The 53702-nt window shown below is 39.3% G+C and carries 48 protein-coding genes; 34 read left to right on the forward strand and 14 right to left on the reverse strand.

From position 1 onward, the window contains the following. Nucleotides 1–207: 207 nt before the first annotated feature. Genes AC3II9_RS18560 through AC3II9_RS18570 form a run of 3 tightly spaced genes read left to right on the forward strand, consistent with a single transcriptional unit; the run spans nt 208 to nt 3409 of the window. Nucleotides 208–642, forward strand: a complete 435-nt coding sequence (locus tag AC3II9_RS18560) for a hypothetical protein (RefSeq protein ID WP_489157836.1) — start codon at nt 208–210, stop codon at nt 640–642. Nucleotides 643–695: 53 nt separating this feature from the next. Beyond that, a complete protein-coding gene (locus AC3II9_RS18565; RefSeq protein ID WP_489157838.1) occupies nt 696–1988 on the forward strand; it encodes a YheC/YheD family protein in 1293 nt (430 codons plus the stop codon). Between the two features lie 14 nt (nt 1989–2002). Then, the gene (locus AC3II9_RS18570; RefSeq protein ID WP_489157840.1) at nt 2003–3409 is read left to right on the forward strand and encodes a UDP-N-acetylmuramoyl-tripeptide--D-alanyl-D-alanine ligase; all 1407 of its coding nucleotides are present in this window, start codon (nt 2003–2005) and stop codon (nt 3407–3409) included. Between the two features lie 66 nt (nt 3410–3475). On the opposite strand, the gene AC3II9_RS18575 is transcribed toward AC3II9_RS18570, so the two are convergent. Further along, nucleotides 3476–4831 carry a C40 family peptidase gene (locus AC3II9_RS18575; protein ID WP_489157842.1) on the reverse strand — a complete coding sequence of 452 codons (1356 nt, stop codon included), beginning with the start codon at nt 4829–4831 and terminating at the stop codon, nt 3476–3478. Between the two features lie 712 nt (nt 4832–5543). On the opposite strand from AC3II9_RS18575, the gene glmU reads away from it, so the two are divergent. The 6 genes from glmU to mfd all read left to right on the forward strand — a co-directional run bounded on the left by glmU (nt 5544) and on the right by mfd (nt 13408). Further along, entirely contained in the window at nt 5544–6911 is a 1368-nt protein-coding gene (glmU, locus tag AC3II9_RS18580) for a bifunctional UDP-N-acetylglucosamine diphosphorylase/glucosamine-1-phosphate N-acetyltransferase GlmU (protein ID WP_489157844.1), read from the forward strand. Nucleotides 6912–6936: 25 nt separating this feature from the next. Further along, nucleotides 6937–7896: a ribose-phosphate diphosphokinase gene (locus AC3II9_RS18585; protein WP_489157846.1), complete on the forward strand. Its 960-nt coding sequence runs from the start codon at nt 6937–6939 to the stop codon at nt 7894–7896. A 129-nt stretch (nt 7897–8025) separates the two neighbouring features. After that, a complete protein-coding gene (locus tag AC3II9_RS18590) occupies nt 8026–8646 on the forward strand; it encodes a 50S ribosomal protein L25/general stress protein Ctc (RefSeq protein ID WP_489157848.1) in 621 nt (206 codons plus the stop codon). Nucleotides 8647–8923: 277 nt separating this feature from the next. Then, on the forward strand, nt 8924–9487 hold the full coding sequence (pth, locus tag AC3II9_RS18595) for an aminoacyl-tRNA hydrolase (RefSeq protein ID WP_431028591.1): 564 nt from the start codon (nt 8924–8926) through the stop codon (nt 9485–9487). 55 nt (nt 9488–9542) lie between these two features. Continuing rightward, complete coding sequence (locus tag AC3II9_RS18600; RefSeq protein ID WP_391375797.1) at nt 9543–9770, forward strand: anti-sigma-F factor Fin; 228 nt, start codon at nt 9543–9545, stop codon at nt 9768–9770. A 122-nt stretch (nt 9771–9892) separates the two neighbouring features. Next, nucleotides 9893–13408 (forward strand): transcription-repair coupling factor, encoded by a 3516-nt coding sequence (gene mfd / locus AC3II9_RS18605; RefSeq protein WP_489157850.1) that lies wholly within the window; start codon nt 9893–9895, stop codon nt 13406–13408. A gap of 59 nt (nt 13409–13467) precedes the next feature. On the opposite strand, the gene AC3II9_RS18610 is transcribed toward mfd, so the two are convergent. Further along, a complete protein-coding gene (locus AC3II9_RS18610; RefSeq protein WP_489157851.1) occupies nt 13468–13797 on the reverse strand; it encodes a hypothetical protein in 330 nt (109 codons plus the stop codon). 207 nt (nt 13798–14004) lie between these two features. On the opposite strand from AC3II9_RS18610, the gene spoVT reads away from it, so the two are divergent. The 8 genes from spoVT (at nt 14005) to AC3II9_RS18650 (ending at nt 19966) form a co-directional block, all read left to right on the forward strand. Then, nucleotides 14005–14541, forward strand: a complete 537-nt coding sequence (gene spoVT / locus AC3II9_RS18615) for a stage V sporulation protein T (RefSeq protein ID WP_489157853.1) — start codon at nt 14005–14007, stop codon at nt 14539–14541. Nucleotides 14542–14636: 95 nt separating this feature from the next. Then, nucleotides 14637–16226, forward strand: a complete 1590-nt coding sequence (locus AC3II9_RS18620) for a putative polysaccharide biosynthesis protein (protein WP_489157854.1) — start codon at nt 14637–14639, stop codon at nt 16224–16226. Between the two features lie 10 nt (nt 16227–16236). Further along, nucleotides 16237–17700 carry a bifunctional methyltransferase/pyrophosphohydrolase YabN gene (yabN, locus tag AC3II9_RS18625; protein ID WP_489157856.1) on the forward strand — a complete coding sequence of 488 codons (1464 nt, stop codon included), beginning with the start codon at nt 16237–16239 and terminating at the stop codon, nt 17698–17700. A 3-nt stretch (nt 17701–17703) separates the two neighbouring features. Continuing rightward, entirely contained in the window at nt 17704–17994 is a 291-nt protein-coding gene (locus AC3II9_RS18630) for an RNA-binding S4 domain-containing protein (protein WP_489157858.1), read from the forward strand. A 101-nt stretch (nt 17995–18095) separates the two neighbouring features. Beyond that, complete coding sequence (gene yabP / locus AC3II9_RS18635; RefSeq protein ID WP_391375777.1) at nt 18096–18389, forward strand: sporulation protein YabP; 294 nt, start codon at nt 18096–18098, stop codon at nt 18387–18389. Then, nucleotides 18389–18862, forward strand: coding sequence for a spore cortex biosynthesis protein YabQ (yabQ, locus tag AC3II9_RS18640; protein WP_489157859.1), 474 nt, complete (start codon nt 18389–18391; stop codon nt 18860–18862). Before yabP ends, yabQ begins: the two co-directional genes overlap by 1 nt. Before the next feature lie 32 nt (nt 18863–18894). After that, entirely contained in the window at nt 18895–19320 is a 426-nt protein-coding gene (locus AC3II9_RS18645; RefSeq protein ID WP_489157860.1) for an FtsB family cell division protein, read from the forward strand. Between the two features lie 217 nt (nt 19321–19537). Beyond that, nucleotides 19538–19966, forward strand: coding sequence for a S1 domain-containing RNA-binding protein (locus tag AC3II9_RS18650; RefSeq protein ID WP_391375769.1), 429 nt, complete (start codon nt 19538–19540; stop codon nt 19964–19966). Nucleotides 19967–20086: 120 nt separating this feature from the next. On the opposite strand, the gene AC3II9_RS18655 is transcribed toward AC3II9_RS18650, so the two are convergent. Continuing rightward, the gene (locus tag AC3II9_RS18655; protein ID WP_489157862.1) at nt 20087–20275 is read right to left on the reverse strand and encodes a hypothetical protein; all 189 of its coding nucleotides are present in this window, start codon (nt 20273–20275) and stop codon (nt 20087–20089) included. 681 nt (nt 20276–20956) lie between these two features. On the opposite strand from AC3II9_RS18655, the gene AC3II9_RS18660 reads away from it, so the two are divergent. The 4 genes from AC3II9_RS18660 to ftsH all read left to right on the forward strand — a co-directional run bounded on the left by AC3II9_RS18660 (nt 20957) and on the right by ftsH (nt 27484). Continuing rightward, nucleotides 20957–23311, forward strand: a complete 2355-nt coding sequence (locus AC3II9_RS18660) for a SpoIIE family protein phosphatase (RefSeq protein WP_489157864.1) — start codon at nt 20957–20959, stop codon at nt 23309–23311. 20 nt (nt 23312–23331) lie between these two features. After that, nucleotides 23332–24735 (forward strand): tRNA lysidine(34) synthetase TilS, encoded by a 1404-nt coding sequence (gene tilS, locus AC3II9_RS18665; protein ID WP_489157866.1) that lies wholly within the window; start codon nt 23332–23334, stop codon nt 24733–24735. A 32-nt stretch (nt 24736–24767) separates the two neighbouring features. Continuing rightward, nucleotides 24768–25310: a hypoxanthine phosphoribosyltransferase gene (gene hpt / locus AC3II9_RS18670; RefSeq protein WP_391375757.1), complete on the forward strand. Its 543-nt coding sequence runs from the start codon at nt 24768–24770 to the stop codon at nt 25308–25310. Between the two features lie 134 nt (nt 25311–25444). After that, nucleotides 25445–27484, forward strand: a complete 2040-nt coding sequence (ftsH, locus tag AC3II9_RS18675) for an ATP-dependent zinc metalloprotease FtsH (RefSeq protein ID WP_489157868.1) — start codon at nt 25445–25447, stop codon at nt 27482–27484. A gap of 147 nt (nt 27485–27631) precedes the next feature. Here the strand turns inward: ftsH and AC3II9_RS18680 are convergent, their stop codons facing one another. The 10 genes from AC3II9_RS18680 to AC3II9_RS18725 are packed head-to-tail and all read right to left on the reverse strand — an operon-like array spanning nt 27632 to nt 38879. Beyond that, nucleotides 27632–28369, reverse strand: coding sequence for an SDR family NAD(P)-dependent oxidoreductase (locus AC3II9_RS18680; protein ID WP_489157870.1), 738 nt, complete (start codon nt 28367–28369; stop codon nt 27632–27634). Between the two features lie 53 nt (nt 28370–28422). Next, a complete protein-coding gene (locus AC3II9_RS18685) occupies nt 28423–29169 on the reverse strand; it encodes an SDR family NAD(P)-dependent oxidoreductase (RefSeq protein ID WP_489157872.1) in 747 nt (248 codons plus the stop codon). Nucleotides 29170–29183: 14 nt separating this feature from the next. Continuing rightward, complete coding sequence (locus AC3II9_RS18690) at nt 29184–30821, reverse strand: AMP-binding protein (protein ID WP_489157874.1); 1638 nt, start codon at nt 30819–30821, stop codon at nt 29184–29186. Between the two features lie 17 nt (nt 30822–30838). After that, the gene (menB, locus tag AC3II9_RS18695) at nt 30839–31678 is read right to left on the reverse strand and encodes a 1,4-dihydroxy-2-naphthoyl-CoA synthase (protein ID WP_489157876.1); all 840 of its coding nucleotides are present in this window, start codon (nt 31676–31678) and stop codon (nt 30839–30841) included. Nucleotides 31679–31689: 11 nt separating this feature from the next. Further along, on the reverse strand, nt 31690–32859 hold the full coding sequence (locus AC3II9_RS18700) for an acyl-CoA dehydrogenase family protein (RefSeq protein WP_489157878.1): 1170 nt from the start codon (nt 32857–32859) through the stop codon (nt 31690–31692). A 16-nt stretch (nt 32860–32875) separates the two neighbouring features. Then, nucleotides 32876–34072, reverse strand: a complete 1197-nt coding sequence (locus AC3II9_RS18705; RefSeq protein WP_489157880.1) for a thiolase family protein — start codon at nt 34070–34072, stop codon at nt 32876–32878. After that, nucleotides 34069–35238, reverse strand: coding sequence for an acyl-CoA dehydrogenase family protein (locus AC3II9_RS18710; protein ID WP_489157882.1), 1170 nt, complete (start codon nt 35236–35238; stop codon nt 34069–34071). The genes AC3II9_RS18705 and AC3II9_RS18710 overlap by 4 nt, the downstream gene beginning before the upstream one ends. Nucleotides 35239–35252: 14 nt before the next feature. After that, nucleotides 35253–36032, reverse strand: a complete 780-nt coding sequence (locus tag AC3II9_RS18715; protein WP_489157884.1) for an enoyl-CoA hydratase/isomerase family protein — start codon at nt 36030–36032, stop codon at nt 35253–35255. Beyond that, nucleotides 36019–36888: a 3-hydroxyacyl-CoA dehydrogenase gene (locus tag AC3II9_RS18720; protein WP_489157886.1), complete on the reverse strand. Its 870-nt coding sequence runs from the start codon at nt 36886–36888 to the stop codon at nt 36019–36021. The genes AC3II9_RS18715 and AC3II9_RS18720 overlap by 14 nt, the downstream gene beginning before the upstream one ends. A 5-nt stretch (nt 36889–36893) precedes the next feature. Beyond that, entirely contained in the window at nt 36894–38879 is a 1986-nt protein-coding gene (locus tag AC3II9_RS18725; protein ID WP_489157888.1) for a sigma 54-interacting transcriptional regulator, read from the reverse strand. 442 nt (nt 38880–39321) lie between these two features. Between AC3II9_RS18725 and AC3II9_RS18730 the strand changes: the two genes are divergently transcribed. From AC3II9_RS18730 to AC3II9_RS18740, 3 genes are read left to right on the forward strand one after another with little or no spacing between them, the layout of a single operon-like run. Continuing rightward, entirely contained in the window at nt 39322–40089 is a 768-nt protein-coding gene (locus tag AC3II9_RS18730; RefSeq protein WP_489157890.1) for a type III pantothenate kinase, read from the forward strand. 18 nt (nt 40090–40107) lie between these two features. Then, a complete protein-coding gene (hslO, locus tag AC3II9_RS18735) occupies nt 40108–40992 on the forward strand; it encodes an Hsp33 family molecular chaperone HslO (RefSeq protein WP_489157892.1) in 885 nt (294 codons plus the stop codon). After that, a complete protein-coding gene (locus tag AC3II9_RS18740; protein WP_489157894.1) occupies nt 40976–41935 on the forward strand; it encodes a peptidyl-prolyl cis-trans isomerase in 960 nt (319 codons plus the stop codon). The genes hslO and AC3II9_RS18740 overlap by 17 nt, the downstream gene beginning before the upstream one ends. A 142-nt stretch (nt 41936–42077) precedes the next feature. Here the strand turns inward: AC3II9_RS18740 and AC3II9_RS18745 are convergent, their stop codons facing one another. After that, nucleotides 42078–43196, reverse strand: a complete 1119-nt coding sequence (locus tag AC3II9_RS18745; protein ID WP_489157896.1) for an S-layer homology domain-containing protein — start codon at nt 43194–43196, stop codon at nt 42078–42080. A 278-nt stretch (nt 43197–43474) separates the two neighbouring features. Here AC3II9_RS18745 and cysK point away from each other — a divergent pair, with 278 nt between their 5' ends. The 10 genes from cysK (at nt 43475) to lysS (ending at nt 52738) form a co-directional block, all read left to right on the forward strand. Further along, on the forward strand, nt 43475–44410 hold the full coding sequence (gene cysK, locus AC3II9_RS18750; protein WP_489157898.1) for a cysteine synthase A: 936 nt from the start codon (nt 43475–43477) through the stop codon (nt 44408–44410). An 829-nt stretch (nt 44411–45239) separates the two neighbouring features. Beyond that, nucleotides 45240–46652, forward strand: a complete 1413-nt coding sequence (locus AC3II9_RS18755; protein ID WP_489157900.1) for an anthranilate synthase component I family protein — start codon at nt 45240–45242, stop codon at nt 46650–46652. Next, nucleotides 46649–47221 (forward strand): aminodeoxychorismate/anthranilate synthase component II, encoded by a 573-nt coding sequence (gene pabA / locus AC3II9_RS18760; RefSeq protein WP_489157902.1) that lies wholly within the window; start codon nt 46649–46651, stop codon nt 47219–47221. Before AC3II9_RS18755 ends, pabA begins: the two co-directional genes overlap by 4 nt. 14 nt (nt 47222–47235) lie before the next feature. Further along, entirely contained in the window at nt 47236–48084 is an 849-nt protein-coding gene (pabC, locus tag AC3II9_RS18765) for an aminodeoxychorismate lyase (RefSeq protein ID WP_489157904.1), read from the forward strand. A 2-nt stretch (nt 48085–48086) separates the two neighbouring features. Then, nucleotides 48087–48950 (forward strand): dihydropteroate synthase, encoded by an 864-nt coding sequence (gene folP / locus AC3II9_RS18770; protein ID WP_489157905.1) that lies wholly within the window; start codon nt 48087–48089, stop codon nt 48948–48950. An 11-nt stretch (nt 48951–48961) separates the two neighbouring features. Further along, nucleotides 48962–49330: a dihydroneopterin aldolase gene (gene folB, locus AC3II9_RS18775; protein ID WP_489157907.1), complete on the forward strand. Its 369-nt coding sequence runs from the start codon at nt 48962–48964 to the stop codon at nt 49328–49330. Next, a complete protein-coding gene (folK, locus tag AC3II9_RS18780; RefSeq protein WP_489157909.1) occupies nt 49327–49848 on the forward strand; it encodes a 2-amino-4-hydroxy-6-hydroxymethyldihydropteridine diphosphokinase in 522 nt (173 codons plus the stop codon). Before folB ends, folK begins: the two co-directional genes overlap by 4 nt. Then, nucleotides 49800–50003, forward strand: a complete 204-nt coding sequence (locus AC3II9_RS18785; protein WP_391375721.1) for a helix-turn-helix domain-containing protein — start codon at nt 49800–49802, stop codon at nt 50001–50003. Before folK ends, AC3II9_RS18785 begins: the two co-directional genes overlap by 49 nt. Nucleotides 50004–50022: 19 nt before the next feature. Next, nucleotides 50023–51042, forward strand: a complete 1020-nt coding sequence (dusB, locus tag AC3II9_RS18790) for a tRNA dihydrouridine synthase DusB (protein WP_489157910.1) — start codon at nt 50023–50025, stop codon at nt 51040–51042. Between the two features lie 193 nt (nt 51043–51235). Beyond that, nucleotides 51236–52738, forward strand: a complete 1503-nt coding sequence (gene lysS, locus AC3II9_RS18795) for a lysine--tRNA ligase (protein ID WP_489157911.1) — start codon at nt 51236–51238, stop codon at nt 52736–52738. The last annotated feature ends 964 nt before the right edge of the window (nt 52739–53702 follow it).

Genomic DNA, 53702 nt, shown 5'->3' on the forward strand with positions numbered 1-53702 from the left:
CCTCCTAAACAAAAAAAATCATCTCTTCGCATTAATTGTTTTTATAAAACCTATTGACTGGAGGTAAGAAGGGAGTGTCCCAGAATTACTTCTCGGACACTTCTTTTTTTACTACTATTCTTTGTATTATCTCTCGTTGTATAGACAAATACCCGGTCATTTTAGCAATAGAAAGAATAGAGTACAAGAGAAGGTGGTGAGAGAAAAATGGGTATAATTTGTCCCTGTGGAGTCATTGTGAATGCGTTTGTTTTAGGAGAAAATGTGAGATTCTCTTGTGTAAAGGGAAGTGTCAAAGGAAATTTGACATATGCTGCGAAAGTATGTATCACTACGCTAGAGAAGTCTACATTGTCCTTACAATTTGAGGATACTGAAACACCTGGTCAATATAGCTTTTTATTTAAAGCAAATGCGATTACCGCTGTTCAATGTAAAAAAGAGGGTCAGAACTGTGTGGTCAAAGTAGAAGGTACAGGCATTATTGGTATGAAAGAATACCCGTTTATAGCTGTTTTTAAAGATCAAGTAGCCACGGATTTAGTACAAAGCTTTGTGATTAAGGGCTTCTTTGATCAGACCGGAGCAGTTCCAGTAAATCCAGGCTCCATTGTTGCTTTAGGATGTCAACGGTTATCATAAATTCATTTTTACGCTAGAAATGGAGGGGGCTATCAAGTAAAAGGAGAGGTGCTATGAAAGCGGCGAGAGGTAGAATCAGTCAATATCAAATCCTTCAACAAGAACCGAAGTTACGTCCTTATCTTTCTCTCATGGAGCGATTTTCAAAAGAAACGTTATTTTCTATGTTAGCGCTTTATCCAAAAGTACTATTAAAGCCTGTATATGGGACAGAATTTATGACGATTTCAGTTGAAAATGGGCTGTTTTATCTCAATCTAAACGACAGGGTAACCCCCGTATCCGAAAAAGAGGCATTGTATAACATGATTTTGCAGGAGATGGGTGAAAAGTCGTATATTATTCAGCCACAATGGATACAAACCTCTTTATGGAAAATGGTATTTTGTCGTTTTGTTACGGTTTATAAAGAGACATCTAGATGGAAAGTAAAGGTTGTAACGAAACAATCTCATCATGCTTGGGAATGTTCAGTTTTTCATAAATACTTCTATAATATTAAAAAGATAGCAATATCAGTTGCGAAACAGTTAGGAAAGTTTTATCCAAATTGTACGTGTATTGTAATTGAAATAGCCTTTAATTTAAAAGGTGAAATGTTGGTTTATGATACTATGTTGCATTTTCCGAGTAGTAAATGGAGTCAATATCAGTCGATAAATGGTTTTATGCCGCACACGGATTTACTCACAGAGGCAACATTCCAACATTTTTTTAAAAGATATGAGGTCATTTTTTTAAAACCTTGTAACAGTCAGCAAGGAAAAGACATTATCAAAGTGCGTAAGGCGAATACCGTGTACGAAGTGTATATCGGTATTTCTAAAGTAGAGAAGCAAGATGTAGTAGAGGCATACCAATATATTCGTCACATGCTCTTAGCCCCTAATCAATACATTATTCAACAAGGTATTCCTTTAATCATGATCGATGGATGCTTTATCGATATACGAGTGATGACACAAAAAGTAGCTGACAATTGGCAAATAACAGGGAAGGTCGTGAAAGTCGCTAGCCATTTATTTTTTATTACCAATGCGGCCAGGGCTATTGTTACATTAGAAGAAGCGCTCAAACAAACATCCATTTCGTCAGAGGTTTGGGAGGACATAGGAATGAAAATCGACATGCTTTGTTTAACAGCCACGAAAGAGCTAGAAAAGGGCAATCATCTAACGGTTGTAGGATTTGATGTTGGGCTCACGGACCATGGAGAGATATGGATTATTGAAGGCAATTATGTACCGGATGTATCTATGTTTAATCGATTAGAAGATAAAAAGATGTACGAAACAATTCTTAAAAATAGAGACATCATAGTAAAAAGACCTAGTGAACACTCGTGAAAATTCATAGGATAGTGAGAGGAGGGGATAGTATTCAAGCATTACAAGTAAAATCCATTCGTCAATTACTAGGAGGAGAACTACTAAACGGGAAGGAAAACTGGTATGTGCATCATGTTATTTATTATAAACGGCATGATTTAGTATCCACACATACGTTAATGTTTGTGAGTAAAAGTGACACCATTGACTGGCAGGAGTTAAATGCAACAGCACCTACGGCTATCATTTCTGATAAACCCGCCGCTGAGTTAGCGCAGGCACTACCTCGAGTAACAGTTATTCACGTACGAAGCGTACTACAGGCATATTGGAAATTTATTCAATACTATCGAGAATTATTTCACATACCAGTTGCCGCTGTTACGGGCACATGTGGAAAGACGACAACCAAAGAGATGCTAAAGCATGTTTTGAGTAAAGAGATGAAAATTCAAACATCTTTCAGTAGTAAAAATGAACCGCGTCAATCCCTACCTTATTTAATGGGAATCGATGAACATACACAAGCCGCTGTATTTGAATTAGGTTTAGGGAATAACGGCAATATCAAACATCAATGTATGATTTATCAGCCAACAATCGGTATTATAACGAATATTGGTGTGCACCATTTAGATGGTTGTCGAAACTTAGAGGGATATATCAAAGCAAAGGCTGAAATTGTAGAAGGCATACGATCAGATGGTACGTTAATTATTAATGCAGATGATGACAATATCAAGACGATTTCGTTGAAAGCATTCAAAGGGAAAATCATCACATTTGGAATCAACAAATCAGCAGATGTGCGTGCCTCTAATATTCAATTTGTAAAAGAGGGCATGAGTTTTCAAGTGCATATAGATCATCAAACCTTACAGGCATATATTCCTGGATATGGTGAACATCAAGTGTATAATGCGCTGGCGACGATTGCCGCAGCAAAAGAAATCGGTCTACCAGTCCAAAAAGCGATGTTATACTTAAGGACTTTCCAACCAATAGCCAGGCATTTAGAATTTTCACAAGGGGTTGGTGGAAGTACGATTATCGATGATACATGGACAAATAATCCTACATCCATCGAGGCCGCTCTAAAAGTCTTACATGAAATTGGGAAAAATAAAAAGGTGATTGTTGTTCTTGGCGATATTAAGAGGCTTGGGAACTTTGAAAAAAAATATCATCAAGAAATCGGTAGTTTAATTGCACAATATCCTATTCATACGCTGGTTACCATCGGAAGCAGAGCGGAGGACATCGCTAAGCAAGCATTAAAGGATGGAATAAAAGCGGAAGTACACGCGTTTAAAGATGTTGAAGGTGTGTTTAATGTATTAAAACCAAAGTTGGATGCGCGTACACTATTACTCATAAAGGGACCGATGTCAAGTAGGTCCATGATTGCATTTGCTAATCAACTAAAAGAAAGCCCCTAGGCTGTGAAAAAGAAGAATCCGAATAATTCCAATCGAATTCTTCTTTCTCATAATAGGAGCTTTGCTTTACATCACACGGCGTGCTGTCACGTAATTGTTTTTTGACCATGTGGATTGGAGATTTTGTGTAACGACAGAGCCATTTGTTTTCAGCATAATATATTGGTTGTCCCCAGTATAAATGGCTGTTTGCGTTATTTTTTGTCCGTCATTATTGTCTGAAAAAAATAGTAAATCACCCTTTTGCAAATTCGCTTTCGTAACGGCTGTTCCTACCGTTGCTTGTTGACTAGCTAATTTATACTTTAGGTCAATGCCGTTTTTCTTGTATACATAGTAAGTAAATCCAGCACTTGTAAAGGTTAAGTTACTTTCATCATAGTTATAACCAAATGTAGCTTTTCCTACTAAGTCTGTTGCTGTGGCAATGACTTTCGTAGCGGTGTTTGTTCCTTGGATAGGAGGATTGACTGGCTCTGATGTAGAAGTATTTGTCACGCGTCTAGCTGTAATATAATGGTCTTTATAGTAATCGATTAATAACACTCTTGTAATAACACCACTCGAGTTTGGAATAATCAGACGGTGATCTCCTGCATAGATGGCTACAAGTGAAGGTGTTTTAGATCCAGGGGTATTACTAAAGAATACTAAATCGCCTTTTTGTAAATTTGATTTTGAGACAGCAGTTCCTAATTTCATTTGTTCGCTGATTGTTTTTGTGCCAAGTGATACGCCACTTTTACGGTAAATATATTCAATAAATCCCCCACCTGTAAATGTCAGAGTGGCTTCGTTATTTACTAAACCTATCTTCACTTTGTTTAAATGATTATAAGCTATTGCTACAACGGAATCGCCTTTTGTCATAGGATTAGAGGACATGAGTGTCGGTAAGACACGGCGAGCCGTTACATAATTTTCGGTATAATAAGGCTTGCTATTTAAATCTGAAATTACGATATTTTGTTTAGAATCCGCCATATGGATTACTTGGTTGTTTCCAATATACATTGCGACATGATCAGGGTCAGTCCCTGTTTTTTTGCTTTTAAAGAACAACAAATCGCCTTTTTGTAGCTGGTTACGCGCAACATACGTACCTTGTTGTATCATATAATTTTCGTTATAAGTCGCAAGGTCTACGCCATTTTTTTCAAAAATGTACATCAAAAAAGAAGCACATGAAAACTTATATGGGTACGTTGGTTTATACTCCGTATTACTGTATGTGGCTTTGCCTATTAAGCTTTTTGCTGTCGCAATGAGCTGATCTGCCTTTGCTGCAACAGCTTGCGCATTGTTTTGTGTAGTAGATGTTGCGGCCGATACCTTAATTGGCTCCGTAATGGTTGGTATAGTAGCAAATGAACTGAAACTAATTGTCAATGCTAAAGTGGTTGTGAGAAAACGTTTCTTCATAAAGTACCTCCTATAATGGTTTGATATGAGCAAAAATAGTAATATAGTTTAAAGGCATCATTTGCATCCATTTATCGTGTTATCGCTGCTTGCTAAATTGAGTAGTTATTAGGCATAGAAGTTCGAGAATTCTGCGTAAATGCACTACGAGTGGATTGGCTGAAAAACAATGCCATTTGCTCTTTATGAACGAACACTACTGACTCTAGCATAGAAAATATAGAATTCTTGTAGGTAAATCTTTCCGTTGATTTTTAGAAGACGCGCTAAGGCTTGTGCTGATTGGATTTGAAAGTATAAATTACAGTTTAATTACAAATGTTTCAATTACATATAATGTATTTTTAAAGGAGATTTAACGGTCTAATATTCCTAATTAATCCGTTTTTGTTGAATTTTTGATTTTTCGTTTCATGCCCTTGGATTTGTTTACAGTCAAACGAATAGTATGAAAAGGTGAGATATATGCGGACTTTTTGGCGGTCAGTATGAATAGGGATAGACATAAAATTTTAGTGCAAAATAGGTTTTTATAGTGTTTTGGATTTTCTGAATTATATATTTAGATTTATCTGGATTTTTTTCATGCAGTAGTATTAATTGTTGGGAAATACGGATATGTCAATGTTTTGTCAAGTCTGAATACCTTGAAAATCATGTGCATTTACTATATAGTCATAAGAGACAATGAGCTAAATTGGAGGACTTAAAAATGACTAATATTTTTGCTGTTGTGTTAGCAGCTGGTCAAGGAACACGTATGAAGTCCAAATTATATAAAGTGCTTCACCCTGTTTGTGGTAAGCCAATGGTTCAGCATGTTGTAGACCATATTGAAACACTAGATGTGGAACGTATTGTCACAGTTGTTGGGCATGGGGCTGAGATGGTGAAGGAACAACTGGGTGAACAAAGTGAATATGTATTACAGGCAGAACAGCTTGGTACTGCACATGCAGTTCAACAAGCAGAACCCCTTTTAGGAACGCTTGACGGCACAACATTAGTTGTTTGTGGTGATACCCCATTAATTCGCCCTGAAACAATGAAAGCATTGTTTGATCATCATACTTCCCAAAATGCCAAAGCAACCATTTTAACCGCGGTCGCTTCTGATCCGACTGGTTACGGTCGTATTTTACGTGATACGGAAGGAAATGTAGCACAAATTGTAGAGCAAAAGGATGCAACAGAAGAGCAAAAGAAAGTAACGGAAATTAATACAGGTACTTACTGCTTCGACAATAAAGCATTATTTGAGGCTTTAAAGCTGGTGAAAAATGATAATGCACAAGGTGAATACTACTTACCAGACGTCATTGAGATTTTACAAAAGCAAGGTGAAATTGTTGCAGCATATGTAACAGACCATTTTGATGAAACACTTGGTGTAAACGATCGTTTTGCTTTATCTCAGGCAGAAGAACTGATGCGGGCGCGTATTAATGAGCGACATATGCGTAATGGTGTCACGATTATTAACCCGTCTACAACACATATTAGTGCAGAGGCCATTATTGGTTCAGATACAATCATCCAACCAGGCTGTGTCATTGAAGGAAATACAGTCATTGGTGAGGATTGCGTCATTGGCCCAAATAGTCATATTGTGAACAGTACAATTGGCAATGGTACAACGATTCAAAACTCTGTTGTATTAGATAGCACAGTAGGTCATAAAACAGCTGTTGGTCCGTTTGCACATCTGCGTCCAGCTTCGGCATTAGGTGACCATGTGAAAATTGGTAACTTTGTAGAAGTGAAGAAAAGTACTTTAGGTAATAATACGAAAGTATCACACTTAAGCTACATTGGAGATGCTGAAGTAGGGGATAACTGTAATATCGGTTGCGGTTCGATTACAGTCAACTATGACGGTAAAAATAAGTTCAAAACAATTATTGAACACGATGTATTCGTAGGATGTAATTCAAATCTTGTTGCACCAGTAACATTAGGTCAAGGTTCATTTATTGCGGCAGGTTCTACTGTCACACAAGATGTACCAGCAGATGCATTAGCTGTTGCCCGTGCACGACAAGAAAACAAGTTAAACTATGTTAGTAACAAACTAAAATAATTAAAAGATAAAACAGGAGGGCATCATGCCGTATCAATACGCTGACTCAAAATTAAAAATCTTCTCCCTAAACTCAAATAACCCACTTGCACAGGAAATTGCAGACGAAATGGGCGTTGAGCTTGGTAAATCATCTGTAAAACATTTCAGTGATGGAGAAATTCAAATTAGTATTGAAGAAAGTATTCGCGGTTGCGACGTATTTATCGTGCAATCAACTTCTGCACCTGTAAATGAACACTTAATGGAATTATTAATTATGGTTGACGCTGTAAAACGTGCTTCAGCGCGTACAGTAAACGTTGTTATGCCTTACTATGGCTATGCACGTCAAGACCGTAAAGCAAAAGCGCGTGAGCCAATTACAGCAAAATTAGTAGCTAACCTTTTAGAAACGGCTGGTGCAACTCGTGTCATCGTACTAGATTTACACGCACCACAAATTCAAGGCTTCTTCGATATTTTAATCGATCACTTAGTAGCTGTTCCGATACTTTCTGATTACTTCAAATCAAAAGGTTTCAACCCTGAGGATGTAGTCATCGTATCGCCTGACCATGGTGGTGTAACACGTGCACGTAAAATGGCGGAACGTCTAAAAGCACCAATTGCGATTATCGATAAACGCCGTCCAAAGCCAAACGTAGCAGAAGTGATGAATATCGTTGGTAACGTTGAAGGGAAAGTAGCTATCTTAATCGATGATATTATCGATACAGCGGGTACAATTACAATCGGTGCTAATGCTTTACTTGAATCTGGTGCAAAAGAAGTGTATGCTTGCTGCTCACACCCAGTATTATCAGGTCCAGCCATCGAGCGTATTGAAAACTCAGCAATTAAAGAATTAGTCGTAACAAACACGATCCAATTATCAGAAGACAAAAAGTCTCCAAAAATTAAGCAGCTTTCTGTAGCGGGCTTAATGGCTGATGCAATTGCACGTGTTTATGAAAACAAATCAGTAAGTACATTATTTGATTAATAATTTAGAACAAGGCTATGTGCAGTTACTGCACATAGCCTCTTTTCATGCTTTCTTCATAAATGTTTAGTTTCAGCTTATCTGGGTAAAGCTGAAGATGAAGACTTTTATGGAAAAGGGGATTTAAAAATGAGTACCGTATTAGCGGCAACAACACGTGAAATTGGCTCTCGTTCGATTTTAACGAAAATACGAAATGGCGGGGGGATACCGGCCAATGTTTACGGCTACAAAACTGTAGCAACACCGATTCAAGTAGGCGTGAAGGATTTAACAAAGGCAATGCAGGCAAGTGGTCAAAATACGGTGTTTGCATTAAGCCTAGATGGTGAAACTGTGAATGCTGTGATTAGTGAAATCCAACGTTGTGCATTAAAAGGTAATATTAAACATATCGACTTCCAAGCCATTAATATGAGTGAGGAGCTTGAAGTGGAGGTACCAATTGCAATCGTTGGAGAATCGATTGGCGTGAAAGATGGTGGCGTTTTAATGCAGCCTGTTCATACGTTAAAAATAAAGGTAAAGCCAATGGATATGCCAGAATCGATTGAGATTGATGTATCGACATTAAACATTGGAGACACGCTATCTGTTGCGGATATACGAGGGGACAGCAAATTTGAACTATTGAACGCTGATGAAGATACACTTGTAACGATTACACCACCAGCGTCTGAGCCAGCAGATGCAATCGATCCAGCACAAAAAGAACCAACCGCGATTGAAACACCAGAAGCAGACGCGTAATCAAAAGATATCATATGAAAAAATTGCACGGATATAGGTAGCCGTGCAATTTTTTATTTAAAATATCTATTTTAGGTATAGCCTACATGAGCATAGAAAACAAATTCTTCTAAGGAGGCTCATACGGCTAGCGTAACTACTTTTATGAAAATTTAAGTTAATATTATAGATAGTAAGATTTTATTAGATTACAAGGGACTTTGTATTGTAGGAAGTTTTGATTTAGGTATGTTAAAATAGGCTACAATTATAAAAAGAAAAAAAGAGGTTTTTAACGATGAAGTTAATTATCGGTTTAGGCAATCCAGGAAAGCCATATGAACATACTCGTCATAATATCGGGTTTGATGTTATTGATGCATTAGCAGATCAATGGGGTGCGCCATTAAATCAAACAAAATTTAATGGCATGTATGCGAGCATACACCGTCCCGAAGGAAAGGTAATGCTGTTAAAGCCGCTTACGTATATGAATTTATCAGGTGAATGTGTTCGTCCGATGATGGATTATTTTGATATTGATGTAGAAGATATTATTGTTATTTATGACGATTTAGATTTAGAAACGGGCAAGCTACGCCTTCGTACGAAAGGGAGCGCAGGAGGTCATAATGGCATTAAATCATTAATTCAACACTTAGGTACACAGGAATTCAATCGCATCCGCGTAGGCGTAAGCCGTCCACCAGCAGGTATGAAAGTAGCAGACTATGTTTTATCGAAGTTTTCAAAAGAAGATGAGCCGATTGTTCAAGATGCGATAAAAAAATCTTGTGAAGCGGTTGAAACATCGCTATCTAAAACGTTTTTAGATGTCATGAACATATTTAATGGCGCATAAAAAAATACATGAACGTCTATACTTTGAATACAAAAGTATTCAAAGGAGGGCGCATATGCCAGTTCGTTATCGTTGCAGGCACTGTGAAACAGAAATGGGAACTCTACCGTTTGATGCAGAGGAGACAATCCGTAAGTTGCATCAATTTGAAGTAGGAGAAGTAGATGACTATATTGAAAAGAATGAACGTGGAGAGACTGTTGTTCATTCGATTTGTGAGCATTGTGAAGATTCGCTTCGTCAATTTCCCGATTATTATGCGCTAAAAAATTGGTTGCAATAATTTTGACAGTTTTCAACACGAAATAGCGGTTTTGCTTTGGCACACAAACTCTTAAGAGATTCAGTGTGCCAAGGCTTTTTCCGTTTTTATATTACAGGAGATAAGCGGAAAGGAGTTTTTCAATGGAAGTTTTTCATCAACTATTCTTGCAAGATAAACATATAAAATCGTTATTAGACCAAATCAAAAAGGGTGAAGCAGATCAGCAATTAGTGACGGGGTTAACAGGTGGTGCGAGGCCGGCGTTTCTGCAAGCGTTGTTTAAGGAAACGGGGAACCCAATTTATGTGCTATCGCCTAATTTGTTGCAAGCACAGAAGTTAGTAGATGATTTAGTGTCTTTACTTGGGGAGGAATCTGTATTTTATTATCCGGCAGATGAATTTATTGCGGCAGATATGACGATTGCTTCTCCTGAGTTGCGTGCGCAACGTATTGCGACATTAGACCATCTAGCAAAAGGAACGATGGGGATTTACGTGTTACCAATTGCAGGTGTACGTAAATACATGACACCGCCTAGTAGCTGGCGTACGCATTTTTTACAGGCATCGATCGGCGAAGATATTAACATGGATAACTGGCTGACACAACTAGTAGCAATGGGCTATACACGGAATAGCATGGTGACAGCACCAGGAGAGTTTGCGGCGCGTGGAGGCATTGTCGATATTTATCCACCTTATTTAGAGGCACCGATCCGCATGGAGCTGTTTGATACAGAAATCGATTCGATTCGTTCATTTGATGCTGATACACAGCGTTCAATCGAAAAGTTGGATTCTGTACGCATTTTACCGGCAACAGAAGTTTTGTTATCCCCGGAAGAACGAGTAAATGTAGCAGAGCGTTTACAAGGAGCACTTGCCAATAGTTTAAAAAAGGTAAAGAAACCTGAGCTACAAGAGCTGCTTATGCAAAATATTGAATATGATATTGAGCTGCTAAAAGAGGGTAATTTACCAACACATGTGAATAAATACGGTTCCCTTTTATTTGAGCAAAAGGCGTTTTTAGGCGATTACTTTGCCCGTGACGGCATCGTATTATTTGATGAATTAGGACGCATTCAAGAAGTAATGGATGCGTGGGAGCGCGAAGAAAATGAATGGTTCTTATCCCTTATTGAAGAAGGGAAAATGCTACACGATGTGAAACCTTCCTTTGCCTTTAAAGAAATTTTAACAATGATTCGTCAGCAAAAAATTCATCTTGCTTTATTTGCACGGACGTTTGCAGGGATGCGCTTTTCGAAAACATCGAATTTTTCATGTAAACCGATGCAACAGTTCCATGGGCAAATTGCATTATTACAAAATGAAGTAGAGCGTTGGCAGTTAGAGAAATTTACAGTGTTATTTGTTGCAGATGGGCAGGAACGTCTTGAGAAAATGCAAAGTATGCTCGAGGAATATCACATTGATGCACAAATTGCTATGCCAAGTGGTGCAGGTATTTATCTAGTAGATGCGGTCTTATCAGCTGGTTTCGAATTACCGCTCCAAAAAATGGCTGTTGTAACAGACGATGAGCTATTTAAACAGCAGGCAAAGAAAAAGGCACGTCCACAAAAGATGACGAATGCAGAGCGCATTAAATCCTATACGGAAATTAAGCCTGGCGACTATGTGGTGCATGTCCATCATGGGATTGGGAAGTATATTGGCATTGAAACATTAGAAGTGGGTGGGACACATAAAGATTACTTACATATTCGCTACCGAGCGGATGATAAATTATATGTGCCAGTCGACCAAATTGATTTAATTCAAAAATATGTTGCTTCGGAGGAGAAAGAGCCGAAACTGCATAAATTAGGCGGAACAGAATGGAAAAAAGCGAAAGCGAAAGTATCTTCAGCCGTTCAAGATATTGCCGATGATTTAATCAAACTGTATGCGAAAAGGGAAGCGGAAAAGGGCTTTGCTTTCACACCTGATTCAGATGAAGTACGTTCGTTTGAAAATGCTTTTCCGTATGAAGAAACAGAGGACCAGTTACGCACGATTATGGAGGTCAAACGGGATATGGAGCGTGAACGCCCAATGGACCGTCTTGTATGTGGCGATGTAGGATATGGTAAAACAGAAGTAGCCATTCGTGCGGCCTTTAAAGCGATTCAAGATGGCAAGCAAGTCGCGTTTCTAGTACCGACGACCATTTTAGCGCAACAGCATTTTGAAACGATTCAAACGCGTTTTGAGGAATATGCAATGAATGTTGGTTTGCTTAGTCGATTCCGTACACGGAAGCAACAGTTAGAAACGATTAAAGGCCTACGAGAAGGAACGGTAGATCTGGTCATTGGTACGCATCGCTTGTTATCAAAGGACGTGCAGTATCAAGATCTTGGTTTATTAATCGTGGATGAAGAACAACGTTTTGGTGTAACACACAAGGAAAAGATTAAGCAATTAAAAACAAATGTTGATGTATTAACGTTAACAGCGACACCGATTCCACGTACATTGCATATGTCGATGGTAGGTGTACGTGATTTATCAGTCATTGAAACACCACCACAAAATCGTTTCCCTGTACAGACCTATGTCATGGAGCACAGCGGGGCATTAGTACGTGAAGCCATTGAAAGAGAGATGGCGCGCGGTGGACAAACGTTTTATTTATATAATCGTGTGGAAGACATGGCACGTCGTGTAGAGGAAATTCAAGCGCTTGTACCAGAAGCGCGTGTGGGCTTTGCACATGGTCGTATGACAGAATCTGAATTAGAGTCTGTAATTCTATCTTTTTTAGATGGTGACTATGACGTATTAGTTACAACAACGATTATTGAAACGGGTGTGGATATTCCGAATGTGAATACGCTCATTGTACATGATGCCGATCGTATGGGCTTATCACAGCTGTATCAATTGCGTGGACGTGTCGGACGTTCCAATCGTGTTGCGTACGCGTATTTTATGTATCAGCGTGATAAAGTACTGACAGAAGTGGCAGAACAGCGTTTACAGGCGATTAAGGAGTTTACAGAGCTTGGTTCGGGCTTTAAAATTGCCATGCGTGATTTATCCATACGCGGTGCCGGTAATTTACTCGGTGCACAGCAACACGGCTTTATCGACTCTGTTGGTTTTGATTTATACTCACAAATGCTTGAAGAAGCTATTGAAGAGCGTCGAAGCGGTGTGAAAAAAGAAGAGAAACCAGAAGTTGAAATTTTATTGCATATGGATGCATATATTCCAGATGCGTATATTCCAGACGGTTATCAAAAAATCCAAATGTACAAGCGTATTAAAGCGATGGAACGCGAAGAAGACTACTTTGAAGTGATCGAAGAGTTGCAAGACCGTTTCGGTGATTTGCCAGTGGAAACAGAACGCTTAATGAGAATTGCACGAATGAAGGTATGGGCGCTTGAAGCAGGGATCACAGCTATTAAAGAAAAGCAAAGCATTATGACGATTAGCTTATCCGAAGAAGGGACGGCTCGTGTGGATGGCGCGAGGGTTGTAACAGAATCCATGCAGTTTGAGCGTGCAGTTGGCTTTGTTATGGAAGGGACAAGATTAAATTTAACAATCGATATGAAGCGATGCGGCAATTTCTTACCATTTGATATTTTAGAGAAAATGGTAAAAATGGTGTTAGAGGCAAAAAAGCAAGTGGCATAGAGATGGTTATAGTACGATAAATATTAGAAAAAAGCGGGTGTGAATTTGCCCGCTTTTATTTAATGATGAAATTGTACATATAATTTGTGGACAGCACTATAATGGATACCATTCATATAATTTAAACGCTGTAATAACGCTTCTTGATTGGCATATTGCTTGCGTTTTTCAAGAAACATTTTTTCTTTAATAGAAGAAGTTTTTAACATATCACATTGACAATTTACTTTATATATATATATTGTAAAAATACCATTTTCAATCTCTTTTATGACTTGTGAGCGATTTTTTATGGCAGTCGGATTATAATAATAGGCTAAATGCTCACCAGCATAGTATTGAGTTTTTCTATAGGCATCAGGTGTTGATGTAACACGTTCCACTTTCATATTTTTCACCTCTCTATATACCATTTTATTTGGATATAAATGGTGTTAATGACACGGAAATTATAGTTTTTTTAAAAAAAAGATGAATAATTATTACAAACAAGGTCTAAATACCTAATTATCGATACGTTTTTTTTGCATATTTTTCTTTTCACTAAACCATACTAATTGGGAACAGAGCGAAATTTGTGGAAAGTGAGGTAGCATATGAAAGCAACAGGTATTGTACGTAGAATTGATGATTTAGGGCGCGTGGTTATACCAAAAGAAATTCGCCGTACGATGAGAATTCGTGAGGGGGATCCTCTAGAAATTTTCACGGATCGTGAAGGCGAGGTTATTTTAAAAAAGTATTCTCCAATAAATGATTTAAGTGAATTTGCTACAGAATATGTAGAATCGCTCTATGAAGCACTAGGCTTACCCGTATTTTTAAGTGACCGAGATGAAATGATTGCGATTGCCGGTGTCGCAAAAAAAACATATAGCCATCGCCGTTTATCGACCTTTGCCGAAGATGCGATGAAGGAACGACGCCCAATTATACATCAGCAGGAAACGGTGCTTGAACTTGTACCTGGGCAATTTGAGGAAGTAAAGTCTTATTGCATTGCACCCATCGTTGCAAATGGTGATATTATTGGTGCCATTTATGTCATTTCAAAAGATGGGTTGATTGGCGCTGTCGAACAAAAAAGTGCTGAAATTGGTGCGCTCTTCTTAGCGAAACAAATGGAAAACTAAATTTTTGATAAGACGTCCTTCATGACAGGGCGTTTTTTTTATGTTTATTATTCATGGTATACTTGTACCATTGTATAGATGAGGATGGGTCTTATATGTCTTCGCAGTTTAGTATGAAAAGTTATATGAAAGGTGCGCTTATATTAACAGTTGCCGCTCTTATTGTCAAAGTATTAAGTGCTGTTTACCGTGTGCCTTTCCAAAATTTAGTGGGCGATCAAGGGTTTTATGTGTACCAGCAAGTGTATCCGTTTATAGCATTCTTTGTTGTCTGGACTTCAGGTGGGGTTGCTGTCGCTATTTCAAAGCTACTCGCTAATACAAATAATGAACAAATAAAGCATGGTATTACGAAAACGGTATTTCAATACTTAACGGTGCTGTCACTGTTCTTTTTTGCTTTATTATTTTTCGGTGCACATTTGCTGTCATCGTGGATGGGTGATCCGTTACTCGCACCATTATTACAAACCGGCGCATTCGTTACACTTTGTATGCCAGCACTTGCGGTGATGAAGGGGACATTTCAGTCTCGTGCCATGATGGAGCCTGTTGCTTACGCGCAAGTGTTTGAGCAGACAGTACGTGTTGTCATGATTTTAATCGGAACAATCGTCGTCATATCGCTGCGCTCTCAATCCGTATATGCTGCCGGCAATATGGCGGTGCTAGGTACCGTGATTGGGGAATTAGCAGGTGTCATTTTATTATTTGTTTATATGAAGAAGAAGGGGCTTTTATTCAAAGAAACAGTTGCTATTTCGAAGTGGCCGATTATAAAAGAAGTCACCATTTTTAGTATAAGTGTGAGTATGAGTAGCCTATTATTACTTACGTATCAACTTGTGGATTCATTTACTGTATTCTCAATGTTAGTAGAGTCGGGGCTGGAAACGCTTGATGCAATGGCAATCAAGGGGATTTATGATCGTGGTCAACCACTTGTACAACTTGGCGTTGTGATCGCTTCTTCGTTTTCGCTCGCCATTGTACCGCTTGTGACCTATAAATCTAAGCAGGGTACCCGTGGTGAAGTACCGTATATTCAATTAACCTATCGTGCATCGTTAGTATTCGGCATAGCAGCAGCGCTAGGTCTTATACTGGTGATGCCCTATGCTAACGCATTATTGTTTAAAACAAATGCTCTTTCATCGGTACTTATGTTATATGTATTACAGATTGTATCATTATCGATTATTTTAACGTTTACAGCCATTTTGCAAGGGTATGGCAAATTAAAGATTCCTTTTTACTTCTTATTTGGGGCCCTTTCATTAAAAATCGGTGGTAATATGTTGTTGATTCCACTAATAGGGGTTGCAGGGGCAGCGATTGCGAGTAATATCGGGTTATTCACTTGCGCTATGCTTCTCGTATATTATTTAAAAAAAGTGAATGGGGTCATATTGGCAACAGGTAGCTTTTATAGAAAGTTATTGATAGCGAGTATTGGCATGACAGTTGTCGTAGCATTAACTGTTGTACTATTAAATCATCTAACAAGCTTTACATCTGTCCGTATGGCAGCGCTTGTTTATAGTGTCGTCTTAATTTCGCTTGGCGCATTTACATTTATAACAGCAGTGGCTAAACTCCAAATTTTAAGTGTACGAGAGTGGTTTATTATTCCTTTTGGAAGAAGAATGGCCACATATCAATTATGGTTAAATAAAAAGAAGTAGGTGTTTACAGATGCATCAATTAACAGTGATCGGTCTAGGTGCGGCAGATTTTAATCAGCTGCAAATGGGGGTCTATAAGCAATTAAAACAAGCAAAGACATTATATGTTCGTACAGAGGACCATCCTGTACTGAATGATTTAAAAGAGGAAGGCGTCACATTTTCAAGCTTTGACTATATTTATGAGAAGCATGATACATTTGCCCCTGTGTATGAGGAAATAGCTTCTCGATTAATCGAGGCAGCAAAGGAAGCACCAGTGATGTATGCAGTGCCAGGGCATCCGCTTGTAGCAGAGCAAACCGTGCAGCATTTAATCGAGGCAGAGCGTAATGGGCAAGTAAAGCTAAAAATCGAAGGTGGTCAAAGCTTCCTAGACCCCATTTTTGGCGCATTGAGAATTGATCCAATCGAAGGCTTCCAACTATTAGATGGGACAAGTATGTCAATGCATGATCTTAACATGCGCCAGCACATTTTAATTGCGCAAGTATATGACGCATTTAGTGCATCGGAAGTGAAACTTACATTAATGGAGAAATACCGAGATGATTATCCGGTAACAATCGTGACAGCGGCAGGTTCAGCTCAAGAGAAGTTAACGATTGTGCCCCTGTACGAGCTTGATCACGTGGCAGAATTAAATAACTTAACAACGGTGTATGTGCCGCCTGTGATGTCAGATGAAGAGGCGTTACGTGATTGGACGACTTTCCGCAAAATTATTGCGACGCTTCGTGGTCCAGAAGGCTGTCCGTGGGATCAAAAGCAAACACATGAATCGTTGAAAAAATATTTACTTGAAGAGGCACATGAGTTTTTAGCTGCTGTGGATGCAGAAGATGATGAAGGCATGATTGAAGAGCTTGGCGATGTACTGCTACAAGTATTTTTACATGCGCAAATTGGTGAAGATAACGGCTATTTCAATTTGGAGGAAGTGCTTGCCTCTATTAGTGAAAAAATGATTCGTCGCCATCCACATGTATTTGGCGATGTATCAGTAGAAGATGCAGACCATGTTTTGGCGAATTGGGAAGCAATTAAACGTGCGGAAAAAGGACAGGTAGAAGGACGTTTACTTGAAGGTGAGTATCGCGCGGAATCTTCTTTGCAAACGGCTTATAATTATCAAAAAAAGGCGGCAAAAGTAGGGTTTGATTGGCCAAATGCGGATGATGCATGGGAAAAATTCATTGAAGAGATGAAAGAATTCCAAGTTGAAATGAGTGAAGGCTCGCCTGCTACACGCCTAGATGAGTTTGGTGATGTGCTATTTACATTAGTAAATGTGGCACGTTTCTATAAAATCTCACCAGAAGAAGCAATGTTACACGCGAATGAGAAGTTTGCCCGTAGATTTGGTTATATCGAAGAACAAGTAAAGGCGAGCGGGAAAGACTTTGATGCATTCACATTAGAGGAGTTAGACTGCTTTTGGAATGAGGCAAAGCGTATGGAAAAGGGGGAATAAAAATTGCGTTTAGATAAGTTTTTAAAAGTGTCACGTTTAATAAAAAGACGAACATTAGCAAAGGAAGTAGCTGTACAAGGACGTATCACAATTAACGGTAAGGTCGCAAAAGCAAGCAGTACTGTGAAAGTGGGCGATGAACTAGCTATTCGCTTTGGACAAAAAATTGTCACAGCTCGTGTAGAAGAGATTCGTGAGAATGTTCGTAAAGAAGAAGCCACAAAGATGTTTACGATTGTAAAAGAGGAAAAACTAGAGAAGATTGAGCCTGAATTTATTGATGATGAAGAATAGATGAAATAGAAAAATGAGAGCATGATAGTAAATTTTACTGTCATGCTTTTTTCTATGTGTGCATACAGTGTAGAAAGTGGACAAGGAAGGGGAGTTAATCTATGCATTCAGAAAGTACAAGATATACCATTCCATCAGGAGACCATCTAGTAACGCTTCGCAATCGCAAGCGTATGGATATGACATCGGTAAAGGAAATTGAACGTTTTGACCAAGAGGAGTTTTTTGTTAGAACATCACAGGGGCATTTACTCATTCGTGGTGAAGAGCTACGCATTGTGCATTTAGATGTAGACAAGGGGCTGCTTACATTAGAAGGTATGGTCAAGACGGTCCAATACGATGAAGAAGAATCCGGACTGTCAAAGAGTTTACTGCATAAATTATTCGGCTAATGTCTGCACAATTAGTTAGTACGTTTGTCATGTTTGCAGCCGGCATAATGGTAGGTGCGATCATTGATTGTATCCGATATATGACATCATTGTTGCCTAAAAAATCAATTTTTTCCAAACTAGCGTATTTAATTGAACTAACAGCTTGGCTTATGTTAGGAGCTATTACTTTCTATTTTTTATTTATCATTAAGGGTGGTGAGTGGCGAGCAATCGATCCACTTGCCCAAATTGTCGGAATCATTTCATATGATTTATTTTTCCAACCGATATTTCGATTTATCGGAAGACTTTTTGTGACCATCATCATAAAACCCATTTTCTTTATCATTCGTTTCGTTATAAAGCTCATTTACGGTATCGTTCATATTTTTATCAGAATATTAACAATTTTATTAACACCTATTATTAAAATCTATAAAACTTCTAAAAAACGGGTTTTACTCTACAAAGTAAATAAGTATAATAAATAGTAACAAATGTAGAAGCAATGGGGGTGAACGGCGTGGCACAGCGTCAACAACAAGAACAAGTACATAGAGGCACTGTTAAAACGTTAGATAATGACTATGTCCGCTCCAACGCAAATCTCGCAAAGCAACAACAAATGAAACACCGTCAAAAAGTATTAAGTCGTAGAAGACTAGCAGTGTTTACGGTATTTGCTACAGCTGTATGTGTGGCATTAGTAAGCATGATGATGAACCAGAATACACGTTTAGCAGAAAAAGAAGCACAAAAAATAGAAGTACAAGCACAATTAACCGCAGTAAAAGAGCAACAGGACATGTTAAAACTACAAATTGCCAAACTAGAAGATGATGAGTATATTGCAAAGTTGGCACGTAAAGAATATTTCTTATCAGAAGAAGGAGAAATTATTTTTACGATTCCGAAGGGGAACGACGAAAAAGAAGAGGACGAACAGTAGATGGGAAGGCAGACACGTCATATACGTAGTTTGCCTTTTCAAATGGCTAAAATCTTAGGACTATTTAGGAAATTGATTCTGTTTGTCGTTTTATGGCGAGAGAGTCTTGTTGACACTTATAGTTAGTCCGATATAATAAAGGGGAAACCATAAAGTAGTTTCGTGATATATTAGGACTGATAGAGTCTTTTAAAATTTAAGGAGGAGCATTTTTTTTATGTCAATTGAAGTAGGCAGCAAAGTACAAGGTAAAGTAACAGGAATCACAAATTTTGGAGCATTCGTTGAGCTGCCAGATGGCAAAACGGGTTTAGTGCACATCAGTGAAGTAGCAGACAACTATGTGAAGGATATCAACGAGCATCTGAAAGTAGGAGATGAAGTTGAAGTAAAAGTGATGAATGTTGAAGCGGATGGTAAGATTGGCCTTTCAATCCGTAAAGCGAAGCCCCAAGCTGAGCGACCAGAGCGTCCGCAGCGTCCTCGTCGAGAAAACAATCGTTCAAACGAGCGAAATGATCGTCAACCAAAAGAAAATTTCGAACAAAAAATGGCGCGTTTCTTAAAAGATAGCGATGAACGTTTAACTACATTAAAACGTGCAACAGAATCAAAACGTGGCGGCCGTGGAGCACGTAGAGGGTAATTTGCTGGCTGTTTTAATTATAGAAAAAGTGCGCTATAAAGTAAAAACAGTTTGTGTACAAAGTACACAAACTGTTTTTTTATAGAAAGATTTATTTATAAAAAGGACTGGAGTAATGCTTCAATCCTGTTTTTGCTGCGATATAAGGAGCTTTACTAAGCCAATTAATGTAATAATTCCAATGATTAAACCAACAACTAACAGTAAAATTTGGAACATTACAGGGGTTTTAGTTAAGTAAAAGCCCAGTAAAATAAATAATGCACTCGCAGCACAAAGCGCAGACAATGTACGGAAATCTTTAATCATAATAGCCCTCCTAACTAATATCTTAATCCACTTTGGTAGTGAAAAAAAGACTAATGCTTAGTAGTAACAAGGACTGTAAATGCCATATAGAAAAAATCTATTCTAAAATCTCGATATCTAAGCGCTTTTGAATGGTTAACGAGTGCATAGTGACAAAGTTGTATAGCCTTCTACCAAACGATTTACGATGAAAAGTTCGAGTAACCTGAATCTTAGGAATAAGACGTTCAATTCAATACAAATACCTAGAGAATATACTAGATTACGCTTATACCGTTTTACATTTCTGGATATGAAGGCGATCAAAAAAACAGATGCTTATGAGGTATTAACTGAGCAGGCAATTGAGATTGAATTAAACTAATTATATTTCAAAAGGCTTCCTAGTTTAAAACGATGGAAGTCTTTACTGTTTAATCTATGCTATTTCTATAAAAATATATTGTCATTGACTATATAAATTAACTTAAACTGTGTCCATTGCAAAATATCCCTGTATCCGGTCAAATGCTCGCAAGATGTAGGCTGATTTTTAAAGTCAGTCGTTTTTGAGAGGATATGTATTTATTTAGCGCAATCCTAAAGTTTTCGTCGAACAATTTTTTCTTACGCCCTTTATAAAAAGACAAAATTCATTTCTTGACTTTTTTATAATAAACCTTATATAAAGGGGGTTGGAAAGTGGTTACAATTCAAGATTTGCGTCAATTATCGAGTGGACAAAGCGAACTATTTACGGGGAATGAAAAGCGAATCATGTTCTTGTTACAGCTGACTTTTTTGGGGGTGAGCTTTTTTTTAGCAAGAGCAGTCTTTTTTGAAGCAGCCGTTCCATTTTTGGTTCCGTTTTGGGCTATCGTTAGTCTCCGCTATCGCCACCTGAAATGGCCAACATTAATTGGTGGGCTTACCGGAGCACTCACGTTAGGGTTGGGACAACTGGTTATTATTTTTCTTCAATTATGCACATTTCAATTTTTAAAGAGACTAATTAAGATTCCATTGCCTATCCTTGTCATGCTTGCTACGCTACTTGTTCAAATTGCTTGGCAAGGGGGCGTTTATGGCGGATGGCCACCTCTACTTGTCCAATTTTATGTTGGTTGTGAAGCTGTATTAGCCATGGTCATGATGATTTTTTTACAGCTGACATTATTACCGCCACATCGTTTTTGGACATCAGAGTGGACGTATGAACGGGCTGGCGCGGCATTTTTTATTCTGGCTGCCATGCTAACAGGGATGTCATCGTTTACATTATCTATCTTTAACTTAGCAATTATTTGTTTACATTTAGTCATTTGTATTGCTGCTTTTGTTGGGGGCGTTACATTATCGACGATTGTTGCCACTATTTTAGGGACGATTGTAGGGATGGCGCATTTGTCATTTACGGGGATGCTTGCCTTATATGCGTTGACGGGTGTGTTTGCAGGGAGCAGTGTGCAACTTGGACGATTTGGCATTGCACTAGGCAGTATTTTACCGAGTGTCTTTTTCTTCTTTTATGATGCAACGCTACCGCTAGATATTGTGTACTTCGTGTCTATTAGTATCGCTACACTACTATCTTTACTGATTAATCGTTCTGTACTAGAGAAGTTACGTGCATTTTTTTATCCAAAAAGAGATGAAGTATTGCTGAAGCGGCAAGAATGGTTAACAAATCATATGACGCAAACGATTGAACAATTCCAGCAATTTGTCTTTTTTATGAAGGATCTTGTGTTTGATCGATTTACGGAACAATCGATTACACCCAAAAAAATCCAACCGTGCAATATATGCCAAGATTGTTTTCGGTATGATCGCTGTTGGGGAGAGAAACAAGATATGGCTGAAAAAATTGCACAATATTATCGGGGAAAAACATCGCAAAATCCTATTGCGATAGCACAGGCAGAGGAAATTCTAAGGTTAAGATGTATTAAGTCGGACAAGCTTTTACAAGAACTTGAGTACTTATTATATAACGAACAAATGAATAATCAGCTTTTTCATGGGAAGAAAATGATTGCCCTACAGTTGCAAGATGTGAGCCATCATCTGAATCGTTTGCTACAACAAATGCAAGGGGAGTCTGTATCATTTGAATCGTTAGAATGTGAACTGTTAGAACGACTCCAAAGTGCACAGTTAAACTGTTTTCAAATTGATGTTTTATCCAATGAAGTAGGACAACGACGTATTGTTTGTTCCGTTACGATGAAAAATATAGACCAAGCGACAGAGTTAAGTGAGCGTACCATTTTGCCGATTTTATATGAACGATTTGCTGAGCCTTTTTATGTGGAACGCATTACGTATAAAGAAATGCCATTTCCTTATGTAGAAGTGCGTGTAAGGTCATCTGTACGGTTCTCCATGGAGCAAGGGATTTATAGCCGAGCAAAACACAATACTTCAGGTGATGCGCATGAACTTTTCCCTATCCATGACGGACTAATGGCTATTATGTTATCGGATGGCATGGGAAAAGATCAGCGTGCACGAAAAGAGAGCGATACGCTGATTCGCATGCTTCGTGAATGTTTAACGTACAATATGGACCCAGAGACTGCCATGCACACGATTCACTACGTGATGTCGCTAAAGCATGATCGTGACTTATATGCAACCATTGATTTTGCACTAATCGATTTACAGCATGGTTCGCTTTGGTCGTGGAAAGCGGGAGGGATTGCAACGTATGTATTACGTGGTGATGATGTGTTAAAAATTGAAGGGAATGCAGCACCAGTTGGACTCATGCCGACATTTTCAATTGAAACAGAGACGCTACGTTTAAAAGCCGATGATATTGTCATCATGGCATCAGATGGCTTATTTGATGGAGCGCTTCATTGGCACGAACAAGAGCGACATTTTTTCCAACTATTAAAGAAAAAAAATAAGCAACAATTAGCAACAGATGTGTTATTGTACGATGTAATGGAACAATATAAGCAAGCTTATGATATTCAGGATGATTGCACAGTTATTGCATGCAAAATAAAACATATTAACCCTAAATGGTCTGTCTTAAATTTAGTGTAATAACGTGAGAAGGTGAGAAGATGAGGGCATTTGAGCAAAATATTTTGCAGTTTATTGAGAGTGAGCAGCTTATCAACAAGGGGAATCGCCTCCTCATCGCTTGTTCAGGGGGCGTCGATTCAATGGCGCTCCTAGCTTTTTTTGATAAATATCAAAAAAAGTTAGAGGTTGAAATATATGTCGCTCATGTTGATCATCTGTTGCGTGGCGAGCAATCGGCGGGTGACCGACTATTTGTCGAGCAATTTTGTCAAGACAGACAAATCCCGTGTTTTAGTACGGCTATCCCTATTCCAACTATTTTGGAAGAGCAAGGTGGAAATTCACAAGCAGTCTGCCGGAAGGAACGCTATGCATTTTTGGCTGCCGTCATGAAAGAGCAGGCCATTGATACGCTAGTGACCGCTCATCATGCAGATGACCAATTAGAATCGGTATTGATGGCACTTGCAAAGGCTGGAACCATTACAAGTATGCAAGGAATCCATGCCAAGCGTCCATTTATAGAAGGAATGATAATTCGTCCATTTTTAACGGTTACAAAAGACGAAATAAGGGGATATTTACAAAAGAGTGGTGTAGATTTTCGTGAGGATGCAAGTAACGCGAAAGATGATTATACAAGAAATCGGTTCCGTCACCATGTTGTGCCACTTTTAAAGGCTGAAAATGAATTCGTTGCCCAACACGCAACACAATTTTCATTGCAGTTAATACAAGATGATACGTATTTACAACAGCTTGCTCATCAAACATTTAATCGTTTAGTTACAAGAAAAAGTGATCGTTGTTATGAAGTTGAAATTAATGCGTTTTTAAATGAACCACTTGCTTTACAAAGAAGGCTCATTTTAATACTATTAAACTATCTTGATAACGATACAGACACGTTTCAAAGTCATACGTTATGCACACTCATTTTAAAGCTATTTCAAACGCAAAATGGAAGCGCTATGATGAACTTACCGAGAGGATGTATAGTGAGCAGGCAATATGGGAAAATACTTTTCTTGAAAGAGCAAGAAGTTGTTCCAGTTATTTCCGGTGAGCTTGTATTAAATGAATGGAATGAAAGAGCAGGGATTCGGTTTTACATAGGAGAATTTGCTCACTTAACTTCACTGTTAAGTAAAGACGCAGAAATCTATTACGTGAGCGCAGAAACACTATTTCTTCCGATACGTACAAGAACCCGTGAAGAGGGAGATCGTATACAGCTAGCAGGTATGGATGCGCCAAAACGCCTATCGAGACTCTTCATAGATGAAAAAGTACCGCTTACGAAGCGAGATGAGTGGCCACTGCTTGTTGATCATAAGGGGGAGATACTGGCGGTAATCGGCTTGCGGGTAAGTAATAAATTTTCTAGAACAAGGCGTGCAGGGGATGACTATGTATTCATTTGTGAAGCAAAGACGGACTAGGGTGTTTGAACAATCTTGAGGAGGAATCAATAATGATTCAAAATGATATTGAAAAAATTGTAATTACAGAGGAACAGATTCAGGCACGTATTCAGGAGCTAGGTGCGGAATTAACAGAAATTTATAAAGACGAATTCCCCCTCGCTATTGGTGTGTTAAAAGGTGCAATGCCGTTTATGACAGACTTAATGAAACGTTTCGACTCTTATATTGAAGTTGATTTTATGGATGTCTCAAGCTATGGAAACGCAACTGTATCTTCTGGTGAAGTAAAGATTTTAAAGGATTTAAATACAAGTGTAGAAGGTCGTGATGTCATCATTATTGAAGATATTATCGATAGCGGTTTAACACTAAGCTACCTTGTCGATTTATTTAAATATCGTAAAGCGAAATCAATTCGTATTGTAACGCTTTTAGATAAGCCATCTGGTCGTAAAGTAAATTTAAAGGCTGATCTAGTTGGCTTTGAAGTACCAGATGGATTTGTAGTAGGTTATGGATTAGATTATGCAGAAAAGTATCGTAATTTGCCTTACATCGGTATTTTAAAACGAGAAGTTTATTCTTTTTAACTAACAATTGTGTAACGATTTCGACAAAAATCATGTGAAACATATTTTAAGCAGTGCTTTTCGTTGTATGTAGAAAACATCGTATGTTAAGATTTTACTTATAGTTTTTCTGTAATGTTGTGAGGAGGCTGGGGATGAATCGAATATTTCGATACACCATATTTTATTTGTTAATTTTTCTCGTGATCATCGGAATTTTTGGCACATTTAATGGGGGCAATAAGCCAACTGAAGAGCTGACGTATCATGAGTTTTTAAAAGCTTTGGATGCTAGCACGATCAAAGAGGTAGTAATACAACCAGATAGTGGTGTATACGTTGTAGAAGGTGTTATGAAAGGGGCTGAAGAGGGGGAAACGTTTACAGTTAACCTTCCTCAAAATAACCAAGCATTAATGGATCGCCTAACAGATTTACAAAAGGCATATCCAGATGTGCATTGGGAGCAAGCGCCTGAAACAAGTGGATGGGTGAGCTTCTTTACAGGCATTATCCCATTCATTATTATCATTATTTTATTCTTCTTCTTGTTGAGTCAATCGCAAGGTGGAGGCAATAAAGTGATGAACTTTGGTAAATCGAAAGCAAAGCTTTACGATGACCAAAAGAAAAAAGTACGCTTTACAGATGTAGCAGGCGCTGATGAAGAAAAAGCAGAGCTTGTGGAAGTAGTAGAGTTCTTAAAAGACCACCGTAAATTTACTGAAATTGGTGCTCGTATTCCAAAAGGTATTTTACTAGTAGGTCCTCCAGGTACGGGTAAAACATTACTTGCTCGTGCAGTAGCTGGGGAAGCAGGCGTACCATTCTTCTCGATTTCAGGTTCTGACTTCGTAGAAATGTTCGTCGGTGTTGGTGCATCACGTGTTCGTGACTTATTCGAAAACGCGAAGAAAAATGCACCGTGTATTATCTTCATTGACGAAATTGATGCAGTAGGTCGTCAACGTGGAGCAGGTCTTGGTGGGGGTCACGATGAGCGTGAGCAAACATTAAACCAATTACTCGTTGAGATGGATGGTTTCGGTGCAAATGAAGGAATCATTATCATTGCAGCGACAAACCGCCCTGATATTCTAGACAAAGCATTATTACGTCCTGGTCGTTTTGACCGTCAAATTACAGTAGGTCATCCTGATGTAAAGGGACGTGAAGCGATTCTTAAAGTACATGCACGTAACAAGCCTTTATCAGACACAGTTGATTTAGGTGCTGTAGCACAACGTACACCTGGCTTCTCAGGTGCCGATTTAGAAAACTTATTAAACGAAGCAGCACTTGTTGCCGCTCGTAAGAATAAGAAAACAATTGACATGGTAGATATTGATGAAGCTTCTGACCGCGTCATTGCAGGTCCAGCGAAAGCAAGCCGTGTCTACTCTAACAAAGAGAAAAAATTAGTGTCCTTCCATGAAGCAGGTCACGTAGTGGTTGGCTTGACTCTAGATGAGGCGGACACTGTGCATAAAGTAACCATCGTACCACGTGGTCAAGCAGGTGGTTATGCAATTATGTTACCAAAGGAAGAACGCTTCTTCACGACGAAACAAGAGTTATTAGACCGCATTGCAGGACTTCTTGGTGGCCGTGTAGCAGAAGAAATTGTGCTTGGAGAAGTATCAACAGGTGCGCATAATGACTTCCAAAAAGTAACGAATATTGCGCGTGCAATGGTTACAGAGTATGGTATGAGTGAAAGCCTTGGTGCGATCCAGTTTGGTTCTGGTTCGGGCGGTAATGTGTTCTTAGGGCGCGATTTCAACTCGGATCAAAACTACTCAGATAAAATTGCGTATGAAATCGATAAAGAAATGCAAAAAATTATCGATACGCAATATGAGCGTACACGTCAAATTCTGACGGAGAAACGTGAGTTATTAGATTTAATCGCCAACACATTAATGGTGAAAGAAACATTAAATGCTGAAGAAATCGAACATTTACGTGACAACGGTACATTGCCAGAAAGCTCAATTCAAGCAATGGATGAGGCGAAAGAACGCAAAGAACAAGAACAAGAAAAGGCAGAGGCTGAGCCTACAGTTGAAGTAGCTGGTACACCAACAATCAATAATGATATTCTTGGTAAAAAATCAGATCCAACAGTAGCGGACTTGCCAAAAGAAGAACCGTCTTCAGAACGTCCAAAAGGCATCGATGAAGACCGTGGATAAGTAATAAAATAAAGAGAACAAAGCAACTAATTGCTTTGTTCTCTTTTTTATTTTTCAGAAAAGAAATTAATTACTTACCTGATGGATATTCGTATCAGAAGTGACATCATCTCTATCTATTTTAGTGGAGACATGTCTTTCTAAATATTAGCTAAACATAGAATGTCCACCGTTCACAGATAATACTTGTCCTGTGATCCAATTGGATGCGTCACTTAGTAAAAAGGTAACTGCCCCCGTTACATCTTCTGCTGTCCCTAAGCGTTGTAATGGATAGTGCTTTAAAACTTGCTTTTGAACGTCAGGAGAAAAATGTAAATCATTTTGATCTAATAAACCGATTGAAATTGTGTTGCATTGGATTTGATAGCGACCGACTTCTTGTGCTAGAGACTTCATCAAGCTAAGCACACCACTTCTGGCTGCAGCAGAAATAATGAGTTTGCGGTCTCCCGTACGAGCAGAATCACCGATTAATGTTATAAACTTACCCTTATTCATTTCCATCATCTGTGGTAGAAATACATAGGCTAAATGGATAACACCGTTTAAACATACATCTAGCTCGTGCTGCCATTCATACGGTTTATAGTCAAAAAATGATTTCATTTGTGTAAATGCAGCATTATTTATGACAGCTGTCACAGGTCCAAGAGAGGCTGTAATTTCTTGTTGTAGCCGTTGAACATCCTCTAAACGGCTAATGTTTGCTTGGAAACTTACCGCTTTACCACCTGATGTGATGATCTGTGTTACTGTTTCTTGCGCTTTTTCTTTTGAATGGTGATAGTGAACCGCAACGGTAGCGCCTTGAGCGGCTACTTGTAAAGCGATAGCACGTCCAACACGATCAGATGCACCTGTGACTAAAATAACTTGTTCCATTGCTCATACCTCCTTAAGAAAACAGGAGTCACAAAGCGTGACCCCTGTCATTTCTATACCATGGCTAAGCCACCATTGACTGATAGTGTTTGTCCTGTAATATAATCTGCTTCAGTGGATGCTAAAAACGCTACAGCATTGGCGATATCTTCTGGCTGCGCTAAGCGGCGGAATGGAATCGCCTTGATTAATGCTTCCGTAATTCCTGCATTATACTCACTGATTTCCTTAAATAGTGGTGTATCAGCTGGACCAGGTGCGATACAGTTTACATTAATTTTATGACGAGCCATTTCACGTGCCAGCGTTTTTGTTAATGCAATAACCCCGCCTTTTGCAGCGGAATATACGGCTTCACCGCTTGAGCCAACACGTCCTGAGTCAGATGCCACATTCACCACTTTGCCAAAGCCATTTTCAATCATAAGCGGTAAAATCGTTTTACATGTGTGAATTTGCCCCATTAAGTTGATATTGATGATTGTCTCCCATGTAGCTGGTTCACTTTTTAAAAAGGGTTCAATTTTATCCCAACCTGCATTGTTGACTAGCACATCGATTTTACCAAACTGTTCGACCGATTTACTTACAGCTTCTTCTACACTTTCTAATTTTGTTACATCACAGTAAAGAGCAACAGCCTGTCCTTGCTGTTCTTTAATGAGGGATACTGTCTGCTCCGCGTTATTCTCGTTAATATCCGTTACAATTACGTTAAAATTTTTGGCTGCTAGCGTGAGTGCAATTTGGCGTCCAATGCCACTGCCAGCCCCTGTTATGAATGCTACTTGATTTGTCATGTCCTAACTCCTCCTTATGAGAGTGGTGCCTGTTGAGCGACCATTTCACGTAATTTGAACTTTTGAATTTTCCCACTCGCTGTACGAGGGAAGTCTTTTAGTAATTGTAGATGTTCAGGCCAATATTGTTTGGCAACCCCTTTTTGTTGTAAAAAGGCTTGCATCGTTTCCATTGTTAACGGTGTTGTGTTAGGTTTCATGCATATGAAGGCACATGCTTTTTCTTGAAGACGAGGGTCTGGCATCGCTACAAGTTGCGCTGCAAATACATCTGGATGTTCATATAAAATATTTTCAATATAGGCAACAGGGATGTTTTCGCCACCACGAATGATAATGTCTTTATTACGACCAGAGATACGAATATAGCCATCTTCGTCCATAATTGCGCGGTCTCCCGTAATGAACCAGCCATCTTTAAATTCTTCTTGGGTAACGTCTAATTGGTTTAAGTAGCCAACGAATAGGGCAGGACCTTTGCATAATAGATTGCCTTCTACATTTGGTGGTACTTCATTGAAATCTTTATCAACGACTTTTACCTCCATGCTAGGGAGGGCCACTCCGTCTGTATTCATTAGCTTATCTTCTGAATCGTCGAGTTTAGTAAGTGTCACAAGACCATTTTCGGTTTGACCCCAACCAGATAAAATACGAAAGTTTACCATTTCCTTTGCTTGTTTGACAAGTACTCGTGGAATAGGCGCACCTAATGCAAGGAAAGCACGGAATGTAGAAAGGTCGTAATCTTTCATATAAGGCGATTGCATGGTGTCTTGTAAAAATGGAGTTGCGCCTGCTGTAAACGTAATTTTTTCTTTTTCAATGAGTTGTAAAAATTCTTGAGGGTTCCAAATATCTTGATAAACGGCTGTCCCAGCATAATGCGTTGGTAGGCGTACACCATAACCGAAGCCTGTTTGATGTGCGAATGTAGAAGCCATAAAGAGCACATCGTCACTCGTTAAACGTAAACGTTCAATCCAAAAGTTTGTAGAGACACAAAGGGTATTATGCGTATGCATCACACCTTTTGGGTTACCAGTTGTACCTGAAGTAAAAATAATTTCTGTTACATCATCTGGATGATGCTCAATTGTGTCTAGAATTGTAACATCCAATTGTTCCTCCCAAGGTGTATTAAATAAGAAGTCGATAGATTGCATATTTGTTGAAAAACTGTTACCAATCACAAGTATATGCTGTACAAATGGCCATTGATGGCGTAAATTTTCATACATCTTGACATAATTAAAGTCGCGGAATGTATCTGGAATAATAATAACTTTTGATTCTACTGCCCCAATCATATAACCAATCTCGCGTTCACGATAAATCGGGATTAAAGGGTTCGTAATGGCCCCAATCCGTGTAATGGCGTAATGTAAAATGATGAACTCGTTCCAGTTAGGTAGCTGCAATGACACTACATCGCCTTTTTCTACGCCTAATTGTTGTAGACCAAGTGCTACACGATCAACCATTTTTGCGAGTTCTTGATAGGTATAGCGACTTTTACGATCGATAATAGCGACTTTGTCTGGATGTTTTGCTACGGCATCATGTAAATAATTGATTATCGTTTTTTGTGGCCAAATAGATTGGTACTTTTCCACATAGTCCTCCGTTAACATCGTTTGCAGTTGCTTCATTCAAAACGCCTCCTATTCTATACACGGAATTTATTGAAATCGACTGGACGCTTTTCTAAAAAGGCTTCTTTCCCTTCATTTGATTCCTCGGTATTATAGAACATGGCTAAACTCCCCATAGCAAGCTGTGAAATGCCTTGAATATTAGCGCTATCTGCATTGAATGAATATTTCAGCATTTTTAAAGCAGTTGGGCTCTTTTCAAGTAGTTTTTGTGCCCATTCATAAGCAGCCTCCATTAATTGTGCTGCTGGGACGATTTTATTAACTAAGCCCATTGCTTTACATTCTTGTGCTGTATATTGCTCGCATAAATACCAAATTTCACGTGCTTTTTTCTCGCCAACAATGCGCGCTAAGTAAGCAGAGCCAAACCCTGCATCATAGCTACCTACTTTCGGTCCGCTTTGTCCAAATTTTGCAGTGTCCGCTGCAATGGTTAAATCGCAAATCACGTGTAAAACATGCCCACCACCAATCGCATAACCGTTTACTGCGGCGATAACGGGTTTTGGTATATTGCGAATGACTTGGTGTAGTGCTTCAATTTCTAAGCCAATGCCGCCACCTAATCCGCCGTTGTGGTTATAACCACCTTCTGAGCCTTTTGACTTTTGATCTCCACCTACACAAAATGCTTTTTCACCTGTGCCTGTTAAAATGACAACCCCAATGCGATTATCATCCCAAGCGTCACGAAATGCCCAAATGAGTTGTTGTACTGTTTCTCCGCGAAATGCGTTATACACTTCTGGACGATTGATCGTAATTGTCGCAATCCCATCTTCTTTTTTGTATAAAATATCAGTTAGTTCTAATGGTTGGTGAGTACCAATTAGTGAATTTACAATGTCCATGTTCATTCCTCCTAAACTGTTTGAGTTTGATGTGTACGGAATTCTTTTCCGATAATCTCTTTTGCAATAACCATTTGGTTTGCTTGTGCTGTACCGTCCCCGATTTCTAAGCCAATTACATCACGTAATCGTTGCTCTAACGGCATTTCTTTTGTGTATGCATAGTGCCCATTTAGTAGAAGACATTCATGAATAGCTTCTACGCTATATTTTGGCCCAAGCCATTTCACACTCGAAGCTTCTTTTGAATGCTTTCGCCCTTGATCACGTAGCCATAACCCGCGGTAAGCTTGCCATTTGATGAGCTCCAGTTGTGTATGATGTGTCACAATAGGGAACGAAACAGCTTGATATGTGGCTAAAGGGCGACCGAATGATTGACGTATTTTTACATGTTCAATCGTTTCATCAATACTCTGCATCGCGGCGCCAACACATTGTAAACCGATAAGTAAGCGACTTAAGTCGAAGCCGTTCATTACTTGTGAGAAGCCTTGATTTTCTTCCCCAATCAAATTTGTTGCTGGAATGCGTAATTCGTGCATATAAATCGAGCCGCGTCCAATCGGGATATTGCCCATATCTTCATAGCCCTTTGCTTCAAATCCATTGACAGTAGAAGGTACAAGAAATGCACTAATACCTTTATTACCGAGTGAAGGATTCGTTTTAGCAAAGACGATGAAAGCATCTCCGCATGTAGCGACACTAATGCCTGATTTTTCACCGTTTAATACATATTCATTGCCTTCACGGCGAGCCGTCGACGTAATGCCACCAGCATCTGTTCCCGCAGCAGGCTCTGTAATGGCAATGCCAACAATTTTTTCGCCACTTGCGATTTGCGGTAGCCATTCATTTTTCATTTCTTCGCTTGCATGTTGGGTAAGAATTTCGCCGATTAAAGCATTTAACATAACAGAGTACGTTAAGTTAAAATCACCCCGACCAATTTCTTCTGCTGCAATGCCTGTTGTGAGACAATCTGCGCCGACCCCACCATATTGTTCGGGAATCCGAAGCCCGGTAACCCCTAAATCACCGAGCTTTTTCCAGAGGTGGCGGGGTGTAATACCTTCACGATCCCATTTTGTGTAGTTTGGTAATAATTCTTCCTTTGCGAAATCGCGCAAAATTTTACGGAATTGCTCTTGTTCTTCTGTGAATTCGAAATTTAGCATAGGCAAAAACCCCTCTCTAATAGTTAAATGTGCAGTTTTCGATAATTGTTGTAATACCTTGACCACCACCGATACAAAGCGTAGCAAGACCATATCGGCCATTACGTCGCTGCAATTCATGGACAAGCTTTGTTAAAATAATGGCTCCTGTTGCGCCGATTGGATGCCCCAGTGCAATAGCGCCCCCGTTCACATTCACTTTCTCTATATTAAAATTACCTTCCTGAATAACAGCGAGCGCTTGAGCAGCAAATGCTTCATTAAGCTCGATTAAATCGATATCATCAAGTGTTAAGTTTGCTTGTGCAAGTGCTTTTTCTGTTGCTGGAACAGGTCCAATCCCCATAATTTCTGGCGCTACCCCCGCAACTGCTTGCGCAATAATTTTGGCTTTTGGTGTTAAGCCATATGCTTTTACTTTGTCTTCGCTCATAAGTAAAAGGGCAGAGGCCCCATCATTTCGACCGCTTGAGCTGCCTGCTGTAATCGTTCCATTTTCTTTGAATACAGGCTTTAGTTTTGCTAATTGTTCAAGGGAAGTATGCCGTGGATGCTCATCGGTAGTGATGGTTGACGTCGATTGTTTAGTTTTGATTTCATAAGGAATGATTTCATCGTGAAATCGTTTGTTTTCAATGGCTGCAAGTGCAAGCTCTTGGCTACGTAAAGAAAAGACATCTTGTGCTTCGCGGGAAATATGATATTTTTCTGCTAAGTTTTCCGCTGTTATCCCCATGGTAATGTGTCCGTATAAATCAGTTGGCTGTGAATTGACTTGGCTTTCAGTATTGGCGTCATACAACATCACATTGCCAACACCTAGTCCATAACGTGCCTGACTTAAGTAAAACGGAGCTGTACTTAAGCTTTCTGCTCCTCCTGCAATCATGACATCCTGTAGACCAAGTGCGATTTGCTGTACCGCATTATTGACCGCTTGTAAACCAGAGCCACATTGGCGATGAACGGTATAAGCAGTGACTTCAATCGGTATCTTGGCACGTAACGATGCTACCCGCGCAATATTTGCTGCATCCCCACTTTGCCTAGCCTGTCCTAAAATGACTTCATCGACTTGGATAGGGGATGGCTGTCGATCGAGAAGACCCTGTATGACATGTGCCGCCAATTTGTCAGCTGCTATATCTTTAAAAGCACCCCCAATTTTGCCAATCGGTGTGCGGACTGCATCGACAATATACACATCTCTCATACATTCACGCCCTTTTTGTTGTGATATTCACGTCCCAATTCTGAAGCAATAATATTACGTTGGATTTCTGAAGTCCCTTCATAAATGCGTGTAATACGCGCATCGCGGAAGTAGCGTTCAACTGGATAGTCTTTCATATAACCAAGTCCGCCATGAATTTGTAGAGCTGTATCAGCCACACGGTTATATACTTCAGAACCGTATAATTTTGCTATGGCTGCTTCTTTTACAACACGCGTCCCTTGATCGACCATCCAAGCGACACGATAAGTTAACGCGCGTAATGCTTCTATTTGCATCGCCATATCGGCCAACATATGTTGAATCGCTTGGAAGTTGAAAATCGGTTGACTAAATTGCTCACGCTCTGTTGCATGTTGCATCGAATGTTCTAATAGTTTTTGGGAAGAGCCTAAGCAGCGAGCGGCCATACCTGCACGTCCATTGGCTAAAATTTTTAACGCATTCACATAGCCAGTGCCTTCTAATCCGAGTAAGTTTTCAGTAGGGATTTCAACATTTTCAAAAAATAGTTCGGCTGAATTTGAACCGCGTAATCCGAGTTTCTTTTCTGGTGCCCCAATCTCAAAACCGGGTGTTCCCTTTTCTACGATAAAAGAGCTAATGCCTTTTGCTCCTTTTGTTGAATCTGTAACGGCCGTGACCGTAAAGACATGGGCATCGTGTGCATTTGTAATGTAATGCTTAGAGCCATTTAAAATATATTTATCGCCTTTTCGCACAGCTGTTGTTTTTAAATTGACTGCATTTGAACCAGCAGATGGTTCTGTTAAGGCAAATGCACCAATCCATTCCCCGGTTGCCATGCGCGGTAAATATTTTTCTTTTTGAGTAGGGGAGCCGAATTCTACGATACCGACAGAGCCAATACCAATATGACAAGAAATTAATGTCGTAAAACCGTTATGTGTTTTCGCTAATTCCTCTAATACGGCACATTTACTGACCATATCAAGTCCAAGACCACCATATTCTTCAGGAATACTTAAACTAAATAGGCCCATCTCTTTTGCCATTTCTACAAGGTGTGGGGGAATGGCATTTTGTTCTTCAATTTGATTCGCAAATGGCTCTACTTCATCTCGAATAAATTTTTGTACTAATTCCTTTAATGCTAATGTATCCTCACTAAATGCAAAATTCATCACGTGTCCCTCCTTTATTGATTTGTGAAGTTTGCTGGTCGTTTTTCGATAAATGCGCGTGTTCCCTCTGCTTTATCTTCTGTCCCGAAGAGTAGGGAGATGGATAGTTTTTCAATCCATTGTGCGGTTTGCATATCTACATCAAAGCCGTGATGTACGGCTTGTTTAGCAAGCTGTACAGCGATAGGGCTCTTTTTCAAAATAGCTTCAGTAATTTCATGTATCTTTTGCTCGAGTGTTGTTTCTGTACAGTAGTATGTGGCAAGACCCATTTGCTGTGCTTCTTCACCGGAAACAATTCGGCCAGTGAGGATGAGATCGAGTGCATGTCCTTTACCGATGATGCGCGTCAGTCGTTGTGTCCCGCCCGCTCCAGGTAAAACGCCTAGGTTGAGTTCAGGTAATCCAAACTTGGCCTTCTCCGTTGCGATGCGAATATCACAAGCGAGTGCCAATTCACAACCACCGCCAAGTGCGAAGCCATTAATAACGGCAATGGTCACTTTAGCGCTCTGCTCAATTTGGGTGTATACATGCTGCATGCCTAAGGTTAGGCCATCTAAAGGTGTCCGTTTTTCTAGTGCTTTAATATCAGCGCCAGCAGCGAAAGCCTTTCCCCCAGCTCCTTGCACAATAATGAGTCGGATGTTCGGTTGTTTTTCTAAGTACGTAAAGGCTTCTTGCAATTCATTTACCATTTTTTCATCTAGTGCATTCAATACTTCAGGTCGGTTCAGCGTGATGTAGCCAATCTGTTCAACAGTTGAAAGATGAATGTAATCAAGTGTTAGCATGTTGTTCACACTCCTTATAGTTATAAAAGCCTTTCCCCGTTTTTTTGCCTAGACGGCCAGCTTTCACATATTTCACTAATAGCGGACTAGGTCGATATTTTTCGCCAAGTGTTTTGTGTAAATATTCTAGTGTCCGTAATCTTGTATCTAGTCCTACTAGATCACCCATTTCAAGAGGGCCCATTGGATGGTTGAGTCCAAGTTTAATTGCTTTATCGATGTCTTCCGCTGAGGCTACACCTTCCATCAGCATGTTTACTGCTTCATTTCCGATGAGCGCATTCATCCGGGAAGTGACAAAGCCCGGAAATTCATTCACTTCAACTGATTCTTTTTGCATTTGTGCGGCAACTTGTTTAATGATGTCTACGGTTTCATCTGATGTATCGAGCCCACGAATGATTTCAATGAGCTTCATTTTGTGTACCGGGTTAAAGAAATGCATGGCCAGTACTTTAGTGGGGCGAGTTGTTTGACAACCAATTTCCGTTGGGCTAAGTGACGATGTATTTGTGGCTAAAATGGTCTCGGGTGAACAAAGTACATCGAGCTGTTTAAAAATCGCTGTTTTAATTTCAATACGCTCTACGACAGCCTCTATTACGAGCTCCGCATTAGTAGCTGCTTGCTCGATAGAAGGGGTATAGTGAATTTGCGCCACAGCTTGTTGCTGCTGTGTGGAGATAAAGCCTTTCTCTCTGCTTTGCGCGGCGATTTTTTCGATTTCTTGCTGGGCATTTTGTAAGCTGGCAACTGAAATATCTTGTAGTGTTACCGTGTACCCGCTAATGGCAGCGGTATAAGCAATACCTCTGCCCATAATACCTGCACCGATAATAGAGATTGAGTTAACCATATACATCACTCCTTTATATTTTTGACTTTTCTGACGATTGTAGAGGGATTAACATCTAGAATTTTCGCCATTTGACGATAGGAAATATTTTTTTCATTTAGTAAAAGAAGCAGCTCTTTTTCGAGTTCTTTCACCGCCGTTTTAAGGGGTAAAATATCATTCACAATAATGGGCTTTTTACTTATATTTTCTTGAAGAGCAAATAGTTGTTGAATATGAAAAGCATGAAATAACGTACGGTGAGATGATAAAACGAGTCGTTCTAACAGTGAGAAAATTTCTGTTAAGTTTTCTGTCCATTGTTGCCGCAGTAGAAATTGAATCGCATCGGCGGTTAACGTAATCGAACGATGATGTTTTTCACTTAGAAGATGAATAAAATGTTGAATAATTGCTTTTGTTTCTTTTGGCTGCTCCGCAATGGACGGTACATGAAACGCAATGGCATTAATTAAATAATAAAGTTTTTCGCTGAAGTTAGGTGACGAATCAAAGGAAACATCTAGACTAATAGAAGCCATGATTCGAATATTTATAGTAGAAGAATGCTGCTCTATAAGAGAAGCAAGTCTTTCCTGTAACGTATAGGGTAAATAATCAATATTTTTAAAGTACAACGTGCCATTTGTAGCGAGAGAAAATAAATAATACCTTTCAAGAGAAGTGGCGAATAATAAATGCTCCAATTCGTTTTTTGTTTTTGTTCTACAGTCAATTTCAATAAAAGGCGCCTTTTTACGTTCACTATTTAATACAATTTGTTTCGCTAATGTGGAACGACCTGTACCGATATTTCCTTTAATTAAGACGGAGGAGCTTACTTTCGCAATTTGTTTGATTTTGTTTGTCAGTTCTGTTGAATATGAAACAATGGAGTCGTTTGTTAGTGTAAATACATGATGAAGTTGCTGCTGGAGTGCGTTTATTTTTTTAAGATGTTGAGACGTTGTTGTAATGTTGGAAATGCGTACAACGATCCGTTCGATTGTGCGCTGTTCTTGATTGGTGATAATAGAAAAATGAACATCTAATACTTGTTGATGACGATTTGTCATGCGAATGGTACTTTGTGTTTTTTTATTTTGGATAATGTCTTGCAATGCTTGAGAAAACTTAACACGTTGAGATTCTTCATACATAATAGATATATAGAATTGATGAAATAAAGTATTTTGGCGCAGAATATCTCCATTTGAATCCATAATAGCAATGCCATGTTCACTCGTGTCCATTAGCATTTCATTTTCACGGACTAATTGGCGGTACGTTTCTAACTCGGAGGTGAGGGACTCTATTTTTGAAATGTCCTCAAATACACCGACAGCACCTACAAGTTGTTTGCCATCAAAAATGGGTTCACGGTGAGAAACATACCAGCGTTTACGCACTTTATATTTTTCTACTTGTCCTTGCCCTGTTTGAAGTACTTGAAGTAATCCTTTTGGTGGAACGACATCTGTAATAAAACGGCCAATTGATTTTTCGAGTGGGACACCGGAGATTTTCTCACCTGCCCGGTTCATCATCGTAATATTGCCTTGAATATCGACTGCCATAATGCCACTCGGTACAGCTTGAAAAACAGTTTTATAATGTTTTAATTGAAACTGTTGTGCTTTTGCAACAGCTTCATAAAAAGTAGCTTTATCAAGGTAGCCGATATATTGGTGATCCTGTTTCACAATGAGCAAATGTGTATCTGCGGGCCATTCATATTCTATAGACGGAATATGTGTAACCATAGTAAATTGTTTATTGACCATACGAGCAAATGCTCTCAGTTGATCGATATCTTCTATATAGTCGAATCCAATCTTCATGCAATACTGTAATAAGTCCGTTGCGGTAAAGAAGCCTTCTAATTTGCCAAAGCGTCCAATGATCATACCGTAACGATAAGCTTGCGCAGTCATTGTGTTTAATAGATGAAGTAACGTAGTCGTCTCGCTAGGGAAAACCCCTATAGGTTGTAGCTGAATAGTCTGTTCCATGGAAAGTCTCCTTTCTCGCTAGATTGTGTTGCGAATTTGCAACACAATCTACGTTGCTTTTTAAAGTATTAGCTTTATAGAGTAGTGGAAATTCGAGTGTATACTGCAAATAAAACGTAACATATTCTCTTTTGCGTATCAAATATACTTTTAAATGTTTTTTAGTTGTCATTTGGTTATATTGTTGAATTTATAATATTGATAAAATATAAAGTGATGCATATTAGCAACAGTGTAGAAAAAAATGCATAACAGTAAAGACGTGAATTAAATGGCTATAATATAATGCTTTCTAAATATAGTAAAAAAAGGTCATTAATTTTTGTTATGAATCGAATGCATAAGTCCAACGGTAGAAAATGAGTACGTGTACTGTACTATTATCTAGAGAATGTTATGTGTTATGATTTCTCTAAATGGACTTGATAGGTGTGAGTGACAAATGATTTTAGTACTTGATGCAGGGAATTCTAGTATTGTGCTGGGTGTATATAACAACGACCGCCTTGCATTCCATTGGCGTATGGAGACAAATCGTCATAAAACGGAAGATGAATACGCTATGCAAGTAAAAGCGTTCTTTGTACATGCAGGCATCTCATTTGACCAGATTACAGGAATTATCATATCCTCAGTTGTACCGCCAATAATGTTTGCGCTTGAAGAAATGTGTCATAAATATTTTCGGGTAAAGCCGATTATTGTTGGACCTGGTGTGAAGACAGGGCTTAATATTAAATATGAAAATCCGCGTGAAGTAGGGGCTGATCGCATTGTCAATGCTATAGCCGCTTTGCATGAATATGGTGAACAATCACTGATTATCGTTGATTTTGGTACGGCCAATACGTACTGTTATATTAATGAAAAAGGTGAATATATGGGAGGAGCCATTGCCCCGGGCATTGCCATCTCAACGGAAGCGCTGTATACGAAGGCGGCGAAATTACCGCGCATTGAAATTGCTAAGACGCCACATATTGTCGGGAAAAATACTGTATCGGCAATGCAAGCAGGTATTTATTATGGCTTTGTTGGGCAAGTCGAGGGCATTGTAAGTCGTATGAAAGCACAAAGTAAGACAGATCCGCTTGTGATTGCAACTGGTGGATTGGCCAGCTTAATTGCAAATGAAACAAAGATGATTGATATAGTCGAACCATTTTTAACGTTAAAAGGTTTATATATCATTTATAAAAGGAATCAATAAGAAATGAGGAATGACATCATGGGAGATTATTTAGTAAGAGCTATTGGCTATAACGGTCAAGTACGTGCATTTGCTACACGTACAACAGAAACAGTAGGAGAAGCGCAACGTCGTCATAATACATGGCCAGTCGTTTCAGCAGCATTAGGTCGTTCAATGACGGCTGCCGTGATGATGGGCGCGATGCTAAAAGGTGAGGACAAGCTAACGGTCAAAATTGAAGGAAACGGTCCAATTGGTCCTATGATTATTGATGCGGACGCGAAAGGCGATGTGCGCGGCTATGTAACAAATGGCCAAGTACACTTTGATTTAAATGAATACGGCAAACTGGATGTACGTGCTGGGGTAGGAACAGAAGGTTTTATGACGGTTGTAAAAGACCTCGGACTGCGCGATATGTTCTCTGGTCAAACGCCGATTGTTTCAGGTGAAATTGCAGAAGATTTCACATACTATTTCGCAACGAGTGAACAAGTGCCTTCATCCGTAGGGCTTGGTGTGTTAGTAAATCCAGATAACAGCATTCTTGCGGCGGGTGGCTTTATTCTACAGATTATGCCTGGTTGTGAAGAAGAGACAATTGAATCAATCGAAAAGCATTTAAGTACAATTGAGCCTGTTTCAAAAATGATTGAAAAAGGGATGACACCAGAGCAAATTTTAGAAGCGGTTCTAGGTGAAGAAGGAAATGTCCAAATTTTAAGCACAATGCCGGTACGATTCCAATGTCAGTGTTCGAAAGAGCGATTTAGTGCAGCAATTCTTGGTTTAGGTGTGAAGGAAATTCAAGACATGATTGAGGAGCAAGGTGAAATTGAAACACAATGTCACTTCTGTCTACAAACATATGATTTTTCTGAAGCGGAATTGCAAGGGTTAATTGATGAAATCAATGCATAACAATAATAAATCCGTACCACCTACACCAACCAATGTACCACTAACGCAACGTCGATTAAAAACGAAGCCTGCTTTAACAGTAATGGGTATTTTATTACTAGGGAATATATTTTGGTTTATGCTATGGATTTGGCCATCAGGAAGCGACAATCAAGGCGGCGAGGAAATCGCCGCTACGATTGATGGTGAGAAAATTACACGCCAACAATGGCTTGCTGAAATAGAAAGCCGATATGGAAAAGAGACATTGAAAGATTTAGTCAATGAAGCTGTCATGGAAAAAGCAGCTAAGAAATATGACATTAAAGTTACAGAAGATGAAATTGATTTAGAAATAGCGCTCATGCGTTCAGCACAAGATACGAATGATACAGAAAACTTAACAGAAGAACAACTACGACAAAAAGTACGTGCGCAGTTAATTTTAGAAAAGGTATTGGCAAAAGACATTATTATTGAAGAGGAACAAACATCTACATACTATGAAGAAAATAAGTCTTTATACAATATCCCGACTTCATATCGTACAAGCATGATTGTCGTAGCGTCGAAGGCAGATGCCCAAAGCGTTGAAAAAGAATTAGCTAGTGGTTCAGACTTTTCGGTATTAGCTCGAGAACGTTCGTTAGATGCAGCATCAGCCAGTCTAGGCGGCGATATCGGCTTTATTACAGAGGAACAAGATACGGTTGATGCTGCGATTGGACAGACGGTTGCCAAGTTAAAAAAGGATGAGACAAGTAAGCCGATAAAGCTAAGCGATGGCCGCTATGCATTAGTTCAATTGCTAGAAACGATAGAAGGGCAATCTTTTGCTTATGAAGAAGTAAAGGAGCAAATTGCACGTGAAATGGCGATGGAGCAATTATCTGCTACGATTACGCCAGAAGCTTTCTGGGCAGATTTTGATGTGACTTGGTTTTACGGCGAAGAAAAGAAATAGTGAAATCTAGTACGAGTGCACGCAAAAGCTTGTGTTTTTTAATAAAAATAAGGCACTTTCTGTTCAAATGAACGGAAAGTGCCTTATTTCTTTAAAAGGAAGGATAATAGGAAGGCCCTTATATCCCATTTAGTTTTTTAGGCTAATTATTAGCGATAGCTTCAGTTAACATGTCTTCAAAGTTCTCTTCATCATAGACAATATTATAAATTTTCCAAGTTCCGTCTGCTGTTTTCTTTAAATAGGCAGTGCCTGACAAGTCCATTGTCATTTCAAAAGACATGTCCGGTTCATTCATGGAAACGTGAACTTTTAGATTGTCTACTTTCACTGCTGCAAAACGCTTATTTAAGGAAACAATGCTGCTTGAATGCTCACCTACTTGTTTCATGGTAATGGAACCAGATGAATAGTCAGGGTCATCTAGTGTACTCAGGTTATCAAGTGAATAGGCTAGATAATAACCGACTGTTGTTTCGCGATAAAGAGCTTCTAACGCTTCACGGTTTTGTTGTTCAGATTGTAGTGATAACTCTTCTGTGACGTTACGATTAACAGTTTGAATCACTGAAAGTTCGTCTTCTGCATTACCAGATTCTAGATGTAATGCACGGTCAATCATTAATACGGCATGAGAACGTTTCGCGAAATTACTCGGTTTGAACTCGGCTCCATAACCGTTTACAATTCCGACACTTGCTATTTTGAGAATGGCTTCATAAGCAAAGTTTTTTTGAGTAACATCTTTGAAAGTTTTTTCTGTTGTTGAAAAATCCACCGTCGCATTGAATGCACGATAAATCATAACAGCCATTTGAGCACGTGTAATCTTATCATTTGGTTTAAACGTTCCATCTACTTTTCCAGTAATAATCCCTCTACTACTAGCGATTTGAACATAGTCATAATACCAATCTGAAGAATTTACATCCGGGAACGTTTTTTTGATGTCCCCACTCGTTAAATGCATAGCATTAACTAAAATTTTTGTGAATTGTGCACGGGTAATAGTATTTTCTGGTTTTAAAAGAATGGATGTATATTCATATTCTTCCCCATCCTCTTCATAAACCCCTGTTTCTTCATATCCATCTATGATATCTGCATACAAAAAGCGTTCTAATTGTTCATATGCTCCATGCCCGTAATCTACATCATCTATGTAATATTGATCAATGGTTTTTTCTGCTGCAAAAGCAGGTGTTATAGAAGGAAGACTAAAAGTAACAAGTAAAACTAATAAAATACGAACTGCCTTCAATGATTTGACCCCTCTCCTTATGTCTTTTTAATGCATGAATTATATTACTTTATATTAATTTAAAAGAATACAAGAATAATATGGGAATAACGTAAGTCTGAAATATAAAAAGCGCCCCTTTTCTAGTACTGTGCTGCTTTGTATATATTTTTAATTGTTCTGAAAATTTATTTTAAAAGTACAGCCTATTACATTGACAATGGTTTGGTAAATTGTTAAGATACAATTAATAAAAACCTATTTACTTGGTAGGGATTAAGAGAAGGGAAGATGTGAATATGAGTAAATTAGCCAATTCTGTAGCGGAATTAGTAGGACGTACACCGATTGTTAAATTAAACAATGCAACAAGTGAAAATGAAGGGACAGTATACGTAAAATTAGAATACTTCAACCCAGGTTCCTCAGTAAAAGACCGTCTTGCATTAGCGATGATCGAAGCAGCTGAAAAAGACGGCACATTAAAGCCAGGTGGCACAATTATTGAACCGACTTCAGGAAATACAGGTATTGGTCTTGCAATGATTGCTGCTGCAAAAGGTTATAAAGCCATTCTTGTAATGCCAGAAACAATGTCTTTAGAGCGTCGTAATTTATTACGTGCATATGGTGCACAATTAGTATTAACACCTGGTCCCGAAGGGATGAAAGGTGCTATTGCCAAAGCAGAAGAATTAGCTGCTTCTGAAGGCTACTTCTTACCACAGCAATTTAAAAACGAAGCAAATGCTGAAATTCACCGTTTAACAACAGGCCCAGAAATCGTGGAAGCATTTGCTGCAGAAGGTTTAAAATTAGATGCATTTGTAGCAGGTATCGGTACGGGTGGTACAATTACAGGTGCTGGGGAAGTGTTAAAAGCGCAGTTCCCAGAAATCGAAATTATTGCTGTAGAGCCAAAAGATTCACCGGTATTATCTGGTGGTAACCCTGGCCCACATAAAATCCAAGGGATCGGTGCAGGTTTCGTACCAGACGTATTAAACAGAGAAATTTATTCTTCCGTATTCCCAGTAGAAAACGAAGTAGCGTTTGAAACGGCGCGTAAAGTAGCTCGTGAAGAGGGGATTTTAGCGGGTATTTCTTCAGGCGCAGCGATTCATGCGGCAATCGAAACGGCGAAACGTTTAGGAAAAGGCGCTAATGTACTAGCAGTTGTACCATCAAATGGTGAACGTTACCTATCTACACCTTTATATCAATTTGAAGACTAATTGCTACTAAAGTAAGAAATATTGACATACAATGTACTTTTATTGAAATAGGAATAGAGGATTTACTCGTTTAGAACGAGCTCTCTTAGTAGGGGGTGTCCAGAAAGTGAAAACTTTCCGGGCATCCCCATTTTTCTTGATTAATAGGTACTAAGGAATTCATAATGAGCAAATTCTGAAACATATATTACCATTTAAGTAAACGTTGCTTTCCGCTCCGGCAATCGCTTTCCACGGGCGAGATCAAGCCTCCTCGTCGCTCATGCTTCACTCCTGCGGGGTCTTGATTGCCTCGCTTTTCCCGTAGGAGTCTCGTGCCTCCGCTACAAGCAACTATTGTTCAATAAAAAATGGTTTGCTCAAAACAATAAATATCCTCAGAGATTACAGGGGCTACTAGGCAACTATATGTGTAAATAGAAAGAATTAAAGAAGAAAAATATTTTTCTAGCACATAGAGAAGCATTGACTTTTGCCGTAGCGCGCCATAGCCACAGGAGCCAAGACTTGTAGGCTGTGGCAAAGCGCGGAGGCTATGATAAATACCTTTTACTATTTAAATGGTATTTTTAGGATGGAATTTTGCTCATTACGAGTAAGGAATATTGTTCGCGCGGTGTTCGCATCAACATGCCCACTCAAAATGTCTTCAGATGGTTCCTTTTTTGCATATAAGCATGGCGTTTTTAGCAGGATATCTGCATAATAAAAAACGTCACGTATACTCGTGGTAGCTAATGGAGATACCTTTCCAATATTTCCTGTTAGCTTTATTTTCATTTTTTCAGTTTAATAGTAATTACTTGTAGAACAATTGGAGGTTTTTTAGATGGGATTGAACGTTGAATCGTTATCATTTTCAATGACGAAGGACGCGTTTTTTTATAGCTTCAAAGAACAAACAGCAAACGAAACAGCCTATATATTTTTAGAAAGTGGTCGTGGCGGTCACCATTCCATTGCAGCGATGCATCCATTCGCAACAACAAAATCTGTGGAAGACGGCTTGCATATACAGTGGTGTAGTGGTGAGACAGAATTACGTCAAGGAGAAGCATTAGCACAGTTAGAGCTACTCATTAATGAATTTGGCTTACAGCGTGATAAGCACTTACCTTTCTTTCAAGGTGGGGCAATCGGCTTTATTTCATACGATTATGTACGCACAATTGAAGTATTACCTACAGTAGCAGAAGATGATTTGCAAGTGCCGGATCTGTTCTTTTATTTATTTGATGCTTGGGCCGTTCATGATGTAAAAGAAAATACCGTTACATTGATGAAATTATCGACAAGCAATGTGGATTTACAACAGTGGGCGAGTGACTGGCAATCTCAAGCGGACACAGGGCTAGACAAGCGCCTGTTTGACCAAGAAAAGGCTGTTGAAATAAAACCAGATGAAAGCGAATTAACCGTATCATTTTCAGGAGAAGCGTTTGAAGGCGCCGTACGAAAAATTCAACATTATATTGGGCAAGGTGATGTGTTCCAAGTGAACTTGTCGGTTCGTCAAGCAAAGCAGTTACAAACGACACCGATGACGATGTATGAAGCCGTACGCTCATTTAATCCATCACCATATATGGCGTTTATCGCAAACGAAGAGTTTGCGGTTGTGAGTGGCTCACCCGAATTACTCATTAAGCGAGATGGGAAAGAGCTTTCTACTCGTCCAATTGCGGGAACACGTCCGCGCGGCAAATCGGATGAGGAGGATATGGCATTAGCAAATGAACTCATTCACCATGAAAAAGAACGTGCAGAACACGTCATGCTCGTAGATTTAGAACGCAATGACCTTGGAAAAGTATCTGCATATGGGACAGTAGAAGTCAATGAATTTATGGTCATTGAGCGTTACTCACATGTTATGCATATTGTATCCAATGTGCGCGGGGAGTTAGCGGATAACAAGTCTAATACAGACGTGATTCGTGCTATGTTCCCAGGCGGCACGATTACAGGGGCACCTAAAATTCGGACGATGGAAATTATTGAAGAGCTAGAGCCAGTAAGACGTGGTTTATATACAGGATCGATTGGGTGGATTGGCTATACAGGTGATATGGAATTAAATATTGTCATTCGTACAGCGTTCATTCAAGGCGATATGGCATATATCCAGGCTGGTGCTGGGATTGTAATTGATTCGATTCCTGCGAATGAATTTATCGAGTCATTAAATAAAGCAAAAGCAATGTGGCAAGCAAAAGCAATGGCGGAAGGAGTATCATCATGATTTTAATGATTGATAATTATGATTCATTTACGTATAACCTGGTGCAATATTTAGGTGAGCTAGGAGAAGAATTATTGGTGAAGCGTAATGACGAGGTGACGTTAGATGAAATTGAAGCGCTTGCGCCCAAAATGATTGTCATTTCGCCGGGCCCATGTACGCCAAATGAAGCGGGTGAAAGTTTACGCATTATTGACTATTTTGCAGGGAAGATTCCTATTTTAGGAGTTTGTTTAGGGCATCAGGCGATTGCGCAAGTGTTTGGTGGTAATGTTATAAGAGCAGAAAGATTAATGCACGGAAAAACATCCCCTGTACATCATGCAGGTATTGGTTTGCATCGAAAGAATGCGAATCCATTTACGGCAACACGTTATCATTCATTAATAGTAGAGCGTGAATCCATCCCAGACTGTCTAGAGATTACAGCTTGGACGGAAGAAGGAGAAATTATGGGTATTCGTCATAAAGAGTATCCAATTGAAGGTGTACAATATCATCCTGAATCGATTATGACAGAAGACGGGAAACAATTATTGCGCGAATTTATCACGCTATATTGCAAGTAAGGAGTTGGAAAAGTATGCTTTGCTGGATGAATGGACACTATATCGATGCTAACGAACTACGTATTTCGCCATTCGACCATGGTTTTTTGTATGGCCTTGGATTTTTTGAAACATTTCGCACATACGACGGGAAAGTACCGTTTTTAGAAGAGCATATGGCACGTTTAAATGAAGCACTTGACCATTTTCATATTAAGTTGCCGTATACAATGGCAGATGTTCAACAAGTCATTCAGCAGTTAAATGAAGCGGAACGAGGGGACGGCTACTTCCGATTCAATGTCTCCGCTGGTGTGCATGATATTGGGTTACAGCCAACGACCTACAATGCCCCAACTGTCATCGTATTTCGTAAACCGTTAGTGGAGCGTCCACGGGGCAAAGGAAAAGAAGCGATTTGGCTAAAAACACCCCGTAACACAGCGGAAAGTGAACTGCGCTTTAAAAGCCATCACTACGGGAATAACGTGTTAGCTCGGTTTGAAGTCCCTAACTTAGCAGAGTATGAAGGGATTTTTCAAACAGCAGATGGCTTTGTAGCGGAAGGTATTACATCGAATATCTTTTGGGTGAAAAATGATATACTTTATACGCCATCCCTTGATACAGGGATTTTAGGTGGCATTACACGAAAACAAGTGCTACACATTGCTCGGAAGCTTGGCTTGATTGTAAAAGAAGGCAAGTATCGGGCAGTGGAACTGGAGCAAGCAGATGAATGTTTTGTAACGAATGCTGTGCAAGAACTTGTCCCTATCGATAAAATAGGTGATTGCTATTTTACAGGTGCGACGGGACAAGTATATAAACAGCTGCATCAAGCATATATAGATCGAATTTTACAACGGATAAAGGGAGAATAGCGATGTTACAACACTATCCGAAGCCACTAGTTATAAACGGTATTACGCTAGACTATACAAAAGAGACTTTTATTATGGGCATTTTAAATGTAACGCCTGATTCATTTTCAGATGGTGGTCAATATAATTCCGTTGAAGCAGCCATTGCGCAGGCGAAAAAAATGGTAGCAGACGGTGCTAAAATTATTGATGTGGGCGGTGAGTCAACACGTCCTGGTTACGAGCGTATTTCAGATGAAGAAGAAATCGCACGTGTTGTGCCCGTAATACAGGCACTTGTACGTGAAGTGCCGGCTATCATTTCGATCGATACGTATAAATCGGCGGTAGCGCGTGTAGCGATTGAAGCGGGTGCGCATATCATTAATGATATTTGGGGGGCAAAAGCTGATCCTGAAATGGCTTATGTGGCAGCGCACTATCATGTGCCGATTATTTTAATGCACAACCGGAACAATACAATCTATCAAAATTACTGGGCAGATTTTAAATCAGATATTGCGGAAAGCATTGCCATTGTGAAGCGGGCAGGTGTACCCGACACACATATTATTGTAGACCCAGGTATTGGCTTTGTTAAAAATTTAGAGCAAAGTATGGAAACGATGCAACGTTTAGATGAACTATCCGCAATGGGCTACCCCGTATTACTAGCGACTTCTCGCAAGCGGCTCATTGGCTCTATTTTAGATTTACCAGTAGATGAACGTGTAGAAGGGACAGCCGCAACGTGTGCATATGGTGTGATGAAGGGCTGTCATATTATGCGCGTGCATGATGTGAAGGAAGTAGCGCGTACGGTAAAAGTGATGGATGCCCTTATAGGGAAATTTATAGTAGAGGGCGAACTGGCCCTAAGACATTAGGAGCGTAACGTATGGATTATATTCATTTAAGAGATATGCAATTTTTTGGTTATCACGGTGTGTTGCCGGAAGAAACAGTTTTAGGGCAACGTTTTCGTGCCTCTGTATCGTTAGCGGTAGATATCCAAAAAGCTGGGCAAACAGATAGCTTAGAAGATACAGTGAGCTATGTAGGGGTGTACGATATTTGCAAGGAAGTTATTGAAGGTAAACCGTTTAAATTGATTGAAGCTGTTGCTGAAACGGTCGCGAGCCAGATTTTATGCCGCTATGAAGGACAAGTAATGGGCTGCCGCGTAGAAATTATTAAACCAGATCCGCCAATTCCAGGACACTATAAGGAAGTAGCGGTGGAGATTGTGAGAGGGCAGTTTCAATGAATGTCGTGTATTTATCCATCGGTACTAATATGGGGGACCGCGAAGACAATTTAAAGTTTGCTGTAAAACGTTTAGCGGAAACAGCAGGTGTAACGGTGGAAATGGTTTCCGCTATCTATGAAACAGCACCAGTTGGCTTTATTGATCAAGCATCATTTTTAAATATCGCAGTACGTCTGACAACGCGTTTATCTTCATTTGACATGTTGACCGTATGCCAGCAAATAGAGCAAGAGCTAGGTCGCGTACGTGAGTTTCGCTGGGGTCCTCGCATCATTGACCTTGACATTTTGCTGTATAATCACGAAAATATTGAAACAGAGAGCTTAATTGTGCCGCATGCAAGCATGTTCGAGCGTGCGTTTGTTCTTGTACCGTTAGTGGAGATTAGCGACTGCAGTACAGAACAGTTACGTTTAGCACATGAAGCACTCCAATCAATGGATATACAGAAAGAAGGCGTCGTGCAATGGAAGAAGAGCGTTTCGGTAGAAGAATTCGTGCGTTCCGAAAATTAAAGCGTGTGCAGCAAGTGGAATTTGCGAAGCGTATAGGTGTTTCCACAACCGTTTTAGGGCGGATTGAACGGGGAGAGAAAATCCCTTCTACTGAACAACTTCAACAAATTGCGGATGAACTTAATATAGATGTACAGGAGTTAATGGTTAAATAACTTCAAGGAGGACAAAATGATGGTAAACGATCAACAAAAGTCGTTTCAAATTGCAGATATTGTGTTAGATAACCGCGTTGTATTAGCCCCAATGGCTGGTATCTGTAACTCGGCTTTTCGTTTGACGGTAAAAGAATTTGGTGCAGGTTTAGTCTACGCTGAAATGATTAGTGATAAAGGGCTTGTATATCGCAACCAAAAAACGTTAGATATGCTTTATATAGATGAACGTGAAAATCCGCTTTCGCTACAAATTTTTGGTGGTAATAAGGAAACGCTTGTAGAGGCTGCGAAATATGTAGATCAAAATACAACAGCGGATATTATCGATATTAATATGGGTTGCCCAGTCAATAAGATTATTAAATGTGAAGCGGGTGCCCGTTTATTATTAGATCCAAATAAAGTATATGAAATGGTTGCAGCGGTAGTTGATGCTGTAAAGAAGCCCGTTTCGGTCAAAATGCGTATAGGTTGGGATGACGAGCATATTTTTGCGATTGAAAATGCGCAAGCCGTTGAACGTGCGGGTGGCGCAGCAGTAGCTGTTCATGGCCGTACACGTGTGCAAATGTATGAAGGTAAGGCAGATTGGAACATTATTAAGCAAGTAAAAGAAAGTGTGAACATTCCTGTCCTTGGTAATGGGGATGTCGAAACACCGCAAGATGCAAAGCGCATGCTGGATACAACAGGAGTCGATGCTGTAATGATTGGACGCGCGGCATTAGGGGACCCGTGGATGATTTATCGTACGGTACAATATTTAGAAACAGGTGAATTAAAGGAAGAACCATCTGTGGCAGAAAAAATTGATGTATGTCTACTTCATTTTGAACGTTTACTTCAATTAAAAGGTGAAGTCGTGGCTGTACGTGAAATGCGCAAACATGCTTCGTGGTACTTAAAAGGCATTCGTGGCAATGGGAAAGTCCGCAATGCCATTAATCAGGCGGAAACAGAAGCAGAACTACGCATGTTATTAACGGGTGTTGTAGCAGAGTACGAAGCAGAGTGTGCACAAATGGAAGTAATCTAATGAAGAGTGTCACGTCGGTGGCGCTCTTTTTAGCAAATAATAATGATGTGAGCTCGCTCTATTGTGGAGCGGGCTATATTTTTAAATGTATTTTTCTTGAATTCACTCGAAAGAGATGAATCGCATACTAAATTTGTGTACAATAAGGAATTATGGACAAAAAACGCATATATTGCGGATGATTCAATAAGGAGTGACAAACGTGTCAAATATAGAGGAATTAAACGACCAACTTTTGGTTCGTCGCCAAAAGATGACGGATATTCGCGAAGGCGGACTTGACCCATTCGGTAGCCGTTTTGAACGCACACATTTATCAAATGAAGTAAAGCAAGAGAACGAAGCGTTTACAAAAGAGCAATTAGAAGAGGACCTACGTGAAGTTGTGATCGCAGGTCGTATTATGACAAAGCGTGGTAAAGGGAAAGCAGGATTTGCTCATATTCAAGATTTAGGCGGTCAAATTCAAATTTATGTACGTAAAGATGCAATTGGTGAGGAAGCGTACGAGCTATTCAACAAAGCAGATCTTGGGGATATCGTCGGTGTGAAAGGGAACGTATTCCGTACACAAGTAGGAGAATTATCAGTAAAAGCAACTGAATTTACATTCCTAACAAAATCACTACGCCCAATGCCAGAGAAATTCCACGGCCTAACAGATGTAGAGCAACGCTACCGTCAACGTTACCTGGACTTAATGACAAATGAAGAAAGTAAAGAAACATTCATCGTCCGTTCGAAAATTATTCGTGCTATTCGTAACTATTTAGATAACCATGGTTACTTAGAAGTAGAAACACCGATGTTACACACAATTGCAGGTGGTGCAGCGGCTCGTCCGTTCATTACACATCATAATGCACTTGATATGGAACTTTATATGCGTATTGCGATTGAGCTTCACTTAAAGCGTTTAATCGTAGGTGGCTTAGAGAAAGTATACGAAATTGGTCGTGTATTCCGTAATGAGGGCATTTCTACTCGTCACAACCCAGAGTTCACAATGATTGAGTTATATGAAGCGTATGCAGATTATAAAGACATCATGGATTTAACAGAAAATCTAATTGCACATGTAGCACAAGAAGTATTGGGTACAACAACAGTCCAATATGGTGAAGATACAATTGAGCTAGGTGTTGGTTGGAAACGTGTACACATGGTAGATGCAGTTAAAGAAGCGACAGGTGTCGACTTCTGGAATCCGATGTCTGTAGAAGAAGCACGCACGCTAGCAGCTGAACACGGTGTAGAAATTAAACCTGCACATGAAGTAGGTCACATCATCAATGAGTTCTTCGAGCAAAAAGTAGAAGAAACTTTAGTACAACCAACATTTGTAACAGGTCACCCAGTGGAAATTTCACCGCTTGCGAAGAAAAATCCAGAAGACCCACGTTTTACAGACCGTTTCGAACTATTTATCGTTCGTCGTGAACATGCAAATGCCTTCACGGAGTTAAATGATCCAATCGATCAACGTGAACGTTTTGAAGCGCAATTAGCGGAAAAAGAAGCGGGTAATGATGAAGCGCATGAAATGGATAATGATTTCATCGAGGCTTTAGAATACGGTATGCCGCCAACAGGTGGTTTAGGAATCGGTATCGATCGTTTAATCATGCTATTAACGAATTCTCCGTCGATTCGTGACGTACTATTATTCCCAACAATGCGTCATACATCTAAATAGGCAAGTGTTGTTGCGTAGTACGATAACAAACCGCTGCCTGAGGTAAAAATAGAATTACTTCATTAATTAGGAGCAAACGTGAATAAATAGGAGTCGGAGTGTAGGATATGCACTTTGGCTCCTTTTTGTTTAGCGAGGGGATAAGTAAATTAAAAGAGGATAGTGTGTGCGCTGTAACACTGTTCATAAGTTAATGGTTAAGAGTTGTTGGGAATATTGAATTAAGTTTTGGCAAAAGCATTTGTGTTAGCTATACGTGCTACATGATTCCAACTGTGGGGTTTCATTCTCCATGCTCATGCAGCCTTGCGTGAGCAAATGCATAAGTTACTCAATTATGTAAATGACAACGTCGACTTATATACTAAAATAAAGTTTCACTAGTTTAGTTTGATAAGTAAAAGTAGAATAAGGGTCGATAATATTTTTACTTAGAATTCGTTATTGCTGAATAAAAAGTTAATATAATTTCTTTATTTCTCAAAGAAGGATGTGTCAGGAATACCGATTAAAGCAGCGATATTTCGTTTAATTAAGAAGGTTGTTTGTTTTTGTTTATTGACGGAAAAAAGTTTGTATTTTTTTAATGAAAAAGGGTTGCAAGATTCGTAGATACATGTTAAATTATTAAACGTCGCCGAAACACAACGACACAAAATAAAAAAACCTTAAAAATGCTTGACTCTTTAGTTGAGTATAAGATATGATTAAGAGGTTGTTTTTTAAAAGTGTTTCATTTCGGTTAACGACTTTTTTGAAAAAAGTTGTTGACATGAAAACGAGATTCTGATAAGATATAAGAGTTGCTGCTAAGACAGCGACGAAATGAACTTTGAAAACTGAACAAGCAAAACGTTAACAATAAGTAGTCTCTTTAAGAGACAAACAATTTTGGACATCAAACATGATGCCAGCAAATTTGAGCTTACTCAAATTCTTTTATGGAGAGTTTGATCCTGGCTCA

Source organism: Lysinibacillus sp. RU7 (assembly GCF_057837305.1).

Excerpts from the sequence above, each read along its gene's own strand:
- AC3II9_RS18560 (WP_489157836.1), top strand. The coding sequence starts at position 208 with ATGGGTATAATTTGTCCCTGTGGAGTCATTGTGAATGCGTTTGTTTTA.
- AC3II9_RS18565 (WP_489157838.1), top strand. The coding sequence starts at position 696 with ATGAAAGCGGCGAGAGGTAGAATCAGTCAATATCAAATCCTTCAACAA.
- AC3II9_RS18575 (WP_489157842.1), bottom strand. The coding sequence starts at position 4,831 with ATGAAGAAACGTTTTCTCACAACCACTTTAGCATTGACAATTAGTTTC.
- glmU (WP_489157844.1), top strand. The coding sequence starts at position 5,544 with ATGACTAATATTTTTGCTGTTGTGTTAGCAGCTGGTCAAGGAACACGT.
- AC3II9_RS18585 (WP_489157846.1), top strand. The coding sequence starts at position 6,937 with ATGCCGTATCAATACGCTGACTCAAAATTAAAAATCTTCTCCCTAAAC.
- AC3II9_RS18590 (WP_489157848.1), top strand. The coding sequence starts at position 8,026 with ATGAGTACCGTATTAGCGGCAACAACACGTGAAATTGGCTCTCGTTCG.
- pth (WP_431028591.1), top strand. The coding sequence starts at position 8,924 with ATGAAGTTAATTATCGGTTTAGGCAATCCAGGAAAGCCATATGAACAT.
- AC3II9_RS18600 (WP_391375797.1), top strand. The coding sequence starts at position 9,543 with ATGCCAGTTCGTTATCGTTGCAGGCACTGTGAAACAGAAATGGGAACT.
- mfd (WP_489157850.1), top strand. The coding sequence starts at position 9,893 with ATGGAAGTTTTTCATCAACTATTCTTGCAAGATAAACATATAAAATCG.
- AC3II9_RS18610 (WP_489157851.1), bottom strand. The coding sequence starts at position 13,797 with ATGAAAGTGGAACGTGTTACATCAACACCTGATGCCTATAGAAAAACT.
- spoVT (WP_489157853.1), top strand. The coding sequence starts at position 14,005 with ATGAAAGCAACAGGTATTGTACGTAGAATTGATGATTTAGGGCGCGTG.
- AC3II9_RS18620 (WP_489157854.1), top strand. The coding sequence starts at position 14,637 with ATGTCTTCGCAGTTTAGTATGAAAAGTTATATGAAAGGTGCGCTTATA.
- yabN (WP_489157856.1), top strand. The coding sequence starts at position 16,237 with ATGCATCAATTAACAGTGATCGGTCTAGGTGCGGCAGATTTTAATCAG.
- yabP (WP_391375777.1), top strand. The coding sequence starts at position 18,096 with ATGCATTCAGAAAGTACAAGATATACCATTCCATCAGGAGACCATCTA.
- yabQ (WP_489157859.1), top strand. The coding sequence starts at position 18,389 with ATGTCTGCACAATTAGTTAGTACGTTTGTCATGTTTGCAGCCGGCATA.
- AC3II9_RS18650 (WP_391375769.1), top strand. The coding sequence starts at position 19,538 with ATGTCAATTGAAGTAGGCAGCAAAGTACAAGGTAAAGTAACAGGAATC.
- AC3II9_RS18655 (WP_489157862.1), bottom strand. The coding sequence starts at position 20,275 with ATGATTAAAGATTTCCGTACATTGTCTGCGCTTTGTGCTGCGAGTGCA.
- tilS (WP_489157866.1), top strand. The coding sequence starts at position 23,332 with ATGAGGGCATTTGAGCAAAATATTTTGCAGTTTATTGAGAGTGAGCAG.
- hpt (WP_391375757.1), top strand. The coding sequence starts at position 24,768 with ATGATTCAAAATGATATTGAAAAAATTGTAATTACAGAGGAACAGATT.
- ftsH (WP_489157868.1), top strand. The coding sequence starts at position 25,445 with ATGAATCGAATATTTCGATACACCATATTTTATTTGTTAATTTTTCTC.
- AC3II9_RS18680 (WP_489157870.1), bottom strand. The coding sequence starts at position 28,369 with ATGGAACAAGTTATTTTAGTCACAGGTGCATCTGATCGTGTTGGACGT.
- AC3II9_RS18685 (WP_489157872.1), bottom strand. The coding sequence starts at position 29,169 with ATGACAAATCAAGTAGCATTCATAACAGGGGCTGGCAGTGGCATTGGA.
- AC3II9_RS18690 (WP_489157874.1), bottom strand. The coding sequence starts at position 30,821 with ATGAAGCAACTGCAAACGATGTTAACGGAGGACTATGTGGAAAAGTAC.
- menB (WP_489157876.1), bottom strand. The coding sequence starts at position 31,678 with ATGGACATTGTAAATTCACTAATTGGTACTCACCAACCATTAGAACTA.
- AC3II9_RS18700 (WP_489157878.1), bottom strand. The coding sequence starts at position 32,859 with ATGCTAAATTTCGAATTCACAGAAGAACAAGAGCAATTCCGTAAAATT.
- AC3II9_RS18705 (WP_489157880.1), bottom strand. The coding sequence starts at position 34,072 with ATGAGAGATGTGTATATTGTCGATGCAGTCCGCACACCGATTGGCAAA.
- AC3II9_RS18710 (WP_489157882.1), bottom strand. The coding sequence starts at position 35,238 with ATGAATTTTGCATTTAGTGAGGATACATTAGCATTAAAGGAATTAGTA.
- AC3II9_RS18715 (WP_489157884.1), bottom strand. The coding sequence starts at position 36,032 with ATGCTAACACTTGATTACATTCATCTTTCAACTGTTGAACAGATTGGC.
- AC3II9_RS18720 (WP_489157886.1), bottom strand. The coding sequence starts at position 36,888 with ATGGTTAACTCAATCTCTATTATCGGTGCAGGTATTATGGGCAGAGGT.
- AC3II9_RS18725 (WP_489157888.1), bottom strand. The coding sequence starts at position 38,879 with ATGGAACAGACTATTCAGCTACAACCTATAGGGGTTTTCCCTAGCGAG.
- AC3II9_RS18730 (WP_489157890.1), top strand. The coding sequence starts at position 39,322 with ATGATTTTAGTACTTGATGCAGGGAATTCTAGTATTGTGCTGGGTGTA.
- hslO (WP_489157892.1), top strand. The coding sequence starts at position 40,108 with ATGGGAGATTATTTAGTAAGAGCTATTGGCTATAACGGTCAAGTACGT.
- AC3II9_RS18740 (WP_489157894.1), top strand. The coding sequence starts at position 40,976 with ATGAAATCAATGCATAACAATAATAAATCCGTACCACCTACACCAACC.
- cysK (WP_489157898.1), top strand. The coding sequence starts at position 43,475 with ATGAGTAAATTAGCCAATTCTGTAGCGGAATTAGTAGGACGTACACCG.
- AC3II9_RS18755 (WP_489157900.1), top strand. The coding sequence starts at position 45,240 with ATGGGATTGAACGTTGAATCGTTATCATTTTCAATGACGAAGGACGCG.
- pabA (WP_489157902.1), top strand. The coding sequence starts at position 46,649 with ATGATTTTAATGATTGATAATTATGATTCATTTACGTATAACCTGGTG.
- pabC (WP_489157904.1), top strand. The coding sequence starts at position 47,236 with ATGCTTTGCTGGATGAATGGACACTATATCGATGCTAACGAACTACGT.
- folP (WP_489157905.1), top strand. The coding sequence starts at position 48,087 with ATGTTACAACACTATCCGAAGCCACTAGTTATAAACGGTATTACGCTA.
- folB (WP_489157907.1), top strand. The coding sequence starts at position 48,962 with ATGGATTATATTCATTTAAGAGATATGCAATTTTTTGGTTATCACGGT.
- folK (WP_489157909.1), top strand. The coding sequence starts at position 49,327 with ATGAATGTCGTGTATTTATCCATCGGTACTAATATGGGGGACCGCGAA.
- AC3II9_RS18785 (WP_391375721.1), top strand. The coding sequence starts at position 49,800 with ATGGAAGAAGAGCGTTTCGGTAGAAGAATTCGTGCGTTCCGAAAATTA.
- dusB (WP_489157910.1), top strand. The coding sequence starts at position 50,023 with ATGGTAAACGATCAACAAAAGTCGTTTCAAATTGCAGATATTGTGTTA.